This window comes from Roseomonas sp. SRI_022 (assembly GCF_057586215.1).
Genome location: NZ_JBYCZL010000023.1, coordinates 1 through 54,408, shown reverse-complemented (window position 1 = coordinate 54,408; position 54,408 = coordinate 1). Strand labels below are relative to the sequence as shown.

At 70.7% G+C, this 54,408-nt stretch carries 55 protein-coding genes and 1 pseudogene (1 of these 56 only partly in view); 28 read left to right on the top strand and 28 right to left on the bottom strand.

The features are described from left to right. A protein-coding gene (locus AC2YHJ_RS20555) for a Tim44/TimA family putative adaptor protein (RefSeq protein WP_487398031.1) crosses the window boundary here: on the bottom strand, positions 1-149 show its beginning. Its footprint begins 517 nt before the window's first position; only the first 149 of its 666 coding nucleotides appear in the window; its start codon is at positions 147-149; the stop codon falls past the left edge of the window. A gap of 213 nt (positions 150-362) precedes the next feature. Between AC2YHJ_RS20555 and AC2YHJ_RS20550 the strand changes: the two genes are divergently transcribed. Next, positions 363-920 (top strand): histidine phosphatase family protein, encoded by a 558-nt coding sequence (locus AC2YHJ_RS20550; protein ID WP_487398030.1) that lies wholly within the window; start codon positions 363-365, stop codon positions 918-920. Positions 921-1,024: 104 nt separating this feature from the next. Further along, complete coding sequence (locus AC2YHJ_RS20545) at positions 1,025-2,173, top strand: MFS transporter (protein ID WP_487398029.1); 1,149 nt, start codon at positions 1,025-1,027, stop codon at positions 2,171-2,173. On the opposite strand, the gene AC2YHJ_RS20540 is transcribed toward AC2YHJ_RS20545, so the two are convergent. From AC2YHJ_RS20540 to AC2YHJ_RS20505, 8 genes are all read right to left on the bottom strand, one after another. Then, on the bottom strand, positions 2,160-2,831 hold the full coding sequence (locus tag AC2YHJ_RS20540) for a tyrosine-protein phosphatase (RefSeq protein ID WP_487398027.1): 672 nt from the start codon (positions 2,829-2,831) through the stop codon (positions 2,160-2,162). The two genes, AC2YHJ_RS20545 and AC2YHJ_RS20540, sit on opposite strands and share 14 nt — an antisense overlap. Positions 2,832-3,164: 333 nt before the next feature. After that, positions 3,165-3,419, bottom strand: coding sequence for a GlsB/YeaQ/YmgE family stress response membrane protein (locus tag AC2YHJ_RS20535; RefSeq protein ID WP_487398026.1), 255 nt, complete (start codon positions 3,417-3,419; stop codon positions 3,165-3,167). Positions 3,420-3,882: 463 nt separating this feature from the next. Beyond that, positions 3,883-4,857, bottom strand: a complete 975-nt coding sequence (locus tag AC2YHJ_RS20530; RefSeq protein ID WP_487398025.1) for a Bug family tripartite tricarboxylate transporter substrate binding protein — start codon at positions 4,855-4,857, stop codon at positions 3,883-3,885. A gap of 85 nt (positions 4,858-4,942) precedes the next feature. Then, the gene (locus tag AC2YHJ_RS20525) at positions 4,943-5,593 is read right to left on the bottom strand and encodes a LysE family translocator (RefSeq protein ID WP_487398024.1); all 651 of its coding nucleotides are present in this window, start codon (positions 5,591-5,593) and stop codon (positions 4,943-4,945) included. An 82-nt stretch (positions 5,594-5,675) separates the two neighbouring features. Further along, positions 5,676-6,374, bottom strand: coding sequence for an alpha/beta hydrolase (locus AC2YHJ_RS20520; RefSeq protein WP_487398023.1), 699 nt, complete (start codon positions 6,372-6,374; stop codon positions 5,676-5,678). A gap of 188 nt (positions 6,375-6,562) precedes the next feature. Continuing rightward, on the bottom strand, positions 6,563-7,069 hold the full coding sequence (locus AC2YHJ_RS20515; RefSeq protein WP_487398021.1) for a hypothetical protein: 507 nt from the start codon (positions 7,067-7,069) through the stop codon (positions 6,563-6,565). 102 nt (positions 7,070-7,171) lie between these two features. Continuing rightward, a complete protein-coding gene (locus tag AC2YHJ_RS20510) occupies positions 7,172-7,792 on the bottom strand; it encodes a CoA pyrophosphatase (protein WP_487398020.1) in 621 nt (206 codons plus the stop codon). Between the two features lie 35 nt (positions 7,793-7,827). Beyond that, positions 7,828-8,379: a DUF1285 domain-containing protein gene (locus AC2YHJ_RS20505; RefSeq protein WP_487398019.1), complete on the bottom strand. Its 552-nt coding sequence runs from the start codon at positions 8,377-8,379 to the stop codon at positions 7,828-7,830. A gap of 218 nt (positions 8,380-8,597) precedes the next feature. On the opposite strand from AC2YHJ_RS20505, the gene AC2YHJ_RS20500 reads away from it, so the two are divergent. Continuing rightward, the gene (locus AC2YHJ_RS20500) at positions 8,598-9,605 is read left to right on the top strand and encodes an AAA family ATPase (protein ID WP_487398017.1); all 1,008 of its coding nucleotides are present in this window, start codon (positions 8,598-8,600) and stop codon (positions 9,603-9,605) included. Between the two features lie 67 nt (positions 9,606-9,672). On the opposite strand, the gene AC2YHJ_RS20495 is transcribed toward AC2YHJ_RS20500, so the two are convergent. Together AC2YHJ_RS20495 and AC2YHJ_RS20490 are read right to left on the bottom strand one after the other, a co-directional pair. Next, a complete protein-coding gene (locus AC2YHJ_RS20495; protein WP_487398088.1) occupies positions 9,673-10,023 on the bottom strand; it encodes a DUF488 domain-containing protein in 351 nt (116 codons plus the stop codon). A gap of 119 nt (positions 10,024-10,142) precedes the next feature. Continuing rightward, positions 10,143-10,844, bottom strand: a complete 702-nt coding sequence (locus tag AC2YHJ_RS20490; protein ID WP_487398015.1) for a CBS domain-containing protein — start codon at positions 10,842-10,844, stop codon at positions 10,143-10,145. 190 nt (positions 10,845-11,034) lie between these two features. On the opposite strand from AC2YHJ_RS20490, the gene AC2YHJ_RS20485 reads away from it, so the two are divergent. The 9 genes from AC2YHJ_RS20485 (at position 11,035) to AC2YHJ_RS20445 (ending at position 22,324) form a co-directional block, all read left to right on the top strand. Next, complete coding sequence (locus AC2YHJ_RS20485; protein WP_487398014.1) at positions 11,035-11,940, top strand: LysR family transcriptional regulator; 906 nt, start codon at positions 11,035-11,037, stop codon at positions 11,938-11,940. A gap of 102 nt (positions 11,941-12,042) precedes the next feature. Then, positions 12,043-12,864: an XdhC family protein gene (locus AC2YHJ_RS20480; RefSeq protein ID WP_487398013.1), complete on the top strand. Its 822-nt coding sequence runs from the start codon at positions 12,043-12,045 to the stop codon at positions 12,862-12,864. Then, positions 12,864-13,574 carry a 5-formyltetrahydrofolate cyclo-ligase gene (locus AC2YHJ_RS20475; RefSeq protein ID WP_487398011.1) on the top strand — a complete coding sequence of 237 codons (711 nt, stop codon included), beginning with the start codon at positions 12,864-12,866 and terminating at the stop codon, positions 13,572-13,574. The genes AC2YHJ_RS20480 and AC2YHJ_RS20475 overlap by 1 nt, the downstream gene beginning before the upstream one ends. Then, the gene (locus AC2YHJ_RS20470) at positions 13,571-14,065 is read left to right on the top strand and encodes a PAS domain-containing protein (protein ID WP_487398009.1); all 495 of its coding nucleotides are present in this window, start codon (positions 13,571-13,573) and stop codon (positions 14,063-14,065) included. Before AC2YHJ_RS20475 ends, AC2YHJ_RS20470 begins: the two co-directional genes overlap by 4 nt. Positions 14,066-14,618: 553 nt before the next feature. Next, the gene (locus AC2YHJ_RS20465; RefSeq protein WP_487398008.1) at positions 14,619-15,467 is read left to right on the top strand and encodes a DUF58 domain-containing protein; all 849 of its coding nucleotides are present in this window, start codon (positions 14,619-14,621) and stop codon (positions 15,465-15,467) included. Then, positions 15,467-18,208: a DUF4159 domain-containing protein gene (locus AC2YHJ_RS20460; RefSeq protein ID WP_487398007.1), complete on the top strand. Its 2,742-nt coding sequence runs from the start codon at positions 15,467-15,469 to the stop codon at positions 18,206-18,208. Before AC2YHJ_RS20465 ends, AC2YHJ_RS20460 begins: the two co-directional genes overlap by 1 nt. After that, entirely contained in the window at positions 18,205-19,386 is a 1,182-nt protein-coding gene (locus tag AC2YHJ_RS20455) for a low temperature requirement protein A (RefSeq protein WP_487398006.1), read from the top strand. Before AC2YHJ_RS20460 ends, AC2YHJ_RS20455 begins: the two co-directional genes overlap by 4 nt. After that, complete coding sequence (locus tag AC2YHJ_RS20450) at positions 19,383-21,467, top strand: hypothetical protein (protein WP_487398005.1); 2,085 nt, start codon at positions 19,383-19,385, stop codon at positions 21,465-21,467. The genes AC2YHJ_RS20455 and AC2YHJ_RS20450 overlap by 4 nt, the downstream gene beginning before the upstream one ends. Positions 21,468-21,682: 215 nt before the next feature. Further along, on the top strand, positions 21,683-22,324 hold the full coding sequence (locus tag AC2YHJ_RS20445) for a hypothetical protein (RefSeq protein ID WP_487398004.1): 642 nt from the start codon (positions 21,683-21,685) through the stop codon (positions 22,322-22,324). Between the two features lie 203 nt (positions 22,325-22,527). Here the strand turns inward: AC2YHJ_RS20445 and AC2YHJ_RS20440 are convergent, their stop codons facing one another. Both AC2YHJ_RS20440 and AC2YHJ_RS20435 read right to left on the bottom strand, forming a co-directional pair. Beyond that, the gene (locus tag AC2YHJ_RS20440) at positions 22,528-23,385 is read right to left on the bottom strand and encodes a prephenate dehydratase (RefSeq protein WP_487398002.1); all 858 of its coding nucleotides are present in this window, start codon (positions 23,383-23,385) and stop codon (positions 22,528-22,530) included. Positions 23,386-23,553: 168 nt separating this feature from the next. Further along, positions 23,554-24,297: a 3-deoxy-manno-octulosonate cytidylyltransferase gene (locus tag AC2YHJ_RS20435; protein ID WP_487398001.1), complete on the bottom strand. Its 744-nt coding sequence runs from the start codon at positions 24,295-24,297 to the stop codon at positions 23,554-23,556. 136 nt (positions 24,298-24,433) lie between these two features. Between AC2YHJ_RS20435 and AC2YHJ_RS20430 the strand changes: the two genes are divergently transcribed. From AC2YHJ_RS20430 to AC2YHJ_RS20395, 8 genes are all read left to right on the top strand, one after another. Then, a complete protein-coding gene (locus AC2YHJ_RS20430) occupies positions 24,434-24,970 on the top strand; it encodes a c-type cytochrome (RefSeq protein WP_487397999.1) in 537 nt (178 codons plus the stop codon). A 269-nt stretch (positions 24,971-25,239) separates the two neighbouring features. Beyond that, complete coding sequence (hisN, locus tag AC2YHJ_RS20425; protein ID WP_487397998.1) at positions 25,240-26,022, top strand: histidinol-phosphatase; 783 nt, start codon at positions 25,240-25,242, stop codon at positions 26,020-26,022. A 46-nt stretch (positions 26,023-26,068) separates the two neighbouring features. Then, positions 26,069-27,943, top strand: coding sequence for an extracellular solute-binding protein (locus AC2YHJ_RS20420; protein WP_487397997.1), 1,875 nt, complete (start codon positions 26,069-26,071; stop codon positions 27,941-27,943). Between the two features lie 12 nt (positions 27,944-27,955). Further along, the gene (locus tag AC2YHJ_RS20415; RefSeq protein ID WP_487397996.1) at positions 27,956-29,077 is read left to right on the top strand and encodes a microcin C ABC transporter permease YejB; all 1,122 of its coding nucleotides are present in this window, start codon (positions 27,956-27,958) and stop codon (positions 29,075-29,077) included. Between the two features lie 295 nt (positions 29,078-29,372). Beyond that, positions 29,373-30,407, top strand: coding sequence for an ABC transporter permease (locus AC2YHJ_RS20410; protein ID WP_487397994.1), 1,035 nt, complete (start codon positions 29,373-29,375; stop codon positions 30,405-30,407). Continuing rightward, positions 30,407-32,014, top strand: coding sequence for an ABC transporter ATP-binding protein (locus tag AC2YHJ_RS20405; RefSeq protein ID WP_487397993.1), 1,608 nt, complete (start codon positions 30,407-30,409; stop codon positions 32,012-32,014). Before AC2YHJ_RS20410 ends, AC2YHJ_RS20405 begins: the two co-directional genes overlap by 1 nt. Further along, positions 32,011-32,478 (top strand): hypothetical protein, encoded by a 468-nt coding sequence (locus tag AC2YHJ_RS20400; protein ID WP_487397991.1) that lies wholly within the window; start codon positions 32,011-32,013, stop codon positions 32,476-32,478. The genes AC2YHJ_RS20405 and AC2YHJ_RS20400 overlap by 4 nt, the downstream gene beginning before the upstream one ends. Then, positions 32,478-33,410, top strand: a complete 933-nt coding sequence (locus AC2YHJ_RS20395) for a 2-hydroxyacid dehydrogenase (RefSeq protein WP_487397989.1) — start codon at positions 32,478-32,480, stop codon at positions 33,408-33,410. The genes AC2YHJ_RS20400 and AC2YHJ_RS20395 overlap by 1 nt, the downstream gene beginning before the upstream one ends. On the opposite strand, the gene AC2YHJ_RS20390 is transcribed toward AC2YHJ_RS20395, so the two are convergent. Continuing rightward, on the bottom strand, positions 33,404-34,333 hold the full coding sequence (locus AC2YHJ_RS20390; RefSeq protein WP_487397988.1) for a lysophospholipid acyltransferase family protein: 930 nt from the start codon (positions 34,331-34,333) through the stop codon (positions 33,404-33,406). The two genes, AC2YHJ_RS20395 and AC2YHJ_RS20390, sit on opposite strands and share 7 nt — an antisense overlap. Before the next feature lie 420 nt (positions 34,334-34,753). Here AC2YHJ_RS20390 and AC2YHJ_RS20385 point away from each other — a divergent pair, with 420 nt between their 5' ends. Next, positions 34,754-35,731, top strand: a complete 978-nt coding sequence (locus AC2YHJ_RS20385; RefSeq protein ID WP_487397987.1) for a Bug family tripartite tricarboxylate transporter substrate binding protein — start codon at positions 34,754-34,756, stop codon at positions 35,729-35,731. 165 nt (positions 35,732-35,896) lie between these two features. On the opposite strand, the gene AC2YHJ_RS20380 is transcribed toward AC2YHJ_RS20385, so the two are convergent. Beyond that, on the bottom strand, positions 35,897-36,934 hold the full coding sequence (locus AC2YHJ_RS20380; protein ID WP_487397986.1) for an NAD/NADP octopine/nopaline dehydrogenase family protein: 1,038 nt from the start codon (positions 36,932-36,934) through the stop codon (positions 35,897-35,899). A gap of 249 nt (positions 36,935-37,183) precedes the next feature. Here AC2YHJ_RS20380 and AC2YHJ_RS20375 point away from each other — a divergent pair, with 249 nt between their 5' ends. After that, positions 37,184-38,161 carry a Bug family tripartite tricarboxylate transporter substrate binding protein gene (locus AC2YHJ_RS20375; RefSeq protein WP_487397985.1) on the top strand — a complete coding sequence of 326 codons (978 nt, stop codon included), beginning with the start codon at positions 37,184-37,186 and terminating at the stop codon, positions 38,159-38,161. Between the two features lie 274 nt (positions 38,162-38,435). Here AC2YHJ_RS20375 and AC2YHJ_RS20370 read toward each other — a convergent pair whose 3' ends face one another. Then, a complete protein-coding gene (locus AC2YHJ_RS20370; protein ID WP_487397984.1) occupies positions 38,436-39,632 on the bottom strand; it encodes a hypothetical protein in 1,197 nt (398 codons plus the stop codon). A gap of 360 nt (positions 39,633-39,992) precedes the next feature. Here AC2YHJ_RS20370 and AC2YHJ_RS20365 point away from each other — a divergent pair, with 360 nt between their 5' ends. Continuing rightward, on the top strand, positions 39,993-40,232 hold the full coding sequence (locus AC2YHJ_RS20365) for a phage baseplate assembly protein V (RefSeq protein ID WP_487397983.1): 240 nt from the start codon (positions 39,993-39,995) through the stop codon (positions 40,230-40,232). Between the two features lie 64 nt (positions 40,233-40,296). Then, positions 40,297-40,596, top strand: coding sequence for a hypothetical protein (locus tag AC2YHJ_RS20360; RefSeq protein ID WP_487397981.1), 300 nt, complete (start codon positions 40,297-40,299; stop codon positions 40,594-40,596). Between the two features lie 84 nt (positions 40,597-40,680). Here AC2YHJ_RS20360 and AC2YHJ_RS20355 read toward each other — a convergent pair whose 3' ends face one another. The 4 genes from AC2YHJ_RS20355 to AC2YHJ_RS20340 form a co-directional block, all read right to left on the bottom strand. Continuing rightward, the gene (locus AC2YHJ_RS20355) at positions 40,681-42,429 is read right to left on the bottom strand and encodes an ABC transporter ATP-binding protein (protein ID WP_487397980.1); all 1,749 of its coding nucleotides are present in this window, start codon (positions 42,427-42,429) and stop codon (positions 40,681-40,683) included. A 139-nt stretch (positions 42,430-42,568) separates the two neighbouring features. Further along, positions 42,569-43,900 carry a CCA tRNA nucleotidyltransferase gene (locus AC2YHJ_RS20350; RefSeq protein WP_487397979.1) on the bottom strand — a complete coding sequence of 444 codons (1,332 nt, stop codon included), beginning with the start codon at positions 43,898-43,900 and terminating at the stop codon, positions 42,569-42,571. Continuing rightward, positions 43,897-44,145, bottom strand: coding sequence for a hypothetical protein (locus AC2YHJ_RS20345; protein ID WP_487397978.1), 249 nt, complete (start codon positions 44,143-44,145; stop codon positions 43,897-43,899). Before AC2YHJ_RS20345 ends, AC2YHJ_RS20350 begins: the two co-directional genes overlap by 4 nt. 80 nt (positions 44,146-44,225) lie before the next feature. Continuing rightward, entirely contained in the window at positions 44,226-44,954 is a 729-nt protein-coding gene (locus tag AC2YHJ_RS20340; protein WP_487397977.1) for an aspartate/glutamate racemase family protein, read from the bottom strand. Between the two features lie 171 nt (positions 44,955-45,125). Here AC2YHJ_RS20340 and AC2YHJ_RS20335 point away from each other — a divergent pair, with 171 nt between their 5' ends. Beyond that, positions 45,126-45,890, top strand: a complete 765-nt coding sequence (locus AC2YHJ_RS20335) for a 3-ketoacyl-ACP reductase (protein ID WP_487397976.1) — start codon at positions 45,126-45,128, stop codon at positions 45,888-45,890. Positions 45,891-45,892: 2 nt separating this feature from the next. Here AC2YHJ_RS20335 and AC2YHJ_RS20330 read toward each other — a convergent pair whose 3' ends face one another. Further along, on the bottom strand, positions 45,893-46,291 hold the full coding sequence (locus tag AC2YHJ_RS20330; RefSeq protein WP_487397975.1) for a hypothetical protein: 399 nt from the start codon (positions 46,289-46,291) through the stop codon (positions 45,893-45,895). Between the two features lie 112 nt (positions 46,292-46,403). On the opposite strand from AC2YHJ_RS20330, the gene AC2YHJ_RS20325 reads away from it, so the two are divergent. Next, the gene (locus AC2YHJ_RS20325; protein ID WP_487397974.1) at positions 46,404-47,189 is read left to right on the top strand and encodes a helix-turn-helix domain-containing protein; all 786 of its coding nucleotides are present in this window, start codon (positions 46,404-46,406) and stop codon (positions 47,187-47,189) included. On the opposite strand, the gene AC2YHJ_RS20320 is transcribed toward AC2YHJ_RS20325, so the two are convergent. Beyond that, a complete protein-coding gene (locus tag AC2YHJ_RS20320) occupies positions 47,190-47,972 on the bottom strand; it encodes a potassium channel family protein (RefSeq protein ID WP_487397972.1) in 783 nt (260 codons plus the stop codon). Next, positions 47,973-48,872 carry an NAD(P)-dependent oxidoreductase gene (locus tag AC2YHJ_RS20315; protein ID WP_487397971.1) on the bottom strand — a complete coding sequence of 300 codons (900 nt, stop codon included), beginning with the start codon at positions 48,870-48,872 and terminating at the stop codon, positions 47,973-47,975. Between the two features lie 105 nt (positions 48,873-48,977). Between AC2YHJ_RS20315 and AC2YHJ_RS20310 the strand changes: the two genes are divergently transcribed. After that, positions 48,978-49,478 carry a DUF992 domain-containing protein gene (locus AC2YHJ_RS20310; protein ID WP_487397969.1) on the top strand — a complete coding sequence of 167 codons (501 nt, stop codon included), beginning with the start codon at positions 48,978-48,980 and terminating at the stop codon, positions 49,476-49,478. 172 nt (positions 49,479-49,650) lie between these two features. On the opposite strand, the gene AC2YHJ_RS20305 is transcribed toward AC2YHJ_RS20310, so the two are convergent. The 5 genes from AC2YHJ_RS20305 to AC2YHJ_RS20285 form a co-directional block, all read right to left on the bottom strand. Beyond that, positions 49,651-50,529 carry a 3-hydroxybutyryl-CoA dehydrogenase gene (locus tag AC2YHJ_RS20305; RefSeq protein ID WP_487397968.1) on the bottom strand — a complete coding sequence of 293 codons (879 nt, stop codon included), beginning with the start codon at positions 50,527-50,529 and terminating at the stop codon, positions 49,651-49,653. A 106-nt stretch (positions 50,530-50,635) separates the two neighbouring features. Next, on the bottom strand, positions 50,636-51,559 hold the full coding sequence (locus tag AC2YHJ_RS20300; protein ID WP_487397967.1) for an electron transfer flavoprotein subunit alpha/FixB family protein: 924 nt from the start codon (positions 51,557-51,559) through the stop codon (positions 50,636-50,638). Between the two features lie 2 nt (positions 51,560-51,561). After that, positions 51,562-52,311 (bottom strand): electron transfer flavoprotein subunit beta/FixA family protein, encoded by a 750-nt coding sequence (locus AC2YHJ_RS20295; RefSeq protein ID WP_487397966.1) that lies wholly within the window; start codon positions 52,309-52,311, stop codon positions 51,562-51,564. Between the two features lie 231 nt (positions 52,312-52,542). Next, positions 52,543-52,737, bottom strand: a complete 195-nt coding sequence (locus tag AC2YHJ_RS20290; RefSeq protein WP_487397965.1) for a twin transmembrane helix small protein — start codon at positions 52,735-52,737, stop codon at positions 52,543-52,545. A 20-nt stretch (positions 52,738-52,757) separates the two neighbouring features. Then, on the bottom strand, positions 52,758-53,966 hold the full coding sequence (locus AC2YHJ_RS20285; protein WP_487397964.1) for an MFS transporter: 1,209 nt from the start codon (positions 53,964-53,966) through the stop codon (positions 52,758-52,760). Positions 53,967-54,198: 232 nt separating this feature from the next. Here AC2YHJ_RS20285 and AC2YHJ_RS20280 point away from each other — a divergent pair. Then, positions 54,199-54,408: pseudogene (locus AC2YHJ_RS20280) on the top strand (hypothetical protein); the annotation flags it as partial.

The following is a 54,408-nucleotide window of genomic DNA, read 5'->3' as shown; positions in this document are numbered from 1 at the left end:
GCGGGCACCGGCTGGGCGGTGCCGGGGGCAGCCTCCCCCGGCTGGCGCTCAAAGCCGGTGCGGCGTCCGAGCACGCTGCGCAGGCGCAGCACCAGGAAGGCCGCAACCATTGCGAACAGGATCAGATCGATCGGCAGGGCGCCAGTCATGTCACTCTCCTTATCCCGTCCACTTAGGGCTGACGGGTCACTGCCGCAACATGCACGTCTCCAGGTTGCCGGCGGCTTTGCCTGCCGCTAGAGCAGTTCCCGTGCGGGTGGAAATACCCGGACGGATGCAAACGCTCACTCAGACACCGCCGGCCTGGTTCCGCGTGCGTTGCGGCCGTTCCAGGCGATGGGGAGCAAACAGGGAAACGCCGGATGATCCTTCTCCGCCATGGACAGAGCGAGTTCAACCTCCTCTTCACCCAGACGCGGAAGGACCCGGGCATCATCGATCCGGTGCTCACGACCCTTGGTCATGAACAGGCGACGGCCGCCGCGGTTGCATTGGCGGAGGAGGATATTCGCCGCATCGTCGTTTCCCCCTACCGCCGGGCCATCCAGACGGCGCTGCCCGCGGCGCAGCGGCTGGGCCTGCCGCTGACCGTCACGCCGGTGGTGCGGGAACGCTATGCCTTCACCTGCGACATCGGCAGCCCGCGCACCGCCCTGGCGCAGGATTTCCCCTCGGTGGATTTCGAGCATCTGGACGAGGTCTGGTGGCCGCCCGAGGAAGAACCGGCCGACCAGGTCGAGGGCCGCGCCAGCCTGTTCCGGGCCGAGATGGCCGCGCTCGACGACTGGGCGCACACCCTGGTTGTCTCCCACTGGGGGTTCATCATGGCTCTGACGGGGCTGAGCGTGACGAACGGCCAGATCCTGCGCGTGGACCCGACGGCGCCAGGGCCGGCGACGGTGCCGTGGAAGCATCCCTGATGTGACGGGGGCGATGCCCGGACGCATGCGCCGCCACTGATCGGCCGGATGCGGTGTAGATCGAGGCCCCGCAGCAGGCCGTTACGGAAGCCGAAAGCCCCTGCATGACCAACCGCTGGGCGGAACTTGCCATCCTCGCCGCCTCGCGTGCCGCCATGGGCGCACAGTTCCAGGTGGTGGGCGCGCTGGGGCCGCTGCTGATCGGCGCGCTGGCGGCTGACTGGGCGCAGCTCGGCACGCTGATCGGGGCCTATTCGGCCTCCGGGATTCTCATCGCGCTACCGGCCGGGATGGTGATGGCCAGGCTTGGGGACCGGCTGGTGCTGCTGCTGGGCGTCGGGCTGATGGCGGCGGGCGGCGTGGCGTTGGCGCTCGCGGCGGGTTTCGGCATGGCGATCGTCGGGCGGCTGGTGTCGGGCGTCGGCGGTGCACTGCTGTCCATCGCCTGTGCCAAGATGGTGCTGGACCGCTTCTCGGGCGCGGCGCTGGCGCCGGCACTCGGGCTGATGCTGGTGGCCTGGCCCTGCGGCATCGGCATCGCGCTGCTCGTGCTGCCGCTGTTGGGAACGGATTGGCGGGCCGGGCTGTGGCTGTCGGCTGCGGTCTGCGCGGCATCCTTCCTGCCGCTGTGGTTTGCCTTGCCCCGGGGCGATGGTGCCGGCGCCGCGCCGGCCCGCCGCGGCGGGCTGCTGCGCAGCGAATGGGGACCGCTGCTGTCCGCCGGGACGATCTGGGGCTTCTACAACGCGGCCTTCGTGGTGGCGCTTGGCTTCACACCCGCCCTGCTGGTGTCGCGCGGCTGGACGGCGGAGGCCGCCGGCGGCGTCACCGCCCTGGTCAGCTTCGGCATCCTGCCGCTGCTGCCGGTCGGCGGTGCGGTGGCCGAGAGGATGGGCCGCCCGCTGCTGGTCACGGCTGCCTGCATGGTCGGCATGGCGGGCTGCCTGCTGGCGGTGGCCGCGGGGCTCGCACCGTGGCCCTGGCTGCTCGGCTTCGGGGTGCTGGCGGCGCCGCCGGCCTCGCTGGTCATGGCGATGGTCGGCCGCGCCCTGTCCGCGCCGAGCCGCGCCTTCGGCATGGGCGTGCACTACTCGCTGTTCTACGGATCGCTCGCCGCGCTGCCGCCGCTGGCGGGGCTGGCACGGGACGTCACCGACGCGCCGGCGGCGCCGCTGCTGGCGGGTGTGGCGTTCCTCGCCGTCGCGCTTGCCATGGTGCCGGTCTATCGGCGGCTGGCGGTCACTCGCGCCTGAGCACGCCATCCACCAGCCGGTCGGCCCAGGCGGTGCTGTGGAAGGAGGCGCGCAGCGCGTCCTCCGAATAATCGTCCCGCACCCAGTCGAGGAAGGGCTTCGGCCCATGCGCCTTGGTGAAGGCCGCGTAGGCGTGGAAGAACGCATCCAGGATGCCGGTCCGCGCCGCCGCGACATGGCCGAAGCGCAGGGACAACTGGCCGAGCGCGTCGTCCACGCTGCGGCCCTGCGCCATCAGCCAGATGCCAGCCGCGAGGCCGGTGCGATCCGCGCCGGACTTGCAGTGGATCAGCGCCGGTTCGGACATGCGGGCGAAGATGCCGGCCAGGCGCAGCACGCGATCCTTGTGCGGCGCTCCCCGGCTTTCGAGTGGCGCATCGATGTGTTCCAGCCCGAGTGCCGCCGCCGCCTGCCGCCCGAGCGCATCCGACCCGCAGGCTTCCCGGTGGCCGCGCAGGTTGATGACGGTGCGGATGCCGTGGCGCCGCACCGCCTGTTCCAGTTGCCACGGGATCGGGTGGTTGGACCGGTACAGCCGGCCGCTTTCGACAACGCCCCAGTTGCGCCAGCCGAGCCGCAGCAGGGCATGGTCGATGAAGAGCGAATTGAGCCATGCGGCGCGGCGAGCGGCTGGCAGGGTGAGGTCGTTGCGGGACATCGCGAGGGCTTATGCCGTGTCGGGCACGGTTTGTTGAGGGGCAGGTCCGTGGCCGCATGCGCCGAGGTCCGGAATGTTGGGGTCCATCCGGCACGCATGCTTCGCGAGCACAACCATGACGTGTGCGCACTTTAGGATTTTACGATTTTAGGCCTTTAGGCCGCGGTGACGATTCCGGGACTTGAGGGATTCCCGTGCGATGGAGGCGTGAGGCCGCCGGACCTCATACCTCGCGGCCGCGCCGGTCAGCGCGCGCCGCCATGCGACAATCGGCGCGGTGTGGATGCGCTGCCGTGGTTGGTTCGCGCTGGCGGGCGCGAACGCGCTGGGCCGTCAGGCTCGTCGAATCAGGCTGAGTACGAGGAGCACGATCACGGCACCGATTGCGGATGCCAGGATGGCGCCGATCCATCCGCCGCCGAGTGAAATGCCAAGTGTCGGGAACAGCCAGCCGGCGACGAGGGCGCCGATGATCCCCACGATGATGTTGCCGACGAGGCCGAATCCTGCGCCCTGCACGATCTGCCCCGCGAGCCAGCCCGCGATTGCGCCAATCACGATAGCGACGATGATCCCCTGGACGGCCATTGCCGATCCCCTCCGCGAGCCGCCCGGCATGCCCTGAGCCGCCCCCGTCGGACGGTGGCGCCGTGCGGCGAGCGAGCATGAGCCGGAGGCGAAACGTCGCGCTAGCAGAATCGCGCACGGTGTGAGTCTGGCGTCCGCATCTTCGGTGCAATGTCGAACGCCAGACGACAGCCCATGGTCCACGGCACTGCCAGAGCCGCTTCCATCCGCCCGCGCTCCGGCAGTGCCTCTAGCCCATTGTTTTCGCGAGTACCTTCACCCCGTCAGGGGATGCCGAGACACGATCCGCTGGCGGGTGTTTGGAACATATCAAGAACGTTTGCCAATATCTAGCAGTTTCCAGCGCGCGACGCCTGCCCCAGGACTGCCGTACCCGTGGGCCTGGGCACCAGAAACCGGCATTCCAAAGGCCACTGGCCTTTGGCGGGGTGGCTTGGAGGGGCAGCGCCCCTCCAACTCCGTCCTACTCCACCCGCGCGCCCGAAATCCGCACCGCTTCCTGCCAGGCCGGCCGGTCGCGGTTGGCGCGTTCGGTCATCTGTTCCGGCGTGGACCATTCGGCCAGCGCGCCGACCCGCAGGAACTGGTCCTTCACCTCCTGCTGCGAGGCGATCTGGCGGAGGGCGCCGCTCAACCGCTCGATCACCGCCGCCGGTGTGCCGGTGGGGAAGACGAAGCCCTGCCAGGAGGTCAGCACGAAGTTCGGCAGCCCGGCCTCGGCCATCGTCGGGATGTCCGGCAGGGTCGGCCAGCGCGCGGGGGTGGTGACCCCGAATGCGCGCATCTGCCCGCCGGTGATGACCGGGACGTAGGAGGCGAGGTTGTCGAGCGCGAAATCCACGTCGCCCGACAGCATGGCCGGCACGGTCTGCGCCGCGCCGCGGAACGGGACGTGGGTGCCCTCGATGCCGGTGCGCGCGCAGAACAGCGCGCCCGACAGATGCGGCGTGGTGCCCACGCCCGGCGAGCCATAGGTGATGCCGCCGCGCTTCGCCTTCGCCCAGGTGATGAATTCCTGGAGGTTGCGCGCCGGGTTCTTCTCGGCGGCGACCACGGCGACGTTCGGCAGGTCCCAGGCGACGCCGACCGGGGCGAGGTCCTTCGCCGGGTCATAGGCGAGCCGCGCGTAGAGATAGGGGTTGATGCAGAGATGCCCGACCGAGGCGATGCCGAGGGTGTAGCCGTCGGCTGCCGCCTTCGCGACGGCGTCGAGGCCGATATTGCCGCCCGCGCCGGCGCGGTTCTCGACGACGAAGGGCTGGCCGAGCAGCGGCGAGAGCCGTTCGGCATACAGCCGCACCAGCACATCGGTGGACCCGCCCGGCGGCCAGGGCACGATGACGCGGACGGGGCGGTTGGGCCAGGCGCCCTGGGCATGCACGGCGGGGGCGGCGAGCAGCCCGGCGCCGGCGGCGAGAAGGGTGCGGCGGGTCGTCATGGATCGGTTTCTCCCGGCTGAGGTTACTTCGGAGATATCCCGCGAGAGCCTTCAAGGCCAGATGAAGGGGCGCCCGCCCCGATGGTCAGCTTGCCGGGCGCTTCGCGAGGGCGAGGCCGACCCCGAGCGCGATCATCGCCGCGCCCGATGCTTCGCGCAGGCGACGGATCAGGGTGGGGCGCGCCGTGGCGCCGTCGCGGATGCCGCTCGCGGCGAAGGCGACCACGATGTCGGCCAGGGTGTTGAGCGCGACCGAGATGAAGCCCAGCACCACGAACTGCATGGCCACGGCGCCTTGAGCCGGGTCCACGAATTGCGGCACGAAGGCGAGGAAGAAGGCGGCCGTCTTCGGGTTCAGCGCCTCAACCAGCACGCCTTCACGGAAGGCGCGGCGGGCGCCGACCGGCGGTGCCGCCGATCCGCCGTTCAGCGCGGCCGAAGCGTCCCGGCGCGCGGCCTGGATGGTGCGCAGGCCAATCCAGACGAGGTAGGCCACGCCGACCAGCTTCAGCACGGCGAAAAGTTCCGCGCTGGTCAGCACGATGGCGGACACGCCAAGGCTGCCGGCGAGGACATGGACCATGCCGCCAAGGCCGGTACCGAAGCTGGAGGCCACGCCTTCCGCACGGCCGCCGGCGAGCGTGCGCGCCGCGACGTAGAAGATGCCCGGACCGGGCGTGACCGCGAGCAGCAGGGCCGCGGCGAAGAACAGCGCGAGTTGTGTCACGTCCGGCATGATGATGACGCTCTACAAGGAATCGCGCGCCGCCGCACTTCGGAATGCGCGCCATGGCGCATTCCGAAGCCGCCCCTATGCCTCATGCCTTGCCGAGTTCCGCCGCGGCTTCGTCAATCAGCGACGCGACCTCCGCGGCGCGGGATGCGAGCGAAGCGTGGCTCGCGTCCAGCGTGATGACGCGACGCGGATTCATGCGCGCGGCCATGCGCTTCTGGTTCTCCGGATGGATCATCCGGTCCTCGCTCGACACCTGGTACCAGGACGGCTTCGTCTTCCACGCCGGCGCCGTGACGCTGTCGCCGAAGGTGCTGCCCAGCGGCGCCTTCTGGGTCACGGCCAGGACCAGGCTCTCATCGGCGGTCAGGTCCTGGCAGAAGCTCTCGCGGAACTTCTCCTGCCTGATCCAGAGATAGCCATCGCTGTCCGGCGCGATATTGGCGAAGGCCGCCGGCGGATGGGCCTGGCTGATCGCGCCGGGGCTTTCACCGGAATCGGGTGCGAAGGCGGCAATGAACACAAGACCCGCGACCTTCGGAAGGTCCCCGGCCTCGGTGATCACCGCCCCGCCATAGGAATGGCCGACCAGCAGCACGCGTCCCGGCGCCTGCGCCACCATCTTGCGGGTTCGTTCGGCGTCCTCGGCCAGGGATGTGAGCGGCAGTTCGACCGCCCGCAGATTGGCATGGCCCCTGCGCGACAAGTCGAGGATCACTTTGCCCCAATGCGCGGCGCCGCCCCAGAAACCATGGACCAGCACGATCGACATTCCGTCGCTCATGGCGCTCTCCCTTTGATTCCGTTGAACAGATCGCTTCTGCGGCGTCCGTTGCGAGAACGGTAGAGAGGCGCGACCGCGCGGGCAATCACGCTGTACCCGCGCGGCGTCGTCCTTCGGGGCACTTCACGCAGGGGCCAGGATGCGCGGGTGCATTGCACCTGGCGGGGAGAGGCAGCGCCCCTCGCCAATCACCGATCCCGCTTCGCCTGCGCGTTGCGCACGAATTGCGACACGCGCCCGATCTCGCGCGGGTCGGTGCGGACGACGCGCTTGCGGTTTGGCTTCGCGTGCATCCCGGCACCCGCGGCGTCCCCGGCCGCCGGATGCGGCGCGGCTGCGGCGCGCTTGCGTTCCAGCACCTCGCGCAGCGCGGCGGCGTGCCAGGCGCGCCGCGCCTGCCCGTGCAGCACGTCGAGGCGGTGGTTCACCCGCTTCAGCGCCGCGGCATAGACCTGCTTGCGGCGCGCCAGCGCGGCGTCGTTGCCGGCGGATGCGCGTGCTTCGCCCTTGCCGCGGCGGGCGCGGCGGTTGGCATGCACCATGCCGCGCAACCGGTCGCGCTGTTCGCGCAGCGTGCGGGCAAGGGCCAGCACGTCCTCGGCCGGCAAGTCGGACAGGGCGGGGTAGTGGCTTGGCGCGACGGTCGTGAAGTCATCGCCGAGCAGGCGGCGTTCGGCGGCGATACTGTTGGCCATGGGGCGTCCTCCATTCTGCAGCGGCAGCCTACAGGACCCATGCCGGGCATCGCGATGACAAGGCACGGCGCGGGACGCCAGGCACGCAGGCAGGACGCGGCGCTACGCGGCCTCGCGCAGCACGGATGCCAGCGTCACCAGCATCGAGGCGGTGGCGCCCCAGATGTAGTGACGATCATGCGGCCAGACCCAGAATTCGCGCATGCGGCCGCGGAATTCCTGTCGCCGCCGTTCCGGCGCCGAAGGGTCCAGCAACTGCGACAGCGGGTATTCGAAGGCCTCCGCCACCTCCCCTGGATCGTGGCGCAGGCCGAAGGGCGGGCGCAGCAGCGCCACCACCGGCGTGACCAGGTATCCGGTGCCGGTCATCAGCGTCGGCAGCCGGCCGAGGATCTCCGGCAGGGCGGGATCGAGGCCGACCTCCTCCTCCGCTTCTCGCAGCGCGGCCTGTTCTGGGGTCTCGCCGGCTTCCATGCGGCCGCCGGGGAAGGCGACCTGGCCAGCATGGGAAGTGAGCCGGGCGGAGCGCAGCGTCAGCAGCACGGTCGGGTCGGCATGCAGCACCAGCGGCACCAGCACGGCGGCATTGACCGTCCGCCCGCCGGTGCGTGCGACGCGGTCGAGGTCATCCTCGGGCGAGGGCCGGTCGCGCGGGATGCTCGCGGGATCGGCCAGCCGGGCCCGCAGCAGGGCGGGGTCCAGGTGGAAGGTCGTCGCGCTCATCGCGCGGCCGCCGCCCGCAGGATCGGACAGCCCATTCAATCCGCCGCCATATCGAGGTCCGGCGCCTCGTCGATCGGGAAGAAGGTCCCCTCGCTCCAGACGCCCAGCACCTCGCGCCCTTCCAGCGTCTCCGATTCGGCGAGCGCGACCAGTTCGTAGAACACCGCGCGGCTGATGCGGGCCTCGAGCCCCGGGCGCACCATGATGTAGGGCCGCGGTTCCCGCGTGTGCGGGCACAGCTGCACCCGGATCGGATGCTGCGGATCGGCTGTCACCAGCTCATCGAGGTTGGTGCGGAAGGTCAGGCATTGCTGCGGCACGCCGCCGCCGCAGTCGCAGTCGCGCCAGAACAGCTCGACCGCGACGAAGGGGGCGTCCTCCACCTCGATCCGCCCGCGTTCGGCCGGGGTTTCGAGCCAGAACGCCCCGTCCTCGCCGCGCTTGAGGATCGAGGCGAAGAGGCAGACCAGCGGTTTCCGCTGGATCGCGCTGCCCTTGTAGAACCAGGTGCCGTCGCGGCCGATGCGGATCGCGTAGTCGCCGCATTCCTGCCGCGCCCGCGCCAGCACCGTGCCGGTGGGCGGCATGCATCCGGGCATCGACGGGAAGGCAACGGCTGGCACGCATCCTGCTGACACGGAGTCCGCCGATTTCGGTTCCAGTCCCTGGACCGGGTTTTCCATGCCATGGACGGTCATTGCATTTCGTCGCCCTTGCACTCAGCGTGGCCGATGCGAGCTAATCCCAAACGGGGTGGCACCGGCCGGCGCGCCTCCGCAACCGTCATATAGGGAGCCAAGCCCGCATGAGTGAAGTGGCCGAGACGACACAGGACCCCGCCGTTCTGGTGGCGGAAGTGGAGGCCCTCGGCACCCGCCTGTCCCGCGTGCGGGAGGCGATCGGCCGGGTCATCTTCGGCCAGGACCTGGTCGTGGAGCGCGTGCTGATCACGCTGCTCTCGGGCGGGCATGTGCTGCTGGTGGGCGTACCGGGCCTCGGCAAGACCAAGCTGGTGGACACGCTCGGCACCGTGCTGGGGCTCGATCCACGACGCGTGCAGTTCACCCCCGACCTGATGCCGGCCGACATCCTGGGGTCGGAAGTGCTGGAGGAGGACGCCCATGGCAAGCGGGCCTTCCGCTTCATCAAGGGCCCGGTCTTCTGCCAGCTGCTGATGGCGGACGAGATCAACCGCGCTTCCCCCCGCACGCAATCCGCCCTGCTGCAGGCGATGCAGGAACACCGCGTGGCGATCGGCGGCGAGATCCACACCCTGCCCACGCCCTTCCACGTCCTCGCCACCCAGAACCCGATCGAGCAGGAGGGCACCTATCCCCTGCCCGAAGCCCAGCTCGACCGCTTCCTGCTGGAAATCGAGGTCGGCTACCCCGACGAGGCCGCCGAGCGCGCCATGCTGCTGGCCACCACCGGCGCACGCGAGGCCAAGCCGGCCCAGGCCATGACCGGCGCCGAACTGATCGCCGCCCAGGCCCTGATCCGCCGCATCCCGGTGGGCGAGCAGGTGCTCGACGCCATCCTGAAGCTGGTGCGCGGCGCCCGGCCGGAAACCAGCACGCTCGATGCGGTCACCAAGCATCTCGCCTGGGGACCGGGCCCCCGCGCGGCCCAGGCCCTGATGCTCGCCACCCGCGCCCGGGCCCTGCTCGACGGACGCCTCGCCCCCTCCGTGGACGACGTGATCGCCCTGGCCGAACCGGTGCTGCGCCACCGCATGGCCCTGACCTTCGCCGCCCGCGCGGACGGCGTGCGGATCAGCGAGGTGATCGAGGCGCTGAAGGACAGCCTGGGGTGATGACGGCGTTGGAGAGGGACCTTGTCCCTCTCCAAACCTCACCGTGCCAAGGGCTTGAGGCCCTCACTCACCGTTCGCCCTCGGGCCGCTCCATCAGGAATTCGCGCAGGACCACGGCCTCGTTGTGGTGCTCATCGCGCGCGGCGAAGACAAGCGTTACCGGGCCCTGCCGAATCAGGTTCCGGATCGGCGCAAGGGCCTGGCCATGCCCTCGCAATTCGGCCCGGTATCGCCGGCGAAATTCGTCCCAGCGGGCCGGATCATGGCCGAACCACTGGCGCAATGCCGTGCTCGGTGCAACGTCGCGGCACCAAAGCGTCAGTGCCGCGCGCGCCTTGCTGACGCCGCGCGGCCAGAGCCGGTCAACCAGTATGCGCGCGCCGTCATGCGATGCGGGTGGATCGTAGACGCGCTTCATCCTGACGGCCGGGGTCGCCGGCGCGGTCGCCCGGTCCGCCGGGCCTGCGGGCTCCGCCGCGGTCGAGAGCCAGCAGGGACCGCCATGCAGCAGCGCTCCGGCAGAACCAAAGGGCGCGGTCACAACAGCACCTGATCATAGGGCAGCATGATTTCGGTTCGGTCCCGGACTCCCTTGACGCCTGGCACCTGCTCCGCAAGGACGCGCAGCGCGCGCCGAACCTGCGGACCCACGACGAAACCGATGAATTCGACGATGCCGTCATGGACTTCGACGTGGGTATGGAAGGTATCCGCCCAATCCTCGTTGCGCATCGCGGCAACGACGGCGGCACGAACGCGGCTGTCGGGAAGTTCCGCCACCTCCGTCTCCTGACTGGTCACCGCGCACAACAGGTCGGATCGCGTGACGATCCCGCACAGGCGATCGCGCTCGGTGACGAGGACGCGCCGGATGGCCTTCCGCTCCAGCGTGGCGGCGATCACGGAAGCCGGAACGTCCGGCGGGACCGCCACGATGTCGGTTGTCATCACCTCCTCCGCGACAAAGCCGTGGGCGCGCGCATACCGGTCCGCCGATGTCGCCGGGTCGGCGAACAGCCAGCGGAGCCAGGGGGAGATCGTCGTCGGAGGCCCGGCCAGTCGGGTCGTGAGGTCGGCAAGGCTGACCAGTCCGAGCAGCACCCCGTCGTTCCCCACGACGGGCACGGCAGATATGCCGCGATCGGCGAGAAGCCGCGCAATCGCTGTCACCGGCATGTCGGGGGGAATCGTCACCACCGTGCGTGTCATGAGGTCGCAGGCCCTGGGTTCGCTCATCATCCTCACTCCTGCCCGCCCGGAATGGGTGGGCCGCGCCGCGCGGGGCAGCAGGAGGTGAGGTGAAGCGGATGCGCTGACCTGCCGAACACCGCCCGGACGGACAGGGCAAAGTCTGCGTGGGATATTATCTGCGGACAAACGCATTTAATTGAGGATTAAATGCAGAAGATCCGCATCAAGTGGAATGCCAATGGATACCGAGCTCGTCCGCACCTTTCTCGCCATCGTCTCCGGCGGCAGCTTCGTGCGCGCTGCGGAGCGCCTTCATGTCAGCCAGACCACGGTCAGTGCCCGCATCCATACGCTGGAGGATCAGCTTCGCCGCCGCCTGTTCATCCGGAACAAGTCCGGCGCCAGCCTGACGCCGGCGGGCGAGCAGTTCCTCCGCCATGCGCCGGCGCTGGTGCAGTTGTGGGAACGCGCGCGCCACCAGGTCGCCGTGCCGGAGGGCCGGCGTGCCATCCTCGGCATCGGGGCGGAGCACAGCCTGTGGGACCCGCTGCTGTTGCGCTGGCTGCTGTGGTTGCGCCGCACCGTGCCGGATGTGGCGCTGCGCGCCCATGTCGGGCTGTCGGAGACCGTGGTCGATCAGGTGGCCGGTGGGATCATCGACATCGGCGTGGTGTACGCGCCCCGCCACCGCCCAGGGTTGCGGATAGAGCTCCTCATGGAGGAACGGCTGGTGATGGTCCGCAGCCCCGCGGGGGGGAGCCAGCAGCCGCCCGACTATGTCCAGGTCGATTGGGGCCCGGAGCTTGCGCTGCATTATGCCATGGCGGGCGCGGGCGATCCGGGCCTCGTCGTGGATCTCGGCCCGCTTGGGCTTGGCTACATTCTCGAGGCCGGCGGGATGGGTTACTTCCGTCTCGGCGCCGTCCGGCCGTACCTGAAGGATGGCCGGCTCGAGCTGGTGCCGGATGCGCCGGAATTCCTTTACCCGGCCTATGCGCTGTTCAGCGAGCACGCCAGCGAGCCTGAGATCATCGCGACGGCGCTTGATGGCCTGCGCCTTTTGGCGAGTGGCGAGCCGGGCGCCGCCCCGAGGGGGAAGCCCGCGGCCCGCCAGCGGCGTAACGCAGCAAAAAAACCGGATTGAACGACCAATAAATCGCGTTTGTCGTACCTATCCGCGTAGACCACGATCCGCGCGACCCTGACGGCTGGAGCACGGCCGCGGTCGAGGGGCGCGTGAGCGGGAATGCTGGGTGGAACCACGTTGATCGACCTCATGGCTGCACTCGCCAGGCGAGGGGAGCCGCATGCCTTGGCGACCGTCGTGGAAGCGGTGGGCTCGACCTCGGCCCATCCGGGCGACAAGGCGCTGATCAATGGGGCGGGCGCGGTCCTGTCGGGTTGGATCGGCGGCGGCTGCGCCGAGAGCACCGTGCGCCAGGCTGCGTTGGACTGCCTGGCGGACGGCGCGCCGCGGCTGATCGCGCTTGATCTGGATGACGAGGTGCTGGGCGTGGGCATGCCTTGCGGCGGCGCGATGCGCGTCTTCGTGGAGCCGTGCCTGCCGCCACCCGCCTTGTGGGTGATGGGGCATGGACGTGTGGCGGAAAGCCTGTGCCGGCTGGGGACGGAGCTCGGCTTTCGTACCGTTGTCAGCGACACGCCTGCGCCAGACGCCGCCCGCTTCCCGGATGGGACAGAAATCATCGGCGATGACTACGATCTCGCACGGCTGTTGCCAGCACCTGGCGATGCCGTGGTGATCGCGACGCAGCATAAGGGGGACCACCTCTCCGCGATCCGGGCATTGCGCTCGCCAGCGGGCTACGTCGCGATCATCGCCAGCCGCAAGCGCGCCAGGCTGATGCGTGATTTCCTGCGCGATGAAGGCTTTACCGACCACGAACTTGAGCGGCTGCGCGCGCCCGCCGGACTGGACCTTGGGGCACGGACGCCGGAGGAGATCGCCTTGTCCGTGATAGGAGAAGTGGTGCTGAATCGGCGTGGCGGCAGCGGCCGACCGCGCCGCAACCCTGCCGCGGTTCCGGCGCTGGCGGAGGCGAAGTGATGCACAGCAACGCGCAACGGCCCGGCATCGCACCGCCGGAGGAAGACCCGAACGCGGAGATCCTGTGCGCGTCCCCGCCCTGCTTCATGCATGAACTGGACGCGTCGTGGCTGGGCCTGCAGAACTGGGACCAAGTGCGGGCATGGCGCCGGACGAAGCGTACGGCACTTGTCACGGGGCGGCTCGCAGTGCCGGCAGAAGAACGGCAACGGCGCGATGCTGTCATCACCGCCCATCTGCGGGAGGAGGTGCCCGACCTCGCGCATCGTCATGTCGGGTTCTACTGGCCATTCAAAGGCGAATACGACCCGCGCCCGCTCGCATACGCTCTTGAACGCGAAGGCGCGCGATTGGCGCTTCCGGTTGTCGTCGCCCGTGGGCAGCCTCTCGTCTTTCGTTCCTGGCGGCGCGGCGTGCGCATGGTCCCGGGGGTGTGGAACATCCCCATCCCAGCCGACGGGGAGGAGGTCGTGCCCGACACCTTGCTCATCCCCCTGGTGGGCTTCGACGGGCAGCATTACCGGCTTGGCTATGGCGGCGGATACTACGACCGCACGCTCTCCACCATGGAGCCGAGGCCGCTTGCCATCGGCATCGGGTTCCGGATCTCCCGCCTCGCCAGCATCCATCCGCAGCCGCATGACGTGCCGATGGATCTGATCATCACCGAGGGCGGGCGAATCCGCCCCGGACGGGCGGAGCCGGCATGATGACGGGCGATCCACTGACTGCGGCGCAGCGGCAGGCGCTGTGCGACACGCTCCTGGGCTCCGCAGCGGACGCCATCATCCTCTGCGACCACAATGGGCTGATCCGCTTCTGGAACCCGGGCGCCGAGCGGACCTTCGGCTTCACCTCCGCCGAGGCGCTGGGCCAGTCACTTGACCTCATCATTCCGGAACGGCAGCGCGCGCGACATTGGCAAGGGTTCCAGCACGTCATGGCGAGCGGTCGCACCCGCTACGGTGACGGTGACGTACTGGCGGTCCCGGCGCTGCGCCGGGACGGACGGCGCATCTCCGTTGAATTCACCATCATGCCGCTGGCGGGCGCGGATGGCCGCATCGAAGGCATGGCGGCGATCATGCGCGACGTGACCGAGCGCTTCGAGGCGCCGCGCGAAGCGCGCAGGCGCCTGAAGGGGGAGCAGCCGGAAGGCGGGCCTCCCGACCCGCCCGCGACCTCGGCGACGGCAGGCTAGACAGGCGGAGGCCGGATTTACGGCCGTCACGCGCCGGCCCTGGCGAAGGCACTCGCCGAGGCGTTCATCGAGGGACGGAACCGGCACGCCCGGGGCGGAGACCGCGGCGGGCGCGGGCGGCACGTAGGACCGCGAGCCTCGGCGCCGTCTTGGCCGACGGTGCATCACGGGGCGGTAGCGCGCCGCCAGGGTGGCCTGGGCGGATAGTGCAGGTCGAACCGGTGCCCTTGCGGTGGCCGTATCTGCATCCCGAACGCGGCAGGATGTCTCGCGGCCGTGTCGCGCGGCTGCGGGGCGCGATGAAGGGCGGCGACAATGCCGGAGGCGCGGCAGGCGGCGCCGGCGCCGATCGACCGTGTCGTTGCGTGCCCACCTCCGAGGGCCGGGCGCCGCGTGGGATCGAACTGGCCGGCGACCTCCGCGAGATGCTACGGACGACAAGAGCGTCGGGCATTTCCGCGGAGGGATCCACCCATGACACCGGCCACTTTGACCCGGTCCTCAGTTTGGTAGAGGTGAGGCGGGGGCGCAGAGCCCTCCCCGTCGCCGCCCCATGACCACCGTCCCCATCCCCTGGGCTGAGGCCCTTGGCGCCTCGCTCCCCCCGCTGGTCGTGCAGGCCGAGCGTGTGGCGACGACGGTCATGCAGGGTGTGCATGGGCGGCGGCGGCCGGGGCAGGGCGACGCCTTCTGGCAGTTCCGTCCGTATTTCCCCGGAGATTCGGCGGCCCGCGTCGATTGGCGGCAATCGGCGAAGTCGGATCGGTTGTTCGTGCGGGAGACGGAATGGGAGGCGGCGCAGACCGTCGCGCTGTGGTGCCAGGCGGGGCCGGAGATGGACTGGCGCAGCGACGCGATGCTGCCGACCAAGCGCACGCGCGCGGAGTTGCTGCTGCTGGCCCTGTCGGCGCTGCTGTTCCGTGGCGGTGAACGGGTGCGGCTGTTCGGCCTGCCGCGCGCGTTTTCCGGGCGCGGGGCGCTGTCGAGCCTGGCGCAATCCCTGCCGAGGCAGGCGGATCAGCCGGAAGACGGCCGGATTCCCCGCCATGCGCGGGCGGTGCTGATCGGCGATTTCCTGGCGCCGCTGGAGGAGACACGGCGGGCGGTCGCGCAACTGGCGGCGAGCGCGGTGCGGGGCCATCTGTTGCAGGTGCTCGACCCCGCGGAGGAAACCCTGCCCTTCACCGGCCGCGTCCGCTTCCACGCCCTCGGCAGGGTCGAGGAGGCGCTGGTGCCGCGCGTCGAAGGCGTGCGCGCGCTGTATGAGGAACGGCTCGCCAGGCACCGGGATGGGCTGGCGGCGTTGGCGGCGGCGTCGGGCTGGTCCTTCGCGACGCATCGCACCGACCATCCGCCGGAAGCGGCGCTGCTGGCGCTGCATCGCAGGCTGGCCCCCGACTGATGTGGCAGATCGGACCTCTCGCATTCGCCGCACCCTGGCTGCTGCTGGCCTTGCCGGCGCTGCCGGCGCTGTGGTGGCTGCTGCGCGTCAGCCCGCCGGCGCCACGGATCCAGGGCTTCCCGGCGATCCGCCTGCTGCGCGACCTGCCGCGGAGCGAGGAGACGCCGCACCGCACGCCGTGGTGGCTGCTGCTGCTGCGCATGGTGGCGGCGGCGCTGCTGATCATCGGCCTGGCGCGGCCGGTCTGGCAGCCGGGCGGGGGTGGTGGTGGGTCGGGGCCGCTGCTGGTGGTGATCGACAATGGCTGGGCGGCCGCGCCGGATTGGCCGGCGCGCATGGCCGCGGCGGCCGGTGCGTTGGAGGCTGCCTCCCGCGAGGGAAGGCGTGTTGCCCTGCTGCCCACTGCGCAGGCCGAGACCGGGGAGGCGATCGCCGCCACCGGTCTGATGCCGGCCGAAGAAGCCCATGCCCGCCTCGCGGCGCTGCGCCCGCGCGCTTGGGCGCCGGACCGCGCCGCGGCGCTGGCGGCGCTCGGCGCCTTCCGCCGCGCCAATCCCGGCCCCTTCGCCACGCTGTATGTCGCCGATGGCGTCGAGCATGCGGCCGAGGGCGACACCTTCACCTCGCTCGCCGCCGCGTTGTCCGAGGCCGGGCCGCTGACGCTGGCCAGCGCCGAGGCGCGACCGGCGCGCCTGCTGCCGCCACCGCGCGCGGAGGCCGACCGGCTGGTGGTGCGCGTCCTGCAGACCCCCGTCGCGGCACCGACCGAGGCGACGGTGCTGGCGCGCACAGGGGATGGGCGGGCCATCGCCTCGGCCACCATCCCGGTGCCGGCCGGCGCCGGCAGCGCCGAGGCGGCGATCGACCTGCCGATCGAGATCCGTAACCAGGTCGTGCGGCTGGACCTCGAGCCCGAGGCCGGCGCGGCGGGGACGGTGCTGCTCGATGAACGTTTCCGCCGCCGCCCGGTCGGCATCTCGGCCTCGGTGGAGACCTCGGCGGATGCGCCGTTGACCGGTGACCTGTTCTACCTGGAGCGCGCGCTCGCCCCTTATGCCGAGATCCGCCGCGGCACGCCGGAGCAATTGCTGACGCGTCAGCTCGCTGTGCTGATCCTCGCCGATCGCGAGGTGCCCGAGGGGCGCGAGCGCGAGGCGCTGGCGCGCTGGGTCGACCAGGGCGGCATGTTGATCCGCTTCGCCGGCCCGCGCCTTGCCGAACGTCCCGACCCGCTGCTGCCGGTCGCGCTTCGGGCGGGGGAACGGCAGTTGGGTGGCGCGCTGTCCTGGGACCGGCCGCAAGTTCTGGCCACCTTCCCCGAAGGTTCGCCCTTTGCCGGGCTGGTCCCGCCGGCCGAGGTCACGGTGGAGCGCCAGGTGCTGGCCGAACCGTCGGCCCGGCTGACCGAAAGGTCCTGGGCGCGGCTCGCCGATGGCACGCCGCTGGTCACCGCGGCGGCGCGCGGCCAGGGGCGCATCGTGCTGTTCCATGTCACCGCCAATGCCGAATGGTCGAACCTGCCGCTGTCTGGCCTGTTCGTGGACATGCTGCGGCGGCTGGTCGCGCTCTCGGCCGGTGTGCAGGGGGCGGAAGGGGAAGCGCCGCTGGCGCCGCTTGAAATCCTGGACGGCTTCGGCCGGCTCGGCGCCGTCCCCCCCGCCGCGGCGCCGATCCCGGCCAATCGGGTCGAGGAGACCGCCGCCTCCCCCCGCCATCCGCCGGGCTGGTATGGATCGCCCGGTCAGGCCGAAGACGCCGCCTGGCGTCGCGCGCTGAACCTGTCGGCGCATCTGCCGGCGCCGCGCGCCACCGCGGCACCGCCGGCCACGGCGCGGATCGAAGCGATCGGCGGTGTGCCGGCGGAACGCGACCTCGGGCCGTGGTTGCTGGCGCTGGCGTTGCTGCTGCTGGCGATCGACCTGCTGGTGTCGCTCGGCCAGCGCGGGCTGGTCGGGCGGCATTGGTCGCGCGGGGCGCGGGCGGCGGGGCTCGCCGCGCTTCTGCTGGCCGCAGCACCCGCCCATGCGCAGGACGGCGAAGGCGCCGCGGCGATCGCCACGCGCCTCGCCTATGTCGTGACCGGCGACGCGCAGGTGGACGAGACATCGCGCATGGGCCTGGTCGGCCTGTCGGATTTCATGAACCGCCGCACCGCGGCGGCGCTGGCGGACCCGTTGGCGGTGGTGCCGGGCCGCGACGACCTGTCTTTCTACCCGCTGCTCTACTGGCCGGTGCTGCCGGAGGCGTCGCAGCCCGATGCAGCGGCCGTCGCCGCGCTCAACACCTTCATGCGCAATGGCGGGATCATCCTGCTCGACACCCGTGACGAGGGTTCGGGCGAGGGCATGCACCAGGGCGCACGGGCGGCGCTGCGGCGGGTGACGCGCGACCTCGCCATCCCGCCGCTGGCCCCGGTGGCCGAGGACCACGTCCTGCGCCGCGCCTTCTACCTGCTGCAGGAACTGCCCGGCCGGTACAGCGGCGGGCAGGTCTGGGTGGCGCGCGACCAGGACCGCGCCAATGACAGCGTCTCCCCGGTCATCATCGGCGGGCATGACTGGGCCGCCGCCTGGGCCATGGATGGGCGTGGGCAGAACCCCTACGCCACCATCCCCGGCGGGGCGCGGCAGCGCGTGCTCGCCTATCGCTTCGGGACCAACCTCGTGATGTACGCGCTGACCGGCAACTACAAGGGCGACCAGGTGCATGTGCCGGCCATCCTGGAAAGGCTCGGCAATTGAACGACGCGAGCCGATCCGCCTCGCTGCTGCGCGAACGCCATCCGCACGGGCATGCGCGCGTCACCTATGTCGAGCTGTTCTTCGACCTGATCTTCGTCTTCGCCATCACGCAGCTCTCGCACGGGCTCGCGCATCATTTCGACGCGCTGGGCACGGTGCAGACGCTGGTGCTGTTCCTCGCGCTGTGGTGCACCTGGATCAACACCGGCTGGGTGACGAACTGGGTGGATCCTGAACGGCTGCCGGCGCGGCTGATGCTGTTCGCGATGATGTTCGGCGGGCTGATCGCCGCCAGCGCCATCCCCGACGCCTATGGGCGGACGGGCCTGTGGTTCGCGCTCGCCTATGTCGCGATGGAAGTCGGGCGCACCGCCTGGATGCTGTGGGTGATCCCGCCGGGGCAGGATGCGCTGCGGCGCAATTTCCAGCGCATCCTGGTCTGGGTGGCGATGCCGGCACCCTTCTGGATCGTCGGCGGACTGCTGCCGCCCACCGCGCGGCTCGCCTGCTGGGCGATCGCCGTCGCCATCTGGGTGGCCGGGCCGCTGCTGCGTTTCCCCGTGCCGCGCCTCGGCACCTCCTCCACCCGGGACTGGAACGTGGAGGGTGCGCATCTCGCCGAGCGCTGCGCGCTGTTCATCATCATCGCGCTCGGGGAGGGCATCCTCGTCACCGGCGCCACCGCCGCGGCGCTGCCCACCAGCGCGACCACCTTCGTCGCCTTCGCGGTCGCCTTCATCGGCAGCATCGCGATGTGGTGGGTCTACTTCCACATCGGCGAGGGCCGCGGCGCGCGCTTGATCACCCAGCATGACGACCCCGGGCGTATCGCGCGGATCGGCTACACCTACATCCATGCGCCGATCGTCGCGGGCATCGTCCTCGCGGCGGTGGGCGACGACCTGCTTCTGCGCCATCCGACCGATCGGGCAGGGGTGAAGGAGGCCATCGCGCTGCTCGGCGGGCCGGCGCTCTACCTGCTGGGGCTGGCGTTGTTCAAGCGGCTCAGCCTTGGCTGGCTGCCGCTGTCGCATCTGGTCGGCCTCGGCCTGCTGGCAGTGCTGGCGGTGGTCACGCAGGGGCTGCCGGTGCTGGCGATGGGTGCGGCGGCGGCGGCGGCGCTGGTGCTGGTCGCGGCTTGGGAACATGTCTCGCTCGGCCGGACGCGCGCCACATGACCCATAGCGTCGCCGGCATCGACTTCGCCCCCGTCCTGCCGCTCTGGCTGCTCGGCGTCGCCGCGGCGCTGGCGCTGCTGGCGCTGGCGCCCGCGGCGTGGCGGCGGGCGCGCGGCGTTCTGTGGCGCGCCGTGACCTTCGCGCTGATCCTGCTCGCCCTCGCCAATCCGCGCCTGGTCGAGGAAAGCCGCGAGACGCGCCCCGACATCGCCCTTCTGGTGGTGGACCGCAGCGATTCCGCGCGCATCGGCAATCGCGCCGAGCAGATCGAGGCGGCGCGGCGCGAGATCGAGGCCCGCGCCGGCCGGCTGCCCGACCTCGAACTGCGCAGCGTCGAGGTGCCGGAGGCCGGCAACCAGGGCACCCGCCTGTTCGCGGCGATGGAACGCGCGCTCGCCGAGATCCCACGCGCGCGGCTGGCCGGCGTCATCGCCCTGACCGATGGGCAGGTGCATGACATCCCCGCCGCCTCCCCGATCGATGCGCCCTTCCACGCCCTGCTGCCCGGCCGCGCCGGGGAGACCGATCGCCGCCTGCGCGTCATCGAGGCGCCGGGCTTCGGCATCGTGGGGCGAGAGGTGGAGATCCGCGTCGCGGTGGACGACCTTGGCGTGCCGAACGCGACGGGCGCCGCGCGGCTGACCATCCGCCGCGACGGCGAAGCCGCACGCACCGAAAGCGTGCCGGTCGGCCGCGACCACCGCATCGTCGTGCCGATCCAGCGCGGCGGCCCGACGGTGGTCGAGATCGAGGCCGAGGCGCGGCCCGGCGAGGTCTCCACGCTGAACAACCGCCAGGTCGTGACCATCAATGGCGTGCGCGACCGGCTGCGCGTGCTGCTCGTGAGTGGCGAGCCGCATGCGGGCGAGCGCACCTGGCGACGGCTGCTGAAGGCCGATCCGAATGTGGACCTCGTCCACTTCACCATTCTTCGCCCGCCGGAGAAGGACGATCTGACGCCACTGAACGAGCTCGCGCTGATCGCCTTCCCGGTGCGCGAATTGTTCCAGGTGAAGCTGCGCGACTTCGACCTGATCGTCTTCGACCGCTTCTCCAATCGCGGCATCCTGCCGGCGGCCTATCTGCGCAACATCGCCGACTATGTCCGCGGCGGTGGCGCGCTGCTGATGTCCACCGGCCCGGAATTCAGTGGGTCGGTGTCGCTGGCGCTGACGCCGCTCGGTTCCGTGCTGCCGGCGCGCCCAGCGGGACGGCAGAACATCGTCGCCGAAGGCGCCTTCCGCCCGCGCATCTCCGCGCTTGGCTTCCGCCACCCGGTCACCGAGGGATTGCTCGGCGCCAATACCGAGCAGGCCGATGCGCAATGGGGCCGCTGGTATCGCTGGCTGCGCGCGGACCAGCGCAGCGGCAGCACCGTCATGGAAGGCCCGGACGGCGCGCCGCTGCTGGTGCTGGACCGCGTCGGCGAAGGCCGCGTCGCCCTGCTGCTGTCCGACCACATCTGGCTGTGGTCGCGCGGGCATGACGGCGGCGGCCCGCAGCAGGAGGTGCTGCGTCGCGTCGCCCATTGGCTGATGCGCGAGACGGAGCTGGAGGAGGAGGACCTGACGGCGCGGATCGAGGCCGGGCGGCTGACGGTCACGCGCCGCAGCCTCGACACCGGCGCGCCGCCCGAGATCACCGTCACCGGGCCGGATGGGTCCGTGACGCGCGCATTGCCGGAGGCTGCCGGCGGCGGGCGAGCCGTGCTGAACCTGCCGGCGGCGCTGCCCGGCGTATGGAACGCGACCGATGGGCGGCGCACCGCCTTCGCCGCTGCCGCCGCGGCCAATCCGCTGGAAGTCGCCGACCTGCGTGCCGACCCGGAGCGGCTGCGCCCGCTACTGACCGGCACCGGCGGCGTCGCCCGGTATCTGGGCGACGGGGCCGTGCCGGCGGTGCCTGAGTTGCGCCGCGTCGCGCCCGGCCGCGACGTTGCCGGGGCGGGCTGGATCGGCCTGCGCCGCAATGGCGATCACACGGTCACCGGCATCAGCGCCGTTCCGCTGCTGCCGGGCTGGCTGGCCCTGGCCCTGGTGCTGGCGGCGGCGGTCGTGGCCTGGCGGCGGGAAGGGCGGTAGTCATATTGATGCCTCAGGCGCCGGCGCGCACATCCGGGCACTTGGCTTGCGCGCCCCGCGCTGTCGCATTGTGCACGGCGGGCGGTCAGGGCGCGGTCGCGCTTCACGCTCGCGGCCCGATGCGTGGCATCGGGCCGAAGGTCAGCCGACAGGATTGCCCGCACCATGCGATTGCGCGATTTCCCGTGGCGGCCGGTTTGTTCTAAACCGGCGCCATGCGACGCATCCTCCTGCTGGCGCCCATCGCGCTGACGCTGCTGCCGGATGGCCCGGCCCTGGCTCAGTTCTCCGGCCCGCCGCCGGATCCGGCCCGCTCCGCGCCGCGCCCGCAGCCGCCGGCCTTGCCGGGTATTTCTGCGCGCCGCGCGATCGAGCCGATCCCGGGCGACCCCAACGCCAACCTTTCCCCCACCGCCGCGCTGTTCGACGCGATCAACCGCGGCGACCTGCCGGCGGCGCGCGACGCCGTGAATCGCGGCGCGAGCCTCGAGGAACGCAACGTGCTCGGCCTGTCCGCGATCGACGCGGCGGTCGATCAGGGGCGCAACGAGATCCTGTTCTTCCTGCTGTCTGCCCGTGGCGGCGCGCGCGCGCCGCAGGTTCCGCCCGAGGCCTCGCTGAGCCCGGCGCAGCGTACCGCGCGCGACCGCGCTGCGGCCGCGGAGGCCGAGCGTTCGGCCCGGGCGGCGGCGGCGGCGCTGGGTGGTGGTGGCGGGCCGCGCGGGCCGGCCCCGGTCACGCGGCCGCGGCTGTTCGCCAATGACGGCGGGGCGCCACGGCCGGAGGCGGGGTTCCTGGGCTTCGACGCGGGGCGCGTGGGCGGCAGCGGGCCAGCGCGGGCGGGGCGGCGCGGGTAGCGCGCGCGGAGAGGGGCCTTGCCCCTCTCCGGACCTCACCCCACCAAAGGCTTAAGGCCTTTGGAAACCTTGACTTGGCGTTGGGCACCTCGGCCGCGGGCCATAATGGCCGCGCCGTTGGGCGCGGCGCCAGGTGCCGGCATTCCAAATGACACTGTCATTTGGCGGGGTGGTTTGGAGGGGCAGCGCCCCTCCAAGGACGATCAGTCCCCCGACGCCGCCTGTTCCAGCCGGTACGGATGCGCCGGATATGCCCCGAGGATGCGGAATTCCTTGGTGAAGAACGCCAGTTCCTCGAAGGCGTGTTGCAGCGCTGGGCTGTCCGGGTGGCCGTCCACGTCGCAGAGGAACTGCGTCGCGGAGAAGCGTCCGCCGACCATGTAGGATTCCAGCTTCGTCATGTTGACGCCGTTGGTCGCGAAGCCGCCGAGCGCCTTGTAGAGCGCGGCGGGGACCGAGCGGACGCGGAAGACGAAGGTGGTGACGGTGTTCGGCGCGGCGACCGGCGGATACAGCCGATCGCGCGACATGACGTAGAAGCGCGTGGTGTTGTGCTCCTCGTCCTCGACGTTCCGCTTCAGCACGTCGAGGCCGTAGATCTCGGCGGCGAGTTCCGAGGCGATGGCGGCGTCCTCGACCCCGCCGCGCTCGGCGACCAGATGGGCGGCGCCGGCGGTGTCGGCCTCGATCACTGCCTGCAGCTTCATCTCCTTCAGCAGGCGTAGCACCTGGCCGAGTGCCACCGGATGGCTGTGGGCGCGCTTCAGCGTGGCGACGGTCGCGCCCTTGGGGGCGAGCAGGCAATGCTCGACGCGCTGGAAATGCTCGCCGACGACGAACAGGCCGGAATCGGGCAGCAGGCGGTGGATGTCGGGCACACGCCCGGCGAGGGAGTTCTCGCAGGGCAGCATGGCGAGCTCGCAGCGGCCTTCGCGCAGCGCGACCATCGCGGCCTCGAAGGACGGGGAGGGCAGGGTGGACCAGCCCGGGTAGGCGGCACGGCAGGCGAGGTCGGAATAGGCGCCCGGCAGGCCCTGGAAGGCGATGGTGTTGGCGGTCATGGGATCCTGCTCAACCTGGGGGACGATCGAAGACGGCCCGAGGTCGTGCCTCGGGCCGGGAGCGCACAGCGCGACCGCGCCCAAACCGACAATGGCCGCCGGAGCGACAGTGCGGGGCGCGAAGGCAAGCCGCACGGATGTGCGGCGCCCGCCGTCTGAGGGGCGCGGTCATTCATGACCGTGCGGCGCCAAAAGACTGCGGGCGCGTTCCAGATCATGCGGCGTATCGACGCCGAAGGGACCATGATCGACGCGGGCGGCGTCGATGCGCATGCCCGCTTCCAGCGCGCGCAGCTGCTCGAGCTTCTCGCGTCGTTCCAGCGGGCTCGCCGGCAGTGCCACGAAACGGTCGAGCGCGGCGCGGCGGAAGGCATAGACACCGATATGGTGCCAGCGCGGCCCATCCCCCCAGGGGATCGGCAGGCGGGAGAAATACAGCGCGGGGGCGACGCGGGCCTCGCCTTCGAAGGCGCAGGCGCATTTGACGAAGGAGGATGTATTGGCCTCCTCCTCATCCGCGATCGGGCAGACCAGCGTGCCGATATCGACGCGCGGATCGGCGAGCGGATCGAGCACGGCGCGCAGCGTCTCGGGCGCGATGGTCGGGAAGTCGCCCTGCAGGTTCACCACGACATCGTAACGGCCTTCCGGGTCGAGGGCGGCCATCGCACGCTGCACGCGGTCGGTGCCGGAGGGGACGTCCTCGGTGACCAGCACGGCCTCGGCGCCTGCGGCGCGGGCGGCGTCGGCGATCTCGGCCTCCCCGGCGGCGACGGCGACCGGGCCGATGCCGGCTTCGCGCGCGCGGTCGAGCACATGGGCGATCATCGGCCGGCCGAGAATGTCGGCCAGCGGCTTGCCCGGCAGGCGGGTCGCCGCCATGCGGGCCGGAATCACGACGATTGGGCGCAAGAAGGCGGCTCCGGCTGCTTGTCTGGCGGAAACTCGGGCACTATGGTCCGGCGCGTTTTAGGCAAGGCTGGCGGGGGGCGCAAACGCGCCGCGGCGCCGGCCCCTCTGCGATGTGACACGAAGGGCCCGGATCGGCATGGCGACCAACCTCGAAGGCAACAAGATCGTTGCGGCGGTGCTGACCGCCGGCATCACCTTCGGCGTCGCCGGTGTGATCGGCCGGCAGCTGGTTCATCCGACCATGCCGCACCATGCCGCGATGACCGTCCCCGGTGAGGCGACTGCCGCGCCGGCTGCGGCCGCGGCCCCCGCGCTCGATCCGATCACGCCGCTACTCGCCAATGCCGATGTCGCGGCCGGCCAGCAGGTGGCGCAGCGGCAGTGCGCATCCTGCCATTCCTTCAATGAGGGCGGGCGCGCCGGCGTCGGGCCGAACCTCTACGGCATCGTGGGCGCGAAGCACGCCCATGCGGAAGGCTTCAACTACTCCCAGGCGATCCGCGGCATGGCCGACAAGCCCTGGACCTATGAGGAGCTGAACGCCTGGATCCACAGCCCGCGCGGCTATGCCCCGGGCAACCGGATGTCCTTCGCGGGGCTGAACAACACCCAGCAGCGCGCGAACCTGATCGCCTATCTGCGGTCGATCTCGCCGAACGCGCCGGCGCCCTGATGAAGCGGACCATGCAATGGTCCGCTTGAGCCTTCGTTTGACCTCAGACGCCAGCGCACGCATCCGCGTGCTTGTCGCTCGCGCCGGGTACTGGCGCGCTGGGCGCGGCTGATGGCCTGGGCGCGGTCGCGCTTCGCGCTCGCGGATCGCGGCGGGGCCGCGATCCCTTGGGTTGACGCCTTTCCGGGGCTGCTGCGCCCTGGCGCCCTGCGCAGGGCCGGGACGGCGGATTGCAGCCCCGCGGCCGGACGCCGACCGGAGATTCCCGCATGATCCGCTACCCATTCATCACGGCTGCGGAAGACGCGGCCGATGCGGCCGGGGCGGTCATCCGGCCGCTGTTCCGCTCCTCCCTGCTCGTCGAGGCGAAGGGGGATGCGAGCCCTGTCACCCGCGCCGACAAGGAAGCCGAGGAAGCGATTCGCGCCCTGATCGCCGAACGCTTCCCCGACCATGGCGTGATCGGGGAGGAACACGGCGCCGACCGCCCCGATGCGGAATGGGTCTGGGTGGTGGACCCGATCGACGGCACCCGCGCCTTCGTCACCGGCCGGCCGCTGTTCGGCAGCCTGATCGGGCTGCTGCATCGCGGCGAACCGGTGCTCGGCATCATCGACCAGCCGGTGACCGGGGAACGCTGGGTGGGCGTGAAGGGGCGCAAGACCCGCTTCCGTGCCCCGATGGGCGGCGATGCGGGATGCCGGCCCTGCGCGGTGGTCGGCGATGCCGAATTGTCCTGCACCAGCCCCGACATGTTCACCCCCGCCGACCGGCCGGGCTTCGAGCGGCTGCGCGGCGCCGCGCGGCGCGTGACCTGGGGCGGGGACTGCTACTCCTACGGGCTGATGGCGCTCGGCCTGGTCGATATCGTCGCCGAATGCACCATGAAGATCTGGGACTGGGCCGCCCTGGTCCCGGTGGTCGAGGGCGCCGGGGGCCGGGTCACCGGCTGGCGCGGCGAAACCCTGACGGCCGAATCAGATGGCCGCATCCTCGCGGTCGGCGATCCCGCCCTGCTGGAGGAGGCGGTCGGCCTCCTCACCGATCGGTAAGCGCAGGGACGTTGCCGCGCGGGGGTGGAACCCGCATCTTGCGGGGATGAATCGTCGCAGCCTCCTGGCGCTTGGCGCCATTGCCGCCCTTCCCGCGCCCCTGACCGTCCTGCCGCGCGCGGCCGGCGCCGTGGTCCCGGCCGGGGGCGACAGGCCGGGGGAGGTTGTGCGCACCCATGCGCTGTCGCTGCTGGCCCCGCCCGCCCTGCCCGCCGACTTCCCGCATTGGCCCTGGGCCAATCCGAATGCGGTGAAGGGCGGGGAGGTGGTGCTCACCCGGCTCGGTTCCTTCGACAGCTTCAACCCCTACATCCTGCGCGGCACGCCGGATATCGGCATCGGGTCGATCTACGACACGCTGATGGCCAGCAACCCGGACGAGGCGACCGCCGAATACGGCCTGCTGGCCGGGACGGTGGAACTCCCTGCCGACCGCAAGGGCGTGTCCTTCGAACTGCGCGAGGCCGCCCGCTGGCACGATGGCCGCCCCGTCACCGCCGAGGACGTCGTCTTCACCTTCAACATCCTGCGCAGCCAGGGCCGCCCCTTCTTCCGCGCCTATTGGGGTGACGTGACCGAGGTGGTGGCCGAGGGCTCGCGCCGCGCCACCTTCCGCTTCAAGGACGCCGACAACCGCGAACTCGCGCAGATCCTCGGCGACATGCCGGTGCTGCCGAAACACTACTGGGAAGGGCGCGACTTCGCGCGCCCTTCGCTCGATGTCCCGCTCGGGTCGGGGCCGTACAAGCTGGAACGCTTCGAGCCGAACCGCAGCGCCGTCTATCGCCGCGTCGATGACTACTGGGCGCGCGACCTTGGCGTGCGGCGCGGGCTGAACAACATCGAGACGCTGCGCTACGAGTATTTCCGCGACACGACCGTGGCCTTCGAGGCGTTCAAGGCCGGCCAGATCGACTTCCGCAGCGAGAATGTCGCGCGCGACTGGGCGACCGGCTACGATTTCCCCGCCGTGCGCCGCGGCCTCGTGAAGAAGGAGGAGATCCGCCACGAGATCCCGACGGGTATGCAATCCTTCGCAGTGAACCTGCGTCGCCCGCTGTTCCAGGATGCCCGCGTGCGCCGCGCCCTGATCGAGGTCTTCGACTTCGAATGGATGAACGCGAACCTGTTCTACGGCGCCTATGTGCGGAACACGTCGTTCTTCTCCAATTCCGACTTCGCTTCGCGCGGCCTGCCCGACGGGCGCGAGAAGGCGATCCTCGAAGGCTTCCGCGGCCGCATTCCCGCGACCGTCTTCACCGATGAATACAAGCTGCCGGTCACCGATGGCAGCGGCAACAACCGTGACGGCGCACGCCGTGCGCTGGCCCTGCTGCGCGAGGCCGGCTGGACCGTGCGCGACCGCCGCCTGGTGAATGCGCAGGGACGCCCCTTCGAATTCGAGATCCTGTTGCAGGGCGCGACCTTCGAACGCATCGCCCTGCCCTATGTGCAATGGCTGGAACGGCTCGGCATCACGGCGCGCGTGCGCACCGTCGATCCCGCGCAGTACCAGGTGCGCATCGATGCCTTCGACTTCGACATGACGGTCGATTCGATGGGCCAGGGCTTTTCGCCTGGTAATGAGCAGCGCGACTATTTCAGCAGCGCCAAGGCGGCCGAGAATGGCAGCCAGAACGTGCCGGGCATTGCCGACCCGGCGATCGACGAATTGGTGGAACTCGTGATCGGCGCGCCGAACTATGAGGAGCTGGTCGCGCGGACCCGCGCGCTGGACCGCGTGCTGTTGCACCACAACTTCGTCATCCCGCAATGGCACCTGCCGGCCTTCCGCATCGCCTTCTGGGACAAGTTTGGCCGGCCGGACCGCAACCCCCGCTATGGCCTCGCCTTCCCCAACGCCTGGTGGATCGACCCGGCGCGCGACCGCGCGCTGTCCGAAGCGCGCCGCAGCCTGTGACGCGCGGCTAGGATGGGCGCCTATCTGATCCGGCGACTGCTGCTGGTGATCCCGACGCTGCTCGGCATCATCATCATCAACTTCGCCGTCGTGCAGTTCGCCCCCGGCGGGCCGGTCGAACAGATGCTCGCCGAGCTGCGCGGGGAGGGGCAATCGACGCTCGGCCGCATCACCGGCGAGGGCGGCGGCGAGGTTCGTGGACCCAATGCCGCCGAACAGCGCGGCGGTGGCAGCGGCGGCGCCGGGCCGGTCGGCAATTATCGCGGCGCGCGCGGCCTCGACCCCGCCATCGTCGCCGAGATCGAGCGCGCCTTCGGCTTCGACAAGCCGGCGAGCACGCGCTTCTACGAAATGATGAAGGGCTACCTGACGCTCGATTTCGGGCGGTCGCTGTTCCGCGACCGGCCGGTGGTGGACCTCATCCTCGAGAAGATGCCCGTCTCCATCAGCCTCGGCCTGTGGTCCACGCTGATCATCTATCTCGTCTCGATCCCGCTCGGCATCCGCAAGGCGGTGCGGGACGGATCGCGCTTCGATGTCGCGACATCAGGCGTCGTGCTGGTGGGCTATGCGATCCCGGGCTTCCTCTTCGCCATCCTGCTGGTGGTCTTCTTTGCCGGTGGATCCTTCTTCCAGTGGTTCCCGTTGCGCGGATTGTCGAGCCCCGGCGCCGATATGCTGCCCTTCGGACAACGCGCCCTGGATTACGCCTGGCACATGGTGCTGCCGACGCTGACCCTGGTGATCGGCGGCTTCGCCGGGCTGACCATGCTGACGAAGAACGCCTTCCTCGACGAGATCGGCAAGCAATACACCGTCACCGCGCGCGCCAAGGGCAATCCCGAAGGCCGCATCCTCTACGGCCACATCTTCCGCAACGCGATGCTGCTGATCATCGCCGGCTTCCCCGCCGCCTTCATCGGTATCCTGTTCACAGGCGCACTGCTGACGGAAATCGTGTTCTCGCTCGACGGCCTCGGCCTGCTGGGCTTCGAGAGCGCGATCCGGCGCGATTACCCGGTGATGTTCGCGACGCTGTACATCTTCACGCTGCTCGGACTGGTGATGCAGATCGTCGGCGACTTCACCTACACGCTGGTGGACCCGCGGATCGATTTCGAGGCGCGGCGGTGATGGGGGACGCGCGTCGTTGGAGGGGGCGTTGCCCCCTCCAAGCCTCCCCCACCAAAGGCTTAAGGCCTTTGGAAACCTGGATCTTGGCGCTGGGCGCGGCGGTTACTCCGGCGTGTCGGCGGGCGCGTGGCGCCCGTCGTCCCGTATCTATTCTTGGCATCGTGCCCGCCGTGCACCGCTTGATGGCGGCTCGACGCTGCCGCCCGACGCCAATTCCCCGCATTCCAAAGGCCCGCTGGCCTTTGGTGGGGTGGGGTCCGGGGAGGGGCAAAGCCCCTCACTGGGGGACGGCACCATGACCCCCATCACCCGCCGCCGCCTCGCGAATTTCCGTGCGAACCGCCGCGGCTACGTCTCGCTGGTCATCTTCGGCTTCCTGTTCTTCGTGACCTTGTTCGCGGAGTTCATCGCCAATGACCGGCCGCTGGTCGCGAAGGTTGATGGGCGCTGGTTCGTGCCGGTGCTCGCCGACTATGCCGAGAGCGACCTGATCGAGGATGGCCTGCCGACGCTGGCCGATTGGCATGATCGTGGCTTCCAGGAGGAATTCGCGGCCAAGGGCGGCTGGATGGTCTGGCCGCTGGTGCCGTATTCGTATCGCACGGTGGTGCGTGACCTCGGCACGCCGGCGCCCTCCCCGCCGAGCGCGCGGAACTGGCTCGGCACGGATGACCAGGCGCGGGACGTGCTGGCGCGGGTGATCTACGGCTTCCGCATATCGGTACTGTTCGGCTTCACGCTGACGATCGTCTCCTCGGTCGTCGGCATCGCGGCCGGGGCGGTGCAGGGCTTCTATGGCGGGCTGACGGACCTGCTGTTCCAGCGCTTCATCGAGATCTGGTCGGGCATGCCGCAGCTCTACCTGCTGATCATCCTGGCATCGGTGATCGAGCCGACCTTCTGGGTGCTGCTGGTCTTCCTGCTGCTGTTCTCCTGGATGGGGCTGACGGGCGTGGTGCGGGCGGAATTCCTGCGCGGACGCAATTTCGACTATGTGCGCGCGGCCAAGGCGCTCGGCGTGTCCGATGCGGTGGTGATGTTCCGCCACATCCTGCCGAATGCGATGGTCGCGACGCTGACCTTCCTGCCCTTCGTGCTGTCCGGTTCGGTCACGGTGCTGGCGAGCCTCGACTTCCTCGGCTTCGGCCTGCCGCCGGGCTCGCCGTCGCTCGGGGAACTGGTGAACCAGGGCAAGAACAACCTGACCGCGCCGTGGCTCGCGATGACGGGCTTCGTGGTGCTGGGCGGGATGCTGACGCTACTGATCTTCGTGGGGGAGGCGGTGCGCGACGCCTTCGATCCGCGCAAGTTGCCCGGAGGGTCCCGCTGATGGCGCTGCTCACGGTGGACAGCCTTTCCGTCGCGTTCCGCGGCAAGCGCGTGGTGCAGGGCGTGTCCTTCGCCGTCGAGCGCGGCGAGACCGTCGCGCTGGTCGGCGAATCCGGCTCGGGCAAGTCGGTCACGGCGCTGTCCTGCCTGCGGCTGCTGCCGGTCGCCGGCGCGAATCCGGAAGGGCGCATCACGCTCGACGGCACGGATGTGCTGGGCGCGCCGGAAGCCGAGCTGCGTCGCCTGCGCGGCGGTGTGGCGGGGATGGTGTTCCAGGAACCGATGACCTCACTGAACCCGCTGCACACGGTGGAACGCCAGGTCGCCGAGGCGATCACGTTGCACCAGCCGCTGGCCGGTGACGCACTGCGCGTGCGCGTCATCGAATTGCTGCGCCGCGCGGGCTTCCCGAAGGCGGAGGACCGCCTCGGCGCCTATCCGCACCAATTGTCCGGTGGCCAACGCCAGCGCGTGATGATCGCGGCGGCACTTGCCAACGATCCGAAGCTGCTGATCGCGGATGAACCGACCACCGCGCTCGACGTGACGATCCAGGCGCAGATCCTGGAACTGCTCGAGAGCCTGAAGCGCGAACTCGGCATGGCGCTGCTGCTGATCACCCACGACCTGAACATCGTGAAGAAGCACGCCGACCGCGTGGTGGTGATGAAGGACGGGCGCGCGGTCGAACAGGGCGCGGTCGCGACCGTCTTCGCCGCCCCGCAGCACGACTACACCCGCATGCTGCTGGCGACGGAACCGCGCGGCCAGCCCGCGCCTGTCGCGGAAGGTGCGGCCGAGGTCATGCATGGCGATGCGATCAAGGTCCGCTTCCCGATCCGCCGCGGGCTGCTGCGCCGCGTGGTGGCGGAGGTGCGCGCGGTGGATGGCGTGACCTTCGGCGTGCGGGAAGGCGAGACGGTCGGCCTCGTCGGCGAATCCGGCTCGGGCAAGACCACGCTCGGCCTCGCCATGCTGCGGCTGGAACAGAGCGAGGGCGCGATCCGCTTCGAGGGTGCGTCGATCCAGAGCCTCGATCGCGGCGCGCTGCGGCCGCTGCGCCGGCGCATGCAGATCGTCTTCCAGGACCCCTTCGGCGCGCTGTCCCCGCGCATGAGCGTCAACGAGATCGTCGGCGAGGGCCTGGCCGTCCACGAACCTGGCCTGACCGGCGCGCAGCGCGCGAAGACGGTCGCGACAGCGCTTGAGGAAGTCGGCTTGCAGCCCGAGATGGCCGAGCGTTACCCGCATGAATTCTCCGGTGGGCAGCGCCAGCGCATCGCCATCGCCCGCGCGCTGGTGCTGAAGCCGCGCTTCCTGGTGCTGGACGAACCGACCAGCGCGCTCGATGTCAGCGTGCAGGCGCAGGTGGTGGAATTGCTGCGCGACCTGCAGGCGAAGCACCACCTCGCCTACCTGTTCATCTCCCACGATCTGCGCGTGGTCCGCGCCATGGCGCATCGGATCATCGTGCTGAAGGACGGCAAGGTGGTCGAGGAGGGCGAGGCCGCCCAGGTTGTCGCCGCCCCGCGGGAAGCCTACACCCGCGCCCTGATGGCCGCCGCCTTCGATCTGCGGGCGGAGGCCGCACCGGGGCTGCGGAATTGAACGAACTCGAAACGCTGAAGGCGCTGATGGATGCCGGGCACGTCAAGCTCGGCGTGCATATCCGCAGGATGAACATGCCGGGTTCGCCGGTGTACCGGTCCTTGGAGAATGTCTGGCCGCCGGGGATCGTGCTGCTCGCCTCCGTCGTCGCGCTGAAATGGGGTGGCGCGCCCCTGGAATGGATCGGCATCCAGCAGGGCGGCGCCTGGGCCGGGACCATCGTGCTCGGCCTCGGCTGCTGGTGGTGGTTCACCAGGGTGATGCCGAAGGTGAAGGACGGCGTGTTCGACCGCTCCGCAGCCTATGCCCTGCAATCGCCGGCGCATTTCGACGCGCTGTGGACGCAGGGGATCCTGAGTCTCTACGCCAAGATGCCCGACGGGACGGATCGCGCGGCGACGCGGCGCGATTCCTGGCGGGATTTCGCGACCGCGATCGACACCGAACTGAAGAGGCAAGGCTGATGGCCGTTCTGCTGTCCACCAAGGCGCACACGATGGCGGATTGGAAGGCGGCGCTGCTTGCCGTCGATCCGTCGCTGGACGTGCGGCTGTTCCCCGATGTCGGCGCGCCAGGGGAGATCGAGGCCGCCGTGGTCTGGACCGCGCATGACATGATGGAGCTGCGCCGGTATCCGAAGCTGCGCGTCATCGTGTCCATGGGCGCGGGCGTCGATCACCTGTTCCGCCCGCCCGGGCCGCCGCCAGGCGTGCCGGTGGCGCGTCTGGTCGATACGCGGCTGACCCAGGGCATGACCGAATGGGTGCTGCTGAACGTGCTGCGCTTCCATCGGCAGGATTTCGAGTATCGCGACCAGCAGGCGCGCAAGGTCTGGCACGAACTACCGGCACCCGAGACCTCGGCGCGGCGCATCGGCATCCTCGGCCTGGGTGAACTGGGCGGCGATGCGGCGCGCGCGCTGATAGCGCTGGGCTTCCCGGTGATGGGCTGGTCGCGCCGGCCGAAGACCGTCGCGGGCATCGAGACCTTCCATGGTGAAGACGGGCTGCTGGCCATGGCGGCGAAATCCGACATGCTGGTCTGCCTGCTGCCGCTGACGCCCGAGACGCGCGGCGTGATCGATGCGCGACTGCTGGGCGCGATGAAGCCGGGCGGTTATCTGCTCAATTCCGCGCGCGGCGGGCACCAGGTCGCGGCGGATGTGCTGGCGGCGCTCGATTCGGGGCATCTCGCGGGTGCGGCGCTCGATGTCTTCGAACCCGAGCCCCTGCCGCAGGACAGCCCCTTCTGGGCGCATCCCAAGGTCATCCTGACGCCGCATGCGGCGTCCATCACCATTCCGTCGAGCGCCGCGCCGCAGGTGGTGGAGAACATCCACCGCGCGCGTTCGGGCCAGCCGCTGATCAACCTGGTGGATTTTTCCGCCGGCTACTGAACCGGGCGTTCGGGCCGCAGGGCCAGCGGCACGACCGGGCGGTTCTGCCGCAGCAGGGCGGCGCCCTCGGCGACCACATCGCTGGTCGCCGCGGTCAGGGCCTTGCGGTCGGGGAAGTCGGCCGGGTCCGCGGGATTGTGCAGCAACACCGTCGCCCGGGCGCCGGACCGCCGCGCGATGCGCCAGAAATGCGTCGCCAGGTCCATGTCGCCATACCAGGCGAAGAAGGGCCGGTCGCGCCGGCAGGCCGGCAGCCCGCCCAGCCGGTCATAGACCAGCGAGACCGGCTGCAGCTGCTTCGCGTCCTGCGCCACCGACAGGAAGGAGGACCGGAAGGGCAGCACCCGCGTCCCATCATTGGACGTGCCTTCCGGGAACAGGATGATGCTGTCGCCACTGACCAGGCGCTGCTGGATTTCCTCCGCTTCCTTGCTGGTGCCACTGCGCCTGCGGCTGACGAAGACCGTGCGGCCGAGCCGGGCGATGGTGCCGGCGATGGGCCACTGCCCGACCTCGGCCTTGGAGACGAAGCAGGCCTGCAGCACCGAACCGAGCACCAGGATGTCGAGCCAGGAGGAATGGTTCGACACATACAGCACCGACGGCGAGGCCGAGGGCTGGCCAACCACCTGCACCTTCAGCCCGATCACCCGGCACAGCACCGCGTGGTAGGTCCGCGCGAAGGACATCGCTCCGCGCGTGGACAGGCGGATCAGCACCGCCTGGATCGGCACCGCGACCATCGTCCAGGCGAGCGCGGTGGCAATCCGGCGCACCGCGCGGAACCGGCCGCCGAGCGGGCGCGGTTCCATCACGTCCGCCCAGGCGGCGCCGGGGATCCAGGGCTGGAAGTTCAGCGGGGATCGCCGCAGCAGCCGGCGGGGCTTCAGGGCTTCTTCAGGGGCGCGTGCGACGGCTTCCATAGGCCGCCGAGGTAGCGCGCCCATCATGGCGGGGCAATGAAGCCTTGGCGGCAGTCGCATGAATCCATCCAAGGCGGCTGCGAAGCGCGGCCGCCTTGAGCGTTTGCAGTGCCCTCAGGCGGCGGGCGCCGGCCATCCGGCCGGCTTGCCTTCGCGCCGTGCACTGCCGCATTGGCGGCTACTGGCGGTCTGGGCGCGGTCGCGCTTCGCGCTCGCGGCCCGATGCGGGGCATCGGGCCGATAGGTGGCCTTGGACGCCGTGCATCCGCTCGGTTTGGATTCGCCCCATGCGCCGATGGGTCGCGGTCGCGTCTCGCGCTGGCGGCCGGGTGCGTGGCATCGGGCGGGCAGGCGGCCTATCCTGGCCTGCGCGCCTCATCACGGTTGGCGATGCTTCGCACGCACACGGGAGACCTTCGGATGCCGATCCTTCGCCGCGCGCTGCTCGGCAGCCTCGCCTTGCCGGCCCTGGCCCGCGCTCAAGGCGGTGCCGCGCCGGGCTGGACGCCGGACCGGCCGGTGCGCCTCGTTGTCCCCTTCGCGCCCGGCGGGTCACAGGATGTGCTGGGCCGGCTGTTCGCCCAGGCCATCCTGGTCGGCACCGGCCAGCAGATGGTGGTGGAGAACCGCGCCGGCGCCGGCGGCATCCTGGGCGGGGAGGCCGTGGCGCGCGGCCCCGCCGATGGCCTGTCCCTGCTGCTCGCGACCGCCGGGCAGACGACCATTCCCAAGGCGATCGGGCGGCGCATGCCCTATGACCCCGACACCGACCTTGCCCCCGTCATGCAGTTGCTGGACAGCCCGGTGGCGCTGCTGGCGGGGCCGGGCCTGCCGGTGGCCGATGCGGGGTCGCTGATGGCGCTCGCGCGCAGCAGCCCGACGCCGCTGCCCTATGCCTCCACGGGGATCGGCACCAACACGCACCTGATCATGGAGGACCTGAAGGCGCGCGAGCGGCTGAATGTCGAGCACGTGCCCTATCGCGGCGCGGCGGCGGCCTTCAACGACCTGCTGGCCGGGCGCATTGCGCTGATGTTCGTCTCGGTGCCCTCGGTGCTCGGCTTCACGGGCGGGGCGCTGAAAGTGGTGGCGACGACAGGCGCGCAGCGCTTTCCCTCGCTGCCCGATGTGCCGACCCTGACCGAGGCTGCGGTGCCCGGCTTCACCGCGAGCATCTGGACCGGACTTTCGGTGCGCGCGGGCACACCGCCCGCGGCGATCGCCCATTGGCAGCAGGCCTTCGCCAAGGCGATGACGGAAGGCGCGCTGCGGGAGAGGCTGGATGGGCTCGGCGTGACGCCGGCGGTCACCGATCCGGCCGCATTCGGGGCGATGATGCGGGACGACTTGGCGCGCTGGCAGCGCGTGGTCGCGCCGCTCAACATCAGTCTGGATTGAATCTCGCGTTGGAGGGGCGCTGCCCCTCCAAACCACCCCGCCAAATGACAGTGTCATTTGGAAAGCCGTCCTTTGGCGCCCGACGCCAGATTCCCGCGGTCCAGGGGCCCGTTGGCCCCTGGTGGGGAGGCTTGGAGGGGCAACGCCCCTCCAAATCCGGTGCGATCAGCCGGGTCGCGCAAGCGTTTCCGGCAGGTTTCCGAGATCGAGCCCGTCCAGCAGGGGGTTGTCCCGCAGCCCCTGCCCCCACAACGTTTCCAACACCGCGATCGTGCTTTCCGTGACCGGCATGGGTTGGCCGACCGCCGCCGCGATGGCGAGGTAGAAGGCGAGGCCGAAGGGCACGTCCTCGGTGACGTAGCGCGTCGCCATGTCGGTCGGCCCGGCGATGAAGCCGCGGCCGCGTTCGATCGCCGCCGTCATCTCGTGCAGCGGGCCGCGCGGCACGCCGTTGGTGCGGTGCAGGGCCTCGGCGATGCTCGGCGGGCGATGGCCGAAGCGCTCGGCGAGTGCGTCGCGTTCAGCCCCCAGCGTTTCCATCAGCCGGCAGATCGCCGGCGTCATCAGCCCGTACTGGCCCCAGGATTCCTGCTTCTCGATGCGCGTGACATTGCCGAGCGCCAGCGCGGCATGGACGATCGGATTGTTGTTGATGAAGGCGGCGGCCAGCGCGTCCGGCACGGTCGGCCAGCGATTGCCGAACAGCGTCTCGGCCAGGGCCGCCATCTGAGGTGCCGCGGCGCCAGGCAGCGCGCCCATCTCGGCTGCCGCGCGGATCGCGGCGACGCGCACGCGGTCCGGCGCCGTGCGGCGCCCGGTGACCGGCGTGGTCGCCATGGCGCCCACCGGTGCCCCCGGCCCACGCAGCCGAGCGAAGGCCAGTGGCGCGAGCGAGGCCGCCGGCGCGATCAGCAGCGGCAATGATTTCGGGATCGCCGAGGCGATGCGCGGCAGCAGCCCGGGCAGCGCATAGGCCGGCACCGTCAGCAGCACGGCATCGGCGCCGGCGAAGGCGTCCGCCAGCGTCGTCGCGACGGTGACGGGGAAGGTGCCTTCCAGCACGCCCTCGGCATGCAGCACGCCGTCCAGGCCGCGCGTGCCGGCGCCCGAGGGCGACCACAGCGTCGCCGCATGACCGCGGCTGACGGCGAGCGCCGCACAGGCCGGGCCGATCGCCCCGGCACCCAGGATTGCCAAACGCATCGCATGCCCCTTTTCCGTGAAGGGCGGGACCCTCGCCCGGCCCGGGCGGCGGCGCAACAGGCTGCGGGGCCCGGGTCTCGCAGCCGGCCTGGCATGAAGGCCATCGTTCCGCTCACACCCGCCAAGCCGGACCAGTGCGACGGCATCCTTGGCCTTGCCGATGACGAGGCCATCGGCAAGGCTCGGTGCCATCAACCGCACCGACACGGCCCGCCGCAGCCTTGCGGCGCGCCAACCAGGACCAGACCCATGATGAACCGCCGACCGCTTCTTGCCGCCCCGCTCGCCGCGCTCGCGCCCCGCGCGGCCCAGGCGCAGGCAGCCCCTTGGCCCGACCGGCCGGTGCGGCTGGTCGTGCCGACGCTCGGTGGCGCGGGCACGGCGGACACCGTCGCGCGCATCCTGACGCAGGAACTCGACAAGCGGTTGCCGCAGCGCATCGTGGTGGAGAACCGCGCCGGGGCGAATGGCAATGTCGGCGCCACCTACGCCGCGCGCAGCACGCCCGATGGTTATACCTTCCTGTGGGGCTGGGCGGGAACGCTCGCCACCAATCCGGCCCTTTACCGCGACCTGTCCTTCAACCCGGTGCGCGACTTCGACCCCGTCGTGCTGGTCGGCAACGTGCCGAACATCCTGGTGGTGAACCGCGCGCTCGGGCCGCGCACGCTGGCGGAATTCACCGCCTACGCCCGTGCCAATCCAGGGAAGGTCAATTTCGGTTCGACCGGCAACGGGTCCTCCATGCATCTGGCCGGTGAGCTGTATCGCCAGATGACCGGCACCGACATGCAGCACGTGCCCTATTCCGGGCCGGCGCCGGCGGTGACGGACCTGCTGTCCAACCGAATCCAGGCGATGTTCAACCTGGTCACCGGCGCCATGCCGCAGGTCCGCGCCGGGGAGGTGATTCCGCTGGCCATGCTCGATGAAGGGCGGGCGGCGCAACTGCCGGATGTGCCGACCACGGCCGAGCTCGGCATGGCGGGCCTGACCTTCGGGACCTGGTTCATGATCATGGCGCCGAAAGGCACGCCCGAGCCGATCATCAACCGGCTCAACGCGCTGGTGAACGAGGTGATCGCCGACCCCGAGGGTAAGCAGCGCCTGGAAGGCAGCGGGCTGACGCTGTGGGGCGGGACGCGGCAGCGCGCCGCGCAGTTCCTGGAAGTCGAGATCCGCCGGCATGCCGAGATCGTGCGGGCGAGCGGGGCGCGGATTGATTGAGAAGATTGGAGGGGCGCTGCCCCTCCATGCCACCCCGCCAGGGTGCAGTGCACCCTGGACCGCCGGGACTTGGTGCAGGGCGCGGGACTGCCTCACCGACAGGAGGCAGCGCGCTCCCGGCACGGCGCCCGGAAGGAATTCCAGGCGCCGCGCGCGACGCATGCATTGCCCCTGCAGAGTTCCTGCCCCGCCTAACGCCAGATGACGGTTTCCAAAGGCCTCTCGGCCTTTGGTGGGGTGAGGTCCGGAGAGGGGCAAAGCCCTTCTCCGGCTTTCACCCCACCGACGTCACCGCCGGCGCCAGCGCCTGCGCCTTCCCCGCCGGATGCCCGGGGTTGCGGAAGCGCAGTTCGCCATCCGCCGCCGCATCGGGCGGCGCCATGCCGAACATCTCCATCCGCGACGCGCAGGCCGCCGCGACCACGCGCCGTGCCACCGCCTCGGTCAGGAAACGCCGCACCGCGCCTTCCAGCTTCAGCGTCTCGCGCAGGGACCGCCACTCGGCGCGGTCGATGTCCTCCACGAAGACCGACAGGATGCCAGGCGCAGCGCCTGTCAGCCGCGCCTCGGCGCTTTGCCGCATGCGGGTCGCGACGGTGTCGGCCACCGCATTCTCCCGCCCGGCGCGCGCGGCCATGACGAAGACGGACCCGCCAGAGGCATCGCCGGTGACGGCGAGGTGCGCCTCCGGCCCGAACTGCGCGCGCAGATGCTGCGGCAGGGCGGAGCCGGCCTGGGCGCCGGCCAGCACCAGCGGATCGAGCTTCAGCACCGCATCGGCGCTGCTGTCCTGGCGCTTCTGCGCGGCGAGCAGCGCCATGATACGCGATTGCAGACCGGCCGCCTGGTCCGGGCCGGACAGGCCCTCGGGCAGCGTCACCTTCAGCAGGTAGCGGCCAGGATGCGCGGCGAGCCAGGTCTGCAATTCGGGATGCACGCGATCGACCAGCGCGCACCAGTCGCCACGATGGACCGGGCGGCCATCCTCGGCCGAGACGGTCTCGCAGGCGACCTCGGCCACCATGCCGGCGCGCGTGATGCGCAGGTCGTATGGCGCGCCTTCGGCAAGGCCGGCGAATTCCACCGCGAAGCCGCGTTCGCGATACAGCGCGGCGCTGCGCAGCAGGTGCCACAGCGGGATCAACGTGGCGTCGCCGGTCAGGCGTGCGGCCAGCAAGGCGCGCAGGCGGGCGCGCGGGCCGGCGGGCAGGGCGCGCGCAAGGCGCACCGCATCCTGCGCGAAGGCCAGCACGCGGCGTTCGGCCGCGGCAGGCCTGGCCGCGGCGCGCGGATCGGCGGCGCGGGCGAGGGCGAATTCCAGGGCGTGACGCTGCTGCGCGGCGCGGCCCGACAGCGGGCCGGACTGCGTGCGTTGGGCGAGGGTGGCGATGCGGCTCGACCAGGCGCGGCCGCCCACCAGGCGGACGAAGGCGGCGGAGCCGGGATCGGGGTCGGTATCTCCAAGCGGCATGGCGAAAGCCTCGCAACGCGTTGTCCGGCGCGCGAGGGGCCGCGCGTCGGCGAAGGCCTGGTTCGGCCCGCGCCGCGGGTCCGGTCCTCACCACAGCGGGCGAGGCCCGTCATCGCGTCACGGAGGCGCCTGCCGGCAGCCCGGGTCGTCGCGGTCGATGCCGCGGTCATCGGGGGCAGGACGCCGTCAGCATCCCGGCCGGCGACCCCGGGTCAGGGGCAGGAGGCCGGCAGCGGGCCGCACCGCCCGCTGGCCGTCAGGTAGACCGCCTGCGTTGCGCTGCGTCAAGCGTCGCAGGTCGCGCTGCATGCGCGCCCCCGGCCGTGCCATGCTGGCGCCGGGGCGGATGGAGGCATCGGCATGAATTTCTACGGCATCTTTCGCGGCATCTGCATCAACAACCTGGATCCGATGGCGAGGGGACGCGTGCAGGTGCGCGTGCCGGCTGTGACCGGCGATTCGGACGCGGGCTGGGCGTTGCCGTGCCGGGCGCTCGGCATGCCAGCCGCGGCGCCGCCTTCGGTCGGTGACTCCGTCTGGGTGATGTACGAGGGCGGCGATCCATCCCGGCCCGTGGTGATGGGCACCCTGCCGCAGTAGCACACGCGCGACCAACGGCGCGGCGGCAACGGATCGGCAATCCCTGCGGGCGCAGGCTGGCGCCATGCGATGGATCGCCGCGATGCTGACCCTGGCCGCCCTTCCGGCATGGGCGCAGCCCCCGCCCGCCTGCTCGGCCGAGAACGAGGGGCAGGCCGCCTGCATGGCTGGCAAGCTGTGCGAATGCCGCTTCGAACGCGGCGGACAGTTGACCGGCCGGCCTGATCGTTTCGTGTGGGATTGCGGCGTGATGCGGCCGATGTGCCCGCCTGATCCGACGATCAGCCAGCCGCCGGGCTATGCGCCGCCGATGGGCGTGTGGGTGCAGCCGCAGATCGGCGGGCGTCCGATGCCGCAGCGCTGATCGTGCCGCCGCAGGGGCGACGAACAGCGGATCGGACGCATCCCGACCGTCAGCCACCGCCAGTGCGTGAGGCCGAAGGATCCCTCACCCAAACGCCTGCGTCCGCACCAGCCGGGCATAGAGCCCGTCCTGCTCCATCAGAGCGGCGTGGCTGCCCTGTTCGACGGCACCGCCCTTGTCCATGACCACGATGCGGTCGGCGTCGCGCACCGTCGCCAGGCGATGCGCGATGACCAGCGTGGTGCGCCCGGCCCGCAGCCGTGCCAGCGCCTGCTGCACCAGCGCCTCGTTCTCGGCATCGAGCGCGCTGGTCGCCTCGTCCAGCAGCAGGATGCGCGGGTTGCGCAGCAGCGCGCGCGCCAGCGAGACGCGCTGCCGCTGGCCGCCCGACAGCCGCGACCCGCCGGGGCCGAGCACCGTGTCGTAGCCCTGCGGCAGTGCGGCGATGAAGTCGTGCGCGGCGGCCGCGCGGGCGGCGTCCTCGACCTCCGCGCGCGTCGCGCCGGGGTGGCCGCAGGCGATGTTGGCGAGCGCGGTGTCGTCGAAGATCGTCGCCTCCTGCCCGACATAGGCGATGGCGTCGCGCAGGGAGGCGAGCGTCACACCGCGCAGATCGGCACCGTCGATCAGCACGGCGCCCTCGGTCGCGTCATACAGGCGCGGCACCAGCGCGATGGCCGTGGATTTGCCGGCACCCGACGGACCGACCAGCGCGATGGTCTGGCCGGGCTCGGCCGTGAATGTCAGGCCGGACAGCGCCGCGTCGGGCACGCCGTCATAGGTGAAGCCGACATCCTCGAAAGCGATGCGCCCATGGCCCGGCGGCAGTGGCGTGGCGGCAGGCGCATCGGCGATCCTACGCGGCACGTCGATCACGCCATAGACGCGCCCGAGCCCCGCCAACCCCTCCTGCAAGGCTGCATTCAGCGACCCCAGCGCGCGCACGGGGCGGGATGCGATCAGCAGTGCCGCGACGAAGCCGGTGAACTCGCCGAGCGTCCCCGACCCGGTCGAAACCCGCCAGCCGACGAAGGCGAGCACGGCGGCGACGGCGAAGCCGCCCAGCGCCTCGAGCATCGGGTCGAGCGAGGCGCGGGTGCGGGCGATGCCGTAGAGGCTTTCCCGCAGCCGTGCGAACAGCCCGGCAGCGCGCGATTCCTCAGCCGCTTCCAGGCGATAGGCGCGCACCACGCGGGCGGCGCCGAAGGATTCGGTCAGCGCCGCCGCCGCCTCGCCCACCCGTTCCTGCATGCCGCCCGAGGCACGGCGGATGCGCTTGCCGAGCTTAAGGATCGGCAGCACCGCGATCGGGTAGAGCAGCCCGCCGACCAACGACATCTGCCAGTCGAGATACACCATCGAGGCCACCAGCCCGATCACCGTCAGCGCATCGGCCACCGCGTTGATCGACTTGGTCAGCGCCTCGCGGATCAGCGCGGCGTCGGTGGTGAAGCGCGCGGCGTGGCGCGCCGGCGCGTCACGCGCCACGGTGGCGAGGTCGGCGCGGGTCAGCGCGCGAAACAGGTCGTTCTGCAGCCCCTCGATCACCCGCAGCACCACCGCCTGGATCGCCACCGACTGGCCGAACTGCGCCGCGGCCTTGAGCGAGGTGACGACGATGATGACCACCGGCACCAGCCACAGCCAGTCATGCTGGCCGGTGGTGAAGCGGTCGAAGGATTGCTGGATCACCACCGGATAGAGCGCGGTGGTCGCGGCGACGCCGAAGGTGCAGGCGAGCGCGATCAGGATGCCGCGCCGGTGCCCCGCGACATGGCCGCGCCAGAGTCGGAGCAGCAGGGCGCGGGCGGAGGTGTCGAGGGCTGTGGCCATGGCGGCGGGATAGCCCGGAACGGGCGGGGGCGGTATCCGGCCTGCGCGAAGGTGTCACATCAAGGGTCTTGAAACCTTTCGCCGCGCCATGCTAGTTCTTGTTTCGTTCCGGTGAAGGCGGCGGGGCCGGATCCCCCACTCATCCCCCGAGTGCGGCCCCGCCGCCGACTTCTGGCAGCCGTTGGCGCAGTTCCGCAAGGCAGGCGTCACGGTCATCGGCGCAGCCGCGCGCGATCCACCAGGACCGCAATTCATCGAGCAGGACGCCGATGGCCGGCCCGGGCGACAGGCCCAGGGCGAGGGCATCGCGACCCGCCAAGGGGAACACCGGCACGGGTTCCGCGACGATACGGCGGCGCAGGGCCGCCCAGGGTTCCGCCTCTCCCGCCCAATGATGGGGCGCCGACCATGCCTCGCGCGGCAAGGCCTGGGCCAGCCAGGACCGCGCCAGCAGCACCGCCTTGGCATCGACGCCGCGCCAGTGCCGATCGGCTTGCGCCAGTGCCGTGCGCAAGGCCATGTCCGTAAGGTCCGGCGCCAGGCGAAACAGGTTCGGTGCTTCGCCCTCGAAGGCGCCGGCCAGCGCGTTCAGCAGCGCGGTCTCATCACCGGAAAGCCGCAGCCGCCGGGACAGCAGCCCAGCAGCCCGCGTCATCGCCGCCTGGTCGGACCGGAACAGCAGGCCAGCCAGCCGCAGCACCGGTTCCGCCGGCGCGCCGATCGCCACGAGGCCTGATAGAAGCCCGGGCAGCGATGCCTCCGGCAGCACTGCCCCCAGCACCCCGGTCTCCACCATCAACCCCATCGCCGCCATCGGATCCGGCACCGACAGGATGCGCTTCAGCTCCATCCAGACGCGCTCGGCCGACAGCCGCGCGAGGCCCGGTACGGCCCGGCGGATCGCCGCCACCGCCGCCGCGTCCGGCGCGCCGCGCCCGTACCGCGCCTGGAAGCGGAAGAAGCGCAGCGCGCGCAGGTAATCCTCGGCGAGGCGCGTATCCGGCTCGCCCACGAAGCGCACGATGCCGGCGGACAGGTCCGCCAGGCCGCCGAAGTAATCGAACAGCACGCTGTCGGGCGTCAGCGACATGGCATTGATGGTGAAGTCGCGCCGCGCCGCGTCCTCCTTCCAATCGACGGTCCATTCCACCACGGCGTGGCGGCCATCCGTCACCACGTCCCGGCGCAGCGCCGTCACCTCCACCGGCCGGTGGTCCTTCACCGCCGTCACCGTGCCGTGGGCGAGGCCTGTCTCGAACACCTTCAGCCCGGCCAGGCGCAGGCGCTCGATGATGTCCTCGGGTGGAAACGGCGCGGCGACATCGACATCGGCGGAGGGTCGATCCGCCAGCGCATCCCGCACGCATCCGCCCACCGCCCGCGCGCCCGGCAGTGCAGCGAGCACCGCCGCGACAGCCGGCTGGTCGAGGAAGGCGGGGCGACGGATCGGCACCCCCGAAGCTCCGGTCATCGTGGCCGTTCCCCGTGGCCGGGCGCGATGTGGTCGCCCTCGATATGGGCAGGAACATAGGTGGTGCCGGCCGGCAGGCTGCGCGACACGCCAAACCAGAACGCGCCGCCCAGCATCAGCACGACGCCGATGCCCGCCAGGATGAGCAGGATCGCGCTGGGTTCCGTCTGCGGATTCATCCGTCGCCACAGCCCATAGGCAGCGAAGGGCAGCAGGAACAGCAGGAACTCGGCCAGATAGGGCATGCGACTCCGTGGCGTGCATCGGGGCAGCCTTCCCCGCGCCCATAGACTAACGCGATCGGGACGCGGATGTGCCCTGGTGCTCAGCGTGCCCCGTAAAGGCCCGCCACCTCGGGCGCGAAGCCGGTCAGCGCGCGTGGACGGTGCCGGCGCGGGTGACGCGGCATCAGCCCCGCCACGGCCTCGGCCAGGCGCACCGCCGCCTGGGTGCCGTCCACCAGCGGCACGGGCACGCGCGGCTGCAGCAGCGGCGCGATGCCCGCGAGCGGCCCGCCGGCCAGGATGATCGCCTCCGCCCCATCCTGTTCCACGCTCTCCGCGCATAGGCCCGCGAGCAGGTCGAGCCGTTCTTCCGCCACCGTGCCGGGATCGCCGCTGAAGGCCGGACCCATGCGGAAGCCGGCGCAGCGCGCTGCCAGGCCGTGATGCGCCAGGCATTCTTCGAACATCGGCCGCAGCGCGGCGGTGAAGGACACCACGCCGAAGCGCCGGCCGAGCATCGCCGCCGCATGGAAGGCGGCCTCGCTGATGCCCAGCACGGGCACTTCCAGCAATTCCTTCGCCGCATCCAGCCCCGGATCGCCGAAGCAGGCGATCACCGCCGCGTCATAACCGCCGCGATGGGCCGCGAGAGCCGCGAGCGTCGCCGGCCCGGCGGCCAGCCAATCCGCGCGCGTGACGATCAGCGGCAGGCCGAAAGGGGCGCTGACGGCGACGATCTCCGTCCCCGGCGAGGCCACGGCGCGGGCCGCCGCACCGATACGGTCGGTCACCGACGGCGTGGTGTTCGAGTTGATGACGAGGATCCGCATCGCTGTTCCGCCTTGCTGCACCGCACACCTACCCCGTTGACCCGGGGCCCCCAAGAATTGTGTCATGACTTTGCTTAGTTCGGGGCAACGTCCAGGAAACGGCGCCGGTCAACGGTGACAGGCCCGCTCCACCGGAAGGTGGGGCGGGCCTTGTGCTTGAAGGGGGATAGGATGAAGCCAGCCGCACTCGTCACCGGCGCACGGCGCGGGATCGGGCGGGCCTGCTGCGTCGCCCTGGCGCAAAAGGGCTTCGACATCGTCGGCGCCGATATCTCCGCCGAGGGCGCGGAGGACACGCGCGCCGCGGTCGAGGCCGAGGGCGGCCGCTTCACCTTCATTCCCGCCGATATCGGCGACGTCGCGGCGCATGCCGCGCTGCTCGATGCCGCCTGGGGCGCCTATGGCGGGCTGGAATGCCTCGCCAATGTCGCGGGCGTGCAGGTGCAGACGCGGCAGGACATGCTGGAGACGACACCGGAATCCTGGGACCGGCTGCTGGACGTGAACACGCGCGGCACCTTCTTCCTCAGCCAGGCGCTGGCGAAGCGGATGATCGCCGATGGCGCGCCGGTGCGCGGGCATCGCTCTCTGGTGTTCATCTCCTCGATCAATTCCGTCATGGCCTCGCTGAACCGCGCGGAATACTGCGTGTCCAAGGCGGGGGTGACGATGCTGGCGAAGCTCTTCGCCTTCCGCCTCGCGCCGCATGGCATCAACACCTACGACATCCAGCCCGGCATGATCCGCACCGACATGACGCGCGGCGTGTGGGACAAGTATGCCGCGCAGATCGAGGACGGCATGTCCCTGATCCGCCGCTGGGGGGAGGCCGAGGATATCGGCGGCGCCGTGGCCACGCTGGCCGCCGGCGCCATGCCGTTCTCGACCGGGCATTCCTTCCCGGTCGATGGTGGAATGCTGGTGCCGAGATTTTGAGGTCACGCGGCGCGTGGCACGCGCCGCAGGGCGATGATGTAGAGCTCCGCGAAGACCGCCACGGCCACCGCCTGCACCGCCAGCAGCGCGATGCCCCAGCCATTCGGCGCGACGAAGCCGAGCAGCGGCAGTGCCGCGCATTCCACCGCCCAGATCAGGTTGCCCGCGACCAGCAGCCACAGCATCGGCCGCGGCACCGCGCTGCGCGCGGCCAGCCAGGCGAGCACCGCCGCATAGGCCAGCAGGAACAGCCCGGCACCCCGCAGCAGCCCGGGCGGCAGCGCGGTCAGCGCGCCGATCGCTGCCGGTGCGGCGGCGAAGGCAAGGCCCATCAGGCCGCTCGCGGCGGCGTCGGCGGCCAGGGCGAAACGCAGGAAGGGGGTCTGGGGAAGCATCGACATCGGTCTGTTTCCTTCATGTCCGATGCCCCGACAGATCGCCGATGCCGCGCGACGATGCGATTACCTCGGAGGTCATCGGAACCGCGCGACGTGCCGGGATAGGATGCAGCCCATGACGACGATCGGACCGCTGCTGAAGGAATGGCGCCAGCGCCGGCACCTCAGCCAATTGGATCTCGCACTCGATGCCGAGATCTCCCAGCGCCACCTGTCCTTCGTGGAATCGGGCCGCGCGCGACCGAGCCGGGAGATGGTACTGCGCCTCGCCGAACGGCTGAGCGTGCCGCTGCGTGCGCGCAACGCGCTGCTGGTGGCCGCCGGCCACGCGCCGGAATACGCCGAACGCGGCATCGACGACCCCGCCCTCGTCCCGGCGATGGAGGCGGTGCAGATGATCCTGTCGGGGCATGAGCCGTGGCCGGCGCTCGCCGTCGACCGGCACTGGAACCTGCTGGCGGCGAACCGCATCGCGATGCGGCTGATGGAAGGCGTCGATCCGTCGCTGCTTGGGTCGCCGGTGAACGTGCTGCGCGCCAGCCTGCATCCGGCTGGCCTCGCGCCGCGTATCGCCAATCTGCGCGCCTGGAAGACGCATGTGATGGATCGGCTGAAGCGGGATGCGGATGCCTCGGCCGATCCGGGGCTCGACGCGTTGTTGGCGGAAATCGCGCGCTATCCGGGCGGGTCGGACGCAACCCCGAGTTCCGCCGAACGGGAGCTCGGCCTGATCGCCACGCCGCTGCGACTGCGCGTGCCGGGCGGGGAGCTCGCCTTCATCAGCACGACGACGGTGTTCGGCACGGCGACGGATGTGACGCTCGCCGAGATCACATTGGAGACCTTCTTCCCCGCCGATGGGGAGACCGCGGCAGCGTTGCGCGCCATGGCGGCGGCGTGATCAGTCCAGCCCCTCATCGGGGATGTTCAGCAGCGCGCCGCAGGCCTTGCAGTGCACCGCATCGGGTTCGTGCCGCTGCAGCCCACAGGATGTGCAGGTGAAGCGCACCTTGGCCGGGCGGAACAGTGCCTGCGCCAGGCGCAGGAACAGCGTGACGCCCGCCAGCATGATGACGACGGACAGCAAGCGTCCGGTCGTTCCCGGCAGGGTGATGTCGCCGAAGCCCGTGGTCGTCAACGCCGTGACGGTGAAGTACAGCGCGTCCGCATAATGCGCGATATGCGGGTTGTGGCCATGCTGGGTCTCATAGACCAGCGCGGTCATGATGAAGATGAAGACGCCGAGATGCGTCGCCGCCAGCACCGCTTCCTCGTTGCGGCGGAAGAAGGCGGAATCCCCGCGCAGCGTATCCAGCATCCGATAGGAATGCAGCAGCCGCAGCGTGCGCATCACCCGTAGGAAGCCCAGACCCTCCCCAGTCAACGGCGCGAGGAAGGAAGCGATGGCGATGACATCGGCCAGCGAGGCGAGGCGCAGCGCCTCCCGCCACGGTCGTCGGCTGCTCGCCACCCGTGCGGCGAATTCCACCGCCAGCACGATGCCGACCAGCACGTCGATGACGATAATCGCCGCATTGCGCTCGACGAAGGATGTGACGATGACGAAGGCGATGGTCGCGAGGTCGAGCGCCAGCACCGCATAACGGAAGCGGCGGCATTCAGGCGCGCGGCCATTGTAGAAATGGTGCAGCCGCGCCCGCAGCCGGGTGACCTGCGAGGGCATTCAGTCCTTCAGCCCTGACAGCTCTGCCACGAGTGCGCCAAGCGAGGCGCAGTCGTCGTCGCCGCGTCCGGAATTCACCAGCGCCTCCATCATCTGCGCGGCGAGCGCGGTCGATGGCGCGAAGACGCCGTTGTCGCGCACCGCGCCGAGCGCGAGGCGGATGTCCTTGCGCATCAATTCCGCCCGGAAACCCGGCTTGAAGCTGCGGTCGAGCATACGCTTCGCGTGGTTTTCCATCACGAAGGACCGCGCCGAGCCACCAAGCAGCGCCTGACGCATCAGCATCGGGTCGAGCCCGGCCTTGCGGCCCATGGTCAGTGCTTCGGCCACCGCCTGCATCGCCGCGACGATGATGAGCTGGTTGCCCGATTTGCAGATCTGCCCCGACCCGGCCGGGCCGAGCAGCGTGATGGTCTTGCCGACCGCGTCGAAGATCTGGCGCGCGGCCGAGAAGGCGGCATCCGACCCACCCACCATGCAGGTCAGCGTGCCGTCGATCGCCCCCTGTGGGCCGCCCGAGACCGGGCTGTCCAGCAGCAGGATGCCGCGTTCGGCCATGCGCCGCGCGAAATCCGCGGAGGCCGAGGCAGCGATGGTCGAGAAGTCGATCACCACCGTGCCCGGCGCTACGCCATGCACCACGCCGTCATCGCCGAACAGCACCGCCTCGACATCCGGCGTGTCAGGCACGCAGAGGCAGACGCAGGCCGCGCCATCGGCGGCGTCCTGGGCGGTTGGCGCCCATTCCGCGCCCGCGGCGACCAGGGCTTCCGCCTTCGCCTTGCTGCGGCTGCTGACGGTCAGCGCGAAGCCGGCCTTCATGATGTTCGCCGCCATGGCGGCACCCATGACGCCCATGCCGATGAAGGCGATCCGGGCAGGTGGGGTGATGGGGGTCATGGGCATGGGTCCTTCCCGGGGCATGGTTCACGAAACCATGGCGCGGCCACGGCGTTGCGCCAAGGCTGGGCTTCGGCCCGCCACCATCGTGAGAAGGAATGCACCATGCGTCACATCGGCACCCGGCTCGGCGCACTGCTCGGCCTCGGCCTGCTGGCGGCCACGCCGGCGCTCGCACAGTCCCAGCAGCCGCCGCAGATGACCGGCAATGTCCGCGCCGGCACGCTGCGCTGCGATGTCGCCGCCGGCACCAGCTTCATCTTCGGTTCGACGCGCGACGTGCATTGCATCTTCACGCCGTCGCGCGGTGCGGCCGAACGCTACGCCGGCGAGATCAGCCGCTACGGCGTCGATATCGGCTTCACCGGCGCGGCCGTGATGCTGTGGGGCGTGCTGGCGAGCACCGGGGATCTCCAACCCGGCGCGCTGGCCGGCACCTATGCCGGCGTGTCCGCCGCCGCGACGGCGGGCGTCGGTGGCGCCGCGAATGTCCTGGTGGGCGGCAGCAACCGCGGCATCACGCTGCAGCCGGTCAGCGTGGAAGGGAATACCGGGTTGAACATCGCGCTTGGCGTCGGTGAGTTGAAACTGACGGCGGCGCGGTGAGGATTCCGGAGGGGCCTTGCCCCTCCGGACCACCCGACCAAAGGGCAGTGCCCTTTGGAATGCCGATTCCTGGTGCCTCTCTGGTACCAGGTTGAGGTTTCCAAAGGCCTTAGGCCTTTGGTGGGGAGAGCCCGAGAGGGGCAAAGCCCCTCTCGGTTCCGTCGTTCGGCTTTTATCGCGTCGGCGTCGGCGGATTGGTCGAATAATCGTAGAAGCCGCGCCCCGACTTCCGCCCGAGCCAGCCGGCCTCGACATATTTCGCAAGCAGCGGGGAGGGCCGGTACTTCGGGTCGCCCAGCCCCTCATGCAGCACCTTCATGACGCTGAGCAGCGTGTCGAGCCCGACAAAATCCGCGAGCTGCAGCGGCCCCATCGGGTGGTTGGCGCCGAGCTTCATGCCCTCGTCGATCGCACGGACATCGCCCACGCCTTCCATCAGGGCCTGGATGGCCTCGTTCAGCATCGGGCAGAGCACGCGGTTCACCACGAAGCCCGGCCAGTCCTGCGCCAGCACCGGCGTCTTGCCGAGCTTCACCGCCAGCGCCTCGACCGCCGCATAGGTCGCGTCCTCGGTGGCGAGGCCGCGGATGATCTCCACCAGTTGCATCATCGGCACGGGGTTGAAGAAATGCATGCCGATGAAGCGGCCCGGACGGTCGGTCGCCGCGGCAAGCCGCGTGATGGGGATGGAGGAGGTGTTGGAGGCGAGGATCGCGCTGGCCTTCAGCTTCGGCGTCAGCGCCGCGTAGATCTTGCGCTTGAGGTCCTCGTTCTCGGTCGCGGCCTCGATGACGATGTCGCAATCGGCGAAGGCGTCATTCGTGGTGGCGGTGGTGATGCGCCCGAGCGCGGCGGCCTTGTCCTCCGCGGTGATGATCGCCTTCTTCACCTGGCGGTCCATGTTGCCGGACATGGTGGCGAGCGCCTTGTCGAGGGCCGCCTGCTGCACGTCCATCAGCACGACGGGCAGGCCCGCCAGCGCCGAGACATGGGCGATGCCGTTGCCCATCAGGCCGGCACCGATGACACCAACCTTCGCGATTTCAGCCATCACGGCCTCCTGATGCTCGCCGGAGAAAAGAAAACGGGGGGAAGCGACCTTCCCCCCGTGTCCCGCAACCTTCCTTGCCCTGTCGCAAAAGGCCGCAGCGTTCAGATCACTTGGACAGTTCGGCTTCCAGTTCCGGCACCGCCTTGAACAGGTCCGCCACCAGGCCGTAGTCGGCGACCTGGAAGATCGGCGCCTCCTCATCCTTGTTGATGGCGACGATGACCTTGCTGTCCTTCATCCCCGCCAGGTGCTGGATGGCGCCCGAGATGCCGACGGCGATGTACAGTTCGGGTGCTACGATCTTGCCGGTCTGGCCGACCTGCATGTCGTTCGGCGCGTAGCCCGCATCGACCGCGGCGCGCGACGCGCCGACGGCGGCACCCAGGATGTCCGCCACCTTCTCGATGATGTGGAAGTTCTCGGCCGAGGCCATCGCACGGCCGCCGGAGATCACGATCCGCGCGGCGGTCAGTTCCGGCCGCTCGGACTTCACGATCTCAGCACCGAGGAAGGTGGACAGGCCGGGGTCGGCGGCGGCCGGCGCGGCCTCGATGGCGGCGGAACCGCCCTCGGCCGGGGCCGGGTCGAAGGACGCCGCGCGCACCGTGATCACCTTCTTCGCATCGGCGGACTTCACCGTCGCCATCGCATTGCCCGCATAGATGGGCCGCACGAAGGTGTCGGCATCGACCACGCCGGCGATGTCGGACAGGATCTGCACGTCGAGCAGGGCGGCGACGCGCGGCATCACGTTCTTGCCCGCAGCCGAAGCCGGCGCGAGCAGATGCGAATAGCCCGGCGCCATCGCCACCAGCAGGGCGGCGAGCGGTTCGGCCAGCACCGGGGCCTCGGCGCCGGTCAGCACCTTGGCCACGCCGGCGATCTTCGCGGCGGCGGGCGCCGCGGCGGCGGCACCTTCGCCGACCAGCAGCACATGGACTTCGCCGAGCGGCGCGGCGGCCGCGACGGTGCTGCGCGTGGGCTGGGTGATGCCGCCATCCTTGTGGTCGGCGAGAACGAGCACGGCCATGGTCAGATCACCTTCGCTTCGGTGCGCAGCTTCTCGACGAGTTCGGCGACCGAGGCCACCTTCTTGCCCGCCACGCGCTTGGGCGGTTCCTCGACCTTCAGCACCGTCAACCGCGGCGTGACATCGACGCCGAGATCGGCCGGCTTCACCGTCTCGATCGGCTTCTTGCGCGCCTTCATGATGTTGGGCAGCGAGGCGTAGCGCGGCTCGTTCAGCCGCAGGTCGGTCGTCACGATCGCCGGCAGCTTGAGCGACACGGTCTCGAGGCCGCCATCGACCTCGCGCGTGACCTTCAGGGTCTCGCCGTCCTTCTCGATCTTGGAGGCGAAGGTGCCCTGCGCCCAGCCGAGAAGTGCCGCCAGCATCTGGCCGGTGGCGTTCATGTCGTCGTCGATCGCCTGCTTGCCGAGGATGACGAGCTGCGGGCCTTCCTTGTCGGCGATCGCCTTGAGGATCTTCGCGACAGCGAGCGGTTCCAGCACGCCGTCATGCTCGACCAGGATGCCGCGATCGGCGCCCATGGCGAGCGCGGTGCGGATCTGTTCCTGCGCGGCGGAAGGGCCGGCGGAGATCGCGACGATCTCGGTCGCCACGCCCTTTTCCTTCAGGCGCACGGCTTCTTCGACCGCGATCTCGTCGAACGGGTTCATGGACATCTTGACGTTCGCCGTCTCGACGCCCGTGCCGTCCGCCTTCACGCGGACCTTCACGTTGTAATCGACCACCCGCTTGACGGGGACGAGGACCTTCATCGTTCGACCGTGTGCCTTCTTGGATTGAGCGCGCATCGCGGCCGCGCGCAGGGGCCGGAAAATACGGGGCAGGCCCGCTCAGGGCAAGTTTCCCACCTTTGGGAAGTCCGGCACCGGCCCGCTCCCCCACCCGGCCACCCATCCAGGATACTGTCGTTGGGTGGCCGGGTGGGGGAGCGGGCCGGTGCCGATCTTCAGAATGCGCCGCCCGGCGCATTCTCGAACGACCTCCTATCGCTTCATCAGCAGCAACAGGATGGCGAACAGCACCAGGGTCAGGAACTGCAGGCCGATACGCCAGCGCATCAGGCGGTTGGAGCGCCGGGAATCGCCCTGCCCGCCGGCCATCCCCAGCACGCCGGCCAGCAACACCCCGAGCGTGGCCAGCATCGACAGCCCGACCAGGATCGTCAGGAAGGTGATCATGGCCCCCTACTAAACCCGATTCATGTCTTCGCAACAGCCCTGCCGCCATGCACCAGCGTCGCGCCCACCAGGGCCGTCACGGCGCAGAGCCCGAAGCCGAGCCCGTAGCCGCCCGACGCCTGCACCAGCGCCGAGAAGGCCGGGGGCCCCACCAGCATGCAGGCGCCGAAGACGAAGCCGGCCGCGGCCGTGGTCGCGCCGACCTGACCGTGCGGGGCAAGGCGCGCCGTCTCCGCCAGGAAGACGCCGTTCCAGCCGATCGCCGTCGCCCCCATGGCCATGCCCGCCAGGGTGACCAGCAATCCCGGCCAGCCCGGCCCGGCCAGCAGCAGCGCCAGCCCGGCCGCCGCGGTCGCAAGCCCAAGGCCGGTCAGCACCGGCCTCGCCCCGGCCCGGTCCGCCAGCAGCCCCCAACCCACCCGCCCGACCACCCCGGCGGCCTGGGCCAAGGCGAGCCGGAAGCCGGCCTCGGTCAGCGGGACGCCCAGCGCCTCGACCTGGAAGACCACGAAGAATGAGGAAAAGCAGAACTGGGATATGCCGTAGAGCGCCGACATCACCGTCAGCCGCCGCAGCACCGGCACCTGCCGCAGGATTGCGAGGCTCCCAAGCGCCGCGCCCCAGGCGGCGCGAAGGTTGCCCAGCCGCGCGGTGCGGTCGCGCTCGGCGTCGAGCGGCCCGCGCAAGGGCTGCAGCACCAGCGCCGCGATCAGCAGGAAGCCCGCCACCGCCAGGATCCCGGCCCGCCAGCCGTAGGCCAGGGCAATCACCGGCGTCACCGCGGCGATCAGCATGGACCCCGCCGGCACCCCGCATTGCTTCAGGCTGAAAATCAGCGACCGGCGATTGGCCGGCGCCTTCTGCGCCAACAGATGGCTGCCCGCCGGCGTGACCGGCCCATGCCCCAGCCCGCAGGCGAAGGCCGAAAGCGCCAGCGCCACCGGATGCGTCAGCACCGAAACGGACAGTGCGAGGCCACAGAAGGCCAGCCCCGCCTGAAGCACCCGGATGCCGCCGTAACGGCGGATGAAGGCCCCTGCGAGCGGCCCCGACACCAGGGCCCCGCCATAGACCAGCGCGGTATGGACGCCTGCCATTGCCGCAGGAATGCCCGCTTCGGCGGCTATCGCCGGGGCCAGCACGGGGACGGCCAGGAACACGCCCATCCCCGCGAGATGCACGCCAAGCAGGGCCAGCATCACGGTCCAGACGGAAGGGGAATGGTTCATGTTGCGGTGCAATGCTGGACCGGGGGCGACGGCGCCGCAACCCGGCGCGGAGGGATTCCAGCGCCCGGCTGCCCCGCTTCGTATCCTTGAATGGCTGGCGGGGGCGCGGGCCGGTGCGGGGCGGGCGACGGCGCCGAACCAGCCGCCACCGTCGCCATGCATTGCCACCTGTCACAATCCCGCCATGGCGGACCGACTTGACCGCGGGCGCCGGTATGGGGTCCCTGCCGGCATGAATAGCCTCCGGCGAAACCTCCTCGCGATCCTCTGGCTCCTGCTGCTGCTGCCCGTGGGGCCGCTCGCGGCGCAGACCGTGCCGGTCGAGGAACCCGAGCCCCTTCCTGCGGTCGAGGCGCCGGCGCCGCCGCGGACGCCGCGCGCCCCCCAGCGTCAGCCGACGCCGCCCCGCAACGCCGCCACCACGCCCGCCGCGCCGGCCCAG

Bases quoted from the DNA above. Each gene is read 5' to 3' on its own strand.
- AC2YHJ_RS20445 (WP_487398004.1), top strand. From the start codon at position 21,683: ATGCGACGCATCCTCCTGCTGGCGCCCATCGCGCTGACGCTGCTGCCG.
- AC2YHJ_RS20530 (WP_487398025.1), bottom strand. From the start codon at position 4,857: ATGACGACCCGCCGCACCCTTCTCGCCGCCGGCGCCGGGCTGCTCGCC.
- AC2YHJ_RS20375 (WP_487397985.1), top strand. From the start codon at position 37,184: ATGATGAACCGCCGACCGCTTCTTGCCGCCCCGCTCGCCGCGCTCGCG.
- AC2YHJ_RS20325 (WP_487397974.1), top strand. From the start codon at position 46,404: ATGACGACGATCGGACCGCTGCTGAAGGAATGGCGCCAGCGCCGGCAC.
- AC2YHJ_RS20410 (WP_487397994.1), top strand. From the start codon at position 29,373: ATGACCCCCATCACCCGCCGCCGCCTCGCGAATTTCCGTGCGAACCGC.
- AC2YHJ_RS20305 (WP_487397968.1), bottom strand. From the start codon at position 50,529: ATGGCTGAAATCGCGAAGGTTGGTGTCATCGGTGCCGGCCTGATGGGC.
- AC2YHJ_RS20460 (WP_487398007.1), top strand. From the start codon at position 15,467: ATGTGGCAGATCGGACCTCTCGCATTCGCCGCACCCTGGCTGCTGCTG.
- AC2YHJ_RS20415 (WP_487397996.1), top strand. From the start codon at position 27,956: ATGGGCGCCTATCTGATCCGGCGACTGCTGCTGGTGATCCCGACGCTG.
- AC2YHJ_RS20525 (WP_487398024.1), bottom strand. From the start codon at position 5,593: ATGCCGGACGTGACACAACTCGCGCTGTTCTTCGCCGCGGCCCTGCTG.
- AC2YHJ_RS20300 (WP_487397967.1), bottom strand. From the start codon at position 51,559: ATGGCCGTGCTCGTTCTCGCCGACCACAAGGATGGCGGCATCACCCAG.
- AC2YHJ_RS20520 (WP_487398023.1), bottom strand. From the start codon at position 6,374: ATGAGCGACGGAATGTCGATCGTGCTGGTCCATGGTTTCTGGGGCGGC.
- AC2YHJ_RS20395 (WP_487397989.1), top strand. From the start codon at position 32,478: ATGGCCGTTCTGCTGTCCACCAAGGCGCACACGATGGCGGATTGGAAG.
- AC2YHJ_RS20535 (WP_487398026.1), bottom strand. From the start codon at position 3,419: ATGGCCGTCCAGGGGATCATCGTCGCTATCGTGATTGGCGCAATCGCG.
- AC2YHJ_RS20295 (WP_487397966.1), bottom strand. From the start codon at position 52,311: ATGAAGGTCCTCGTCCCCGTCAAGCGGGTGGTCGATTACAACGTGAAG.
- AC2YHJ_RS20505 (WP_487398019.1), bottom strand. From the start codon at position 8,379: ATGCCGCCCACCGGCACGGTGCTGGCGCGGGCGCGGCAGGAATGCGGC.
- AC2YHJ_RS20485 (WP_487398014.1), top strand. From the start codon at position 11,035: ATGGATACCGAGCTCGTCCGCACCTTTCTCGCCATCGTCTCCGGCGGC.
- AC2YHJ_RS20510 (WP_487398020.1), bottom strand. From the start codon at position 7,792: ATGAGCGCGACGACCTTCCACCTGGACCCCGCCCTGCTGCGGGCCCGG.
- AC2YHJ_RS20345 (WP_487397978.1), bottom strand. From the start codon at position 44,145: ATGCCCTATCTGGCCGAGTTCCTGCTGTTCCTGCTGCCCTTCGCTGCC.
- AC2YHJ_RS20320 (WP_487397972.1), bottom strand. From the start codon at position 47,972: ATGCCCTCGCAGGTCACCCGGCTGCGGGCGCGGCTGCACCATTTCTAC.
- AC2YHJ_RS20430 (WP_487397999.1), top strand. From the start codon at position 24,434: ATGGCGACCAACCTCGAAGGCAACAAGATCGTTGCGGCGGTGCTGACC.
- AC2YHJ_RS20390 (WP_487397988.1), bottom strand. From the start codon at position 34,333: ATGGAAGCCGTCGCACGCGCCCCTGAAGAAGCCCTGAAGCCCCGCCGG.
- AC2YHJ_RS20340 (WP_487397977.1), bottom strand. From the start codon at position 44,954: ATGCGGATCCTCGTCATCAACTCGAACACCACGCCGTCGGTGACCGAC.
- AC2YHJ_RS20500 (WP_487398017.1), top strand. From the start codon at position 8,598: ATGAGTGAAGTGGCCGAGACGACACAGGACCCCGCCGTTCTGGTGGCG.
- AC2YHJ_RS20330 (WP_487397975.1), bottom strand. From the start codon at position 46,291: ATGTCGATGCTTCCCCAGACCCCCTTCCTGCGTTTCGCCCTGGCCGCC.
- AC2YHJ_RS20285 (WP_487397964.1), bottom strand. From the start codon at position 53,966: ATGAACCATTCCCCTTCCGTCTGGACCGTGATGCTGGCCCTGCTTGGC.
- AC2YHJ_RS20350 (WP_487397979.1), bottom strand. From the start codon at position 43,900: ATGACCGGAGCTTCGGGGGTGCCGATCCGTCGCCCCGCCTTCCTCGAC.
- AC2YHJ_RS20355 (WP_487397980.1), bottom strand. From the start codon at position 42,429: ATGGCCACAGCCCTCGACACCTCCGCCCGCGCCCTGCTGCTCCGACTC.
- AC2YHJ_RS20480 (WP_487398013.1), top strand. From the start codon at position 12,043: ATGCTGGGTGGAACCACGTTGATCGACCTCATGGCTGCACTCGCCAGG.
- AC2YHJ_RS20515 (WP_487398021.1), bottom strand. From the start codon at position 7,069: ATGGCCAACAGTATCGCCGCCGAACGCCGCCTGCTCGGCGATGACTTC.
- AC2YHJ_RS20495 (WP_487398088.1), bottom strand. From the start codon at position 10,023: ATGAAGCGCGTCTACGATCCACCCGCATCGCATGACGGCGCGCGCATA.
- AC2YHJ_RS20385 (WP_487397987.1), top strand. From the start codon at position 34,754: ATGCCGATCCTTCGCCGCGCGCTGCTCGGCAGCCTCGCCTTGCCGGCC.
- AC2YHJ_RS20335 (WP_487397976.1), top strand. From the start codon at position 45,126: ATGAAGCCAGCCGCACTCGTCACCGGCGCACGGCGCGGGATCGGGCGG.
- AC2YHJ_RS20370 (WP_487397984.1), bottom strand. From the start codon at position 39,632: ATGCCGCTTGGAGATACCGACCCCGATCCCGGCTCCGCCGCCTTCGTC.
- AC2YHJ_RS20405 (WP_487397993.1), top strand. From the start codon at position 30,407: ATGGCGCTGCTCACGGTGGACAGCCTTTCCGTCGCGTTCCGCGGCAAG.
- AC2YHJ_RS20550 (WP_487398030.1), top strand. From the start codon at position 363: ATGATCCTTCTCCGCCATGGACAGAGCGAGTTCAACCTCCTCTTCACC.
- AC2YHJ_RS20360 (WP_487397981.1), top strand. From the start codon at position 40,297: ATGCGATGGATCGCCGCGATGCTGACCCTGGCCGCCCTTCCGGCATGG.
- AC2YHJ_RS20470 (WP_487398009.1), top strand. From the start codon at position 13,571: ATGATGACGGGCGATCCACTGACTGCGGCGCAGCGGCAGGCGCTGTGC.
- AC2YHJ_RS20490 (WP_487398015.1), bottom strand. From the start codon at position 10,844: ATGATGAGCGAACCCAGGGCCTGCGACCTCATGACACGCACGGTGGTG.
- AC2YHJ_RS20475 (WP_487398011.1), top strand. From the start codon at position 12,864: ATGCACAGCAACGCGCAACGGCCCGGCATCGCACCGCCGGAGGAAGAC.
- AC2YHJ_RS20380 (WP_487397986.1), bottom strand. From the start codon at position 36,934: ATGCGTTTGGCAATCCTGGGTGCCGGGGCGATCGGCCCGGCCTGTGCG.
- AC2YHJ_RS20315 (WP_487397971.1), bottom strand. From the start codon at position 48,872: ATGACCCCCATCACCCCACCTGCCCGGATCGCCTTCATCGGCATGGGC.
- hisN (WP_487397998.1), top strand. From the start codon at position 25,240: ATGATCCGCTACCCATTCATCACGGCTGCGGAAGACGCGGCCGATGCG.
- AC2YHJ_RS20450 (WP_487398005.1), top strand. From the start codon at position 19,383: ATGACCCATAGCGTCGCCGGCATCGACTTCGCCCCCGTCCTGCCGCTC.
- AC2YHJ_RS20290 (WP_487397965.1), bottom strand. From the start codon at position 52,737: ATGATCACCTTCCTGACGATCCTGGTCGGGCTGTCGATGCTGGCCACG.
- AC2YHJ_RS20310 (WP_487397969.1), top strand. From the start codon at position 48,978: ATGCGTCACATCGGCACCCGGCTCGGCGCACTGCTCGGCCTCGGCCTG.
- AC2YHJ_RS20420 (WP_487397997.1), top strand. From the start codon at position 26,069: ATGAATCGTCGCAGCCTCCTGGCGCTTGGCGCCATTGCCGCCCTTCCC.
- AC2YHJ_RS20440 (WP_487398002.1), bottom strand. From the start codon at position 23,385: ATGACCGCCAACACCATCGCCTTCCAGGGCCTGCCGGGCGCCTATTCC.
- AC2YHJ_RS20365 (WP_487397983.1), top strand. From the start codon at position 39,993: ATGAATTTCTACGGCATCTTTCGCGGCATCTGCATCAACAACCTGGAT.
- AC2YHJ_RS20545 (WP_487398029.1), top strand. From the start codon at position 1,025: ATGACCAACCGCTGGGCGGAACTTGCCATCCTCGCCGCCTCGCGTGCC.
- AC2YHJ_RS20465 (WP_487398008.1), top strand. From the start codon at position 14,619: ATGACCACCGTCCCCATCCCCTGGGCTGAGGCCCTTGGCGCCTCGCTC.
- AC2YHJ_RS20540 (WP_487398027.1), bottom strand. From the start codon at position 2,831: ATGTCCCGCAACGACCTCACCCTGCCAGCCGCTCGCCGCGCCGCATGG.